51 protein-coding genes and 8 pseudogenes (1 of these 59 only partly in view) are annotated in these 56103 nt (G+C 70.4%); 28 read left to right on the top strand and 31 right to left on the bottom strand.

What is annotated here, in order from left to right:
• On the top strand, positions 1-400 hold the 3' portion of the coding sequence (gene yczR, locus EFK10_RS34740) for a MocR-like transcription factor YczR (protein WP_127359619.1). It extends 1088 nt beyond the left edge of the window; 400 of the gene's 1488 nt are visible here — the last part of the coding sequence; the start codon falls outside the window, past its left edge; the stop codon is at positions 398-400.
• Between the two features lie 46 nt (positions 401-446).
• Here yczR and EFK10_RS34735 read toward each other — a convergent pair whose 3' ends face one another.
• Positions 447-2075 carry a hypothetical protein gene (locus EFK10_RS34735; protein ID WP_407647216.1) on the bottom strand — a complete coding sequence of 543 codons (1629 nt, stop codon included), beginning with the start codon at positions 2073-2075 and terminating at the stop codon, positions 447-449.
• 87 nt (positions 2076-2162) lie between these two features.
• The gene (locus tag EFK10_RS34730) at positions 2163-2357 is read right to left on the bottom strand and encodes a hypothetical protein (protein ID WP_127359618.1); all 195 of its coding nucleotides are present in this window, start codon (positions 2355-2357) and stop codon (positions 2163-2165) included.
• Between the two features lie 233 nt (positions 2358-2590).
• Here EFK10_RS34730 and EFK10_RS34725 point away from each other — a divergent pair, with 233 nt between their 5' ends.
• From EFK10_RS34725 to EFK10_RS34715, 3 genes and pseudogenes are all read left to right on the top strand, one after another.
• Complete coding sequence (locus tag EFK10_RS34725; protein ID WP_127359617.1) at positions 2591-3046, top strand: DUF3291 domain-containing protein; 456 nt, start codon at positions 2591-2593, stop codon at positions 3044-3046.
• A 45-nt stretch (positions 3047-3091) separates the two neighbouring features.
• Positions 3092-3505, top strand: coding sequence for an ankyrin repeat domain-containing protein (locus EFK10_RS34720; protein WP_127359616.1), 414 nt, complete (start codon positions 3092-3094; stop codon positions 3503-3505).
• Positions 3502-3771, top strand: a pseudogene (locus tag EFK10_RS34715) (Gfo/Idh/MocA family oxidoreductase); the annotation flags it as partial. The gene EFK10_RS34720 and the pseudogene EFK10_RS34715, both read left to right, overlap by 4 nt.
• Positions 3772-3820: 49 nt before the next feature.
• Here the strand turns inward: EFK10_RS34715 and EFK10_RS48020 are convergent.
• A complete protein-coding gene (locus EFK10_RS48020) occupies positions 3821-5209 on the bottom strand; it encodes a hypothetical protein (protein WP_164836268.1) in 1389 nt (462 codons plus the stop codon).
• Between the two features lie 300 nt (positions 5210-5509).
• Between EFK10_RS48020 and EFK10_RS51225 the strand changes: the two are divergent.
• A pseudogene (locus tag EFK10_RS51225) lies at positions 5510-5704 on the top strand (transposase); the annotation flags it as partial.
• Positions 5705-5823: 119 nt separating this feature from the next.
• On the opposite strand, the gene EFK10_RS34695 reads toward EFK10_RS51225, so the two are convergent.
• Both EFK10_RS34695 and EFK10_RS34690 read right to left on the bottom strand, forming a co-directional pair.
• Entirely contained in the window at positions 5824-6885 is a 1062-nt protein-coding gene (locus EFK10_RS34695; RefSeq protein ID WP_127359613.1) for an aldo/keto reductase, read from the bottom strand.
• A gap of 158 nt (positions 6886-7043) precedes the next feature.
• On the bottom strand, positions 7044-7994 hold the full coding sequence (locus tag EFK10_RS34690) for an NADP-dependent oxidoreductase (protein WP_127359612.1): 951 nt from the start codon (positions 7992-7994) through the stop codon (positions 7044-7046).
• Positions 7995-8140: 146 nt separating this feature from the next.
• Here EFK10_RS34690 and EFK10_RS34685 point away from each other — a divergent pair, with 146 nt between their 5' ends.
• The 4 genes and pseudogenes from EFK10_RS34685 to EFK10_RS34665 all read left to right on the top strand — a co-directional run bounded on the left by EFK10_RS34685 (position 8141) and on the right by EFK10_RS34665 (position 13466).
• Positions 8141-9094: a LysR family transcriptional regulator gene (locus EFK10_RS34685; RefSeq protein WP_127359611.1), complete on the top strand. Its 954-nt coding sequence runs from the start codon at positions 8141-8143 to the stop codon at positions 9092-9094.
• Positions 9095-9248: 154 nt separating this feature from the next.
• A pseudogene (locus tag EFK10_RS34680) lies at positions 9249-9586 on the top strand (transposase); the annotation flags it as partial.
• 539 nt (positions 9587-10125) lie between these two features.
• Positions 10126-13245, top strand: a complete 3120-nt coding sequence (locus EFK10_RS34670) for a DEAD/DEAH box helicase (protein WP_127359610.1) — start codon at positions 10126-10128, stop codon at positions 13243-13245.
• Positions 13242-13466: a hypothetical protein gene (locus tag EFK10_RS34665; RefSeq protein WP_127359609.1), complete on the top strand. Its 225-nt coding sequence runs from the start codon at positions 13242-13244 to the stop codon at positions 13464-13466. The genes EFK10_RS34670 and EFK10_RS34665 overlap by 4 nt, the downstream gene beginning before the upstream one ends.
• Here the strand turns inward: EFK10_RS34665 and EFK10_RS34660 are convergent.
• Both EFK10_RS34660 and EFK10_RS34655 read right to left on the bottom strand, forming a co-directional pair.
• On the bottom strand, positions 13435-14958 hold the full coding sequence (locus EFK10_RS34660; RefSeq protein ID WP_127359608.1) for a glutamate synthase subunit beta: 1524 nt from the start codon (positions 14956-14958) through the stop codon (positions 13435-13437). The genes EFK10_RS34665 and EFK10_RS34660 overlap by 32 nt on opposite strands.
• An 83-nt stretch (positions 14959-15041) precedes the next feature.
• Positions 15042-16130, bottom strand: a pseudogene (locus EFK10_RS34655) (MFS transporter); the annotation flags it as partial.
• Between the two features lie 197 nt (positions 16131-16327).
• Between EFK10_RS34655 and EFK10_RS34650 the strand changes: the two are divergent.
• The gene (locus EFK10_RS34650; RefSeq protein WP_127359606.1) at positions 16328-17320 is read left to right on the top strand and encodes a sigma-70 family RNA polymerase sigma factor; all 993 of its coding nucleotides are present in this window, start codon (positions 16328-16330) and stop codon (positions 17318-17320) included.
• Here the strand turns inward: EFK10_RS34650 and EFK10_RS34645 are convergent.
• Positions 17231-17593 carry an STAS domain-containing protein gene (locus EFK10_RS34645; RefSeq protein ID WP_240677656.1) on the bottom strand — a complete coding sequence of 121 codons (363 nt, stop codon included), beginning with the start codon at positions 17591-17593 and terminating at the stop codon, positions 17231-17233. The genes EFK10_RS34650 and EFK10_RS34645 overlap by 90 nt on opposite strands.
• A gap of 162 nt (positions 17594-17755) precedes the next feature.
• Between EFK10_RS34645 and EFK10_RS34640 the strand changes: the two genes are divergently transcribed.
• Positions 17756-18502: a hypothetical protein gene (locus EFK10_RS34640; protein WP_127359604.1), complete on the top strand. Its 747-nt coding sequence runs from the start codon at positions 17756-17758 to the stop codon at positions 18500-18502.
• Between the two features lie 17 nt (positions 18503-18519).
• Here the strand turns inward: EFK10_RS34640 and EFK10_RS34635 are convergent, their stop codons facing one another.
• Entirely contained in the window at positions 18520-19317 is a 798-nt protein-coding gene (locus EFK10_RS34635; RefSeq protein WP_127359603.1) for an exodeoxyribonuclease III, read from the bottom strand.
• 524 nt (positions 19318-19841) lie between these two features.
• On the opposite strand from EFK10_RS34635, the gene EFK10_RS34630 reads away from it, so the two are divergent.
• From EFK10_RS34630 to EFK10_RS34620, 3 genes are read left to right on the top strand one after another with little or no spacing between them, the layout of a single operon-like run.
• A complete protein-coding gene (locus EFK10_RS34630) occupies positions 19842-20339 on the top strand; it encodes a GNAT family N-acetyltransferase (RefSeq protein ID WP_407647215.1) in 498 nt (165 codons plus the stop codon).
• Entirely contained in the window at positions 20339-20725 is a 387-nt protein-coding gene (locus tag EFK10_RS34625; protein WP_127359628.1) for a PPOX class F420-dependent oxidoreductase, read from the top strand. The genes EFK10_RS34630 and EFK10_RS34625 overlap by 1 nt, the downstream gene beginning before the upstream one ends.
• A complete protein-coding gene (locus tag EFK10_RS34620) occupies positions 20722-21144 on the top strand; it encodes a (2Fe-2S) ferredoxin domain-containing protein (RefSeq protein ID WP_127359601.1) in 423 nt (140 codons plus the stop codon). Before EFK10_RS34625 ends, EFK10_RS34620 begins: the two co-directional genes overlap by 4 nt.
• A 64-nt stretch (positions 21145-21208) precedes the next feature.
• On the opposite strand, the gene EFK10_RS48015 is transcribed toward EFK10_RS34620, so the two are convergent.
• Both EFK10_RS48015 and EFK10_RS34615 read right to left on the bottom strand, forming a co-directional pair.
• Entirely contained in the window at positions 21209-21379 is a 171-nt protein-coding gene (locus EFK10_RS48015; RefSeq protein WP_164836048.1) for a hypothetical protein, read from the bottom strand.
• Between the two features lie 242 nt (positions 21380-21621).
• Positions 21622-22071, bottom strand: a complete 450-nt coding sequence (locus EFK10_RS34615; protein WP_127359600.1) for an ATP-binding protein — start codon at positions 22069-22071, stop codon at positions 21622-21624.
• A 169-nt stretch (positions 22072-22240) separates the two neighbouring features.
• Here EFK10_RS34615 and EFK10_RS34610 point away from each other — a divergent pair, with 169 nt between their 5' ends.
• The 3 genes from EFK10_RS34610 to EFK10_RS34600 are packed head-to-tail and all read left to right on the top strand — an operon-like array spanning position 22241 to position 23581.
• On the top strand, positions 22241-23104 hold the full coding sequence (locus tag EFK10_RS34610) for a helix-turn-helix domain-containing protein (RefSeq protein ID WP_127359599.1): 864 nt from the start codon (positions 22241-22243) through the stop codon (positions 23102-23104).
• A gap of 6 nt (positions 23105-23110) precedes the next feature.
• On the top strand, positions 23111-23356 hold the full coding sequence (locus EFK10_RS34605; RefSeq protein WP_127359598.1) for a DUF397 domain-containing protein: 246 nt from the start codon (positions 23111-23113) through the stop codon (positions 23354-23356).
• Between the two features lie 27 nt (positions 23357-23383).
• Positions 23384-23581 (top strand): hypothetical protein, encoded by a 198-nt coding sequence (locus EFK10_RS34600; protein WP_127359597.1) that lies wholly within the window; start codon positions 23384-23386, stop codon positions 23579-23581.
• Positions 23582-23585: 4 nt separating this feature from the next.
• Here the strand turns inward: EFK10_RS34600 and EFK10_RS34595 are convergent, their stop codons facing one another.
• Entirely contained in the window at positions 23586-24581 is a 996-nt protein-coding gene (locus EFK10_RS34595; RefSeq protein ID WP_240677655.1) for an MsnO8 family LLM class oxidoreductase, read from the bottom strand.
• Positions 24582-24649: 68 nt separating this feature from the next.
• Between EFK10_RS34595 and EFK10_RS51220 the strand changes: the two are divergent.
• Positions 24650-25194 (top strand): annotated as a pseudogene (locus EFK10_RS51220) (metallophosphoesterase family protein).
• On the opposite strand, the gene EFK10_RS34585 reads toward EFK10_RS51220, so the two are convergent.
• Positions 25148-25561: a hypothetical protein gene (locus tag EFK10_RS34585; protein WP_127359594.1), complete on the bottom strand. Its 414-nt coding sequence runs from the start codon at positions 25559-25561 to the stop codon at positions 25148-25150. The pseudogene EFK10_RS51220 and the gene EFK10_RS34585 sit on opposite strands and share 47 nt — an antisense overlap.
• 147 nt (positions 25562-25708) lie before the next feature.
• Here EFK10_RS34585 and EFK10_RS34580 point away from each other — a divergent pair.
• Together EFK10_RS34580 and EFK10_RS34575 are read left to right on the top strand one after the other, a co-directional pair.
• Positions 25709-25927: pseudogene (locus tag EFK10_RS34580) on the top strand (helix-turn-helix domain-containing protein); the annotation flags it as partial.
• An 84-nt stretch (positions 25928-26011) separates the two neighbouring features.
• The gene (locus EFK10_RS34575) at positions 26012-27553 is read left to right on the top strand and encodes an MFS transporter (protein ID WP_127359593.1); all 1542 of its coding nucleotides are present in this window, start codon (positions 26012-26014) and stop codon (positions 27551-27553) included.
• Positions 27554-27563: 10 nt separating this feature from the next.
• Here EFK10_RS34575 and EFK10_RS34570 read toward each other — a convergent pair whose 3' ends face one another.
• The 13 genes and pseudogenes from EFK10_RS34570 to EFK10_RS34510 form a co-directional block, all read right to left on the bottom strand.
• Positions 27564-28553, bottom strand: a complete 990-nt coding sequence (locus EFK10_RS34570) for a zinc-dependent alcohol dehydrogenase family protein (RefSeq protein ID WP_127359592.1) — start codon at positions 28551-28553, stop codon at positions 27564-27566.
• On the bottom strand, positions 28550-29416 hold the full coding sequence (locus tag EFK10_RS34565; RefSeq protein ID WP_127359591.1) for a carbohydrate ABC transporter permease: 867 nt from the start codon (positions 29414-29416) through the stop codon (positions 28550-28552). Before EFK10_RS34565 ends, EFK10_RS34570 begins: the two co-directional genes overlap by 4 nt.
• Positions 29413-30384: a carbohydrate ABC transporter permease gene (locus EFK10_RS34560; RefSeq protein ID WP_127359590.1), complete on the bottom strand. Its 972-nt coding sequence runs from the start codon at positions 30382-30384 to the stop codon at positions 29413-29415. The genes EFK10_RS34565 and EFK10_RS34560 overlap by 4 nt, the downstream gene beginning before the upstream one ends.
• Entirely contained in the window at positions 30384-31742 is a 1359-nt protein-coding gene (locus tag EFK10_RS34555; protein WP_127359589.1) for an ABC transporter substrate-binding protein, read from the bottom strand. The genes EFK10_RS34560 and EFK10_RS34555 overlap by 1 nt, the downstream gene beginning before the upstream one ends.
• Before the next feature lie 110 nt (positions 31743-31852).
• A complete protein-coding gene (locus tag EFK10_RS34550; RefSeq protein ID WP_127359588.1) occupies positions 31853-32614 on the bottom strand; it encodes a DeoR/GlpR family DNA-binding transcription regulator in 762 nt (253 codons plus the stop codon).
• 252 nt (positions 32615-32866) lie between these two features.
• Entirely contained in the window at positions 32867-33322 is a 456-nt protein-coding gene (locus EFK10_RS34545) for a hypothetical protein (protein ID WP_240677654.1), read from the bottom strand.
• Positions 33323-33335: 13 nt separating this feature from the next.
• Entirely contained in the window at positions 33336-33797 is a 462-nt protein-coding gene (locus EFK10_RS34540) for a DUF5709 domain-containing protein (RefSeq protein WP_127359587.1), read from the bottom strand.
• A 70-nt stretch (positions 33798-33867) separates the two neighbouring features.
• Positions 33868-34098: pseudogene (locus EFK10_RS34535) on the bottom strand (MarR family transcriptional regulator); the annotation flags it as partial.
• Between the two features lie 130 nt (positions 34099-34228).
• Positions 34229-35566, bottom strand: a complete 1338-nt coding sequence (locus tag EFK10_RS34530) for an amidohydrolase family protein (RefSeq protein ID WP_127359586.1) — start codon at positions 35564-35566, stop codon at positions 34229-34231.
• A 30-nt stretch (positions 35567-35596) separates the two neighbouring features.
• On the bottom strand, positions 35597-37258 hold the full coding sequence (locus EFK10_RS34525) for an amidohydrolase (RefSeq protein ID WP_127359585.1): 1662 nt from the start codon (positions 37256-37258) through the stop codon (positions 35597-35599).
• 66 nt (positions 37259-37324) lie between these two features.
• Entirely contained in the window at positions 37325-38800 is a 1476-nt protein-coding gene (locus EFK10_RS34520) for an NAD-dependent succinate-semialdehyde dehydrogenase (RefSeq protein WP_240677653.1), read from the bottom strand.
• A 48-nt stretch (positions 38801-38848) separates the two neighbouring features.
• A complete protein-coding gene (locus EFK10_RS34515; RefSeq protein ID WP_127359584.1) occupies positions 38849-40108 on the bottom strand; it encodes a M24 family metallopeptidase in 1260 nt (419 codons plus the stop codon).
• A gap of 37 nt (positions 40109-40145) precedes the next feature.
• Complete coding sequence (locus EFK10_RS34510) at positions 40146-41093, bottom strand: NAD(P)-dependent oxidoreductase (protein WP_127359583.1); 948 nt, start codon at positions 41091-41093, stop codon at positions 40146-40148.
• A 309-nt stretch (positions 41094-41402) separates the two neighbouring features.
• Here EFK10_RS34510 and EFK10_RS34505 point away from each other — a divergent pair, with 309 nt between their 5' ends.
• Positions 41403-42452 carry a LacI family DNA-binding transcriptional regulator gene (locus tag EFK10_RS34505; RefSeq protein ID WP_206305708.1) on the top strand — a complete coding sequence of 350 codons (1050 nt, stop codon included), beginning with the start codon at positions 41403-41405 and terminating at the stop codon, positions 42450-42452.
• A 6-nt stretch (positions 42453-42458) separates the two neighbouring features.
• On the opposite strand, the gene EFK10_RS34500 is transcribed toward EFK10_RS34505, so the two are convergent.
• Together EFK10_RS34500 and EFK10_RS34495 are read right to left on the bottom strand one after the other, a co-directional pair.
• Complete coding sequence (locus EFK10_RS34500) at positions 42459-43769, bottom strand: dihydrolipoamide acetyltransferase family protein (protein WP_127359582.1); 1311 nt, start codon at positions 43767-43769, stop codon at positions 42459-42461.
• Between the two features lie 29 nt (positions 43770-43798).
• Positions 43799-45979: an alpha-ketoacid dehydrogenase subunit alpha/beta gene (locus EFK10_RS34495; protein ID WP_127359581.1), complete on the bottom strand. Its 2181-nt coding sequence runs from the start codon at positions 45977-45979 to the stop codon at positions 43799-43801.
• A gap of 138 nt (positions 45980-46117) precedes the next feature.
• Between EFK10_RS34495 and EFK10_RS34490 the strand changes: the two genes are divergently transcribed.
• From EFK10_RS34490 to EFK10_RS34475, 4 genes are all read left to right on the top strand, one after another.
• Positions 46118-46630: a VOC family protein gene (locus EFK10_RS34490; RefSeq protein WP_127359580.1), complete on the top strand. Its 513-nt coding sequence runs from the start codon at positions 46118-46120 to the stop codon at positions 46628-46630.
• Between the two features lie 14 nt (positions 46631-46644).
• Positions 46645-47328, top strand: coding sequence for a GntR family transcriptional regulator (locus tag EFK10_RS34485; protein WP_240677652.1), 684 nt, complete (start codon positions 46645-46647; stop codon positions 47326-47328).
• A 579-nt stretch (positions 47329-47907) separates the two neighbouring features.
• Positions 47908-48828, top strand: coding sequence for an aminoglycoside phosphotransferase family protein (locus EFK10_RS34480; protein WP_127359578.1), 921 nt, complete (start codon positions 47908-47910; stop codon positions 48826-48828).
• Positions 48829-48914: 86 nt separating this feature from the next.
• Positions 48915-49541, top strand: a complete 627-nt coding sequence (locus EFK10_RS34475) for an RraA family protein (RefSeq protein ID WP_127359577.1) — start codon at positions 48915-48917, stop codon at positions 49539-49541.
• Positions 49542-49636: 95 nt separating this feature from the next.
• On the opposite strand, the gene EFK10_RS34470 is transcribed toward EFK10_RS34475, so the two are convergent.
• Together EFK10_RS34470 and EFK10_RS34465 are read right to left on the bottom strand one after the other, a co-directional pair.
• Positions 49637-49900 carry a hypothetical protein gene (locus EFK10_RS34470; RefSeq protein ID WP_127359576.1) on the bottom strand — a complete coding sequence of 88 codons (264 nt, stop codon included), beginning with the start codon at positions 49898-49900 and terminating at the stop codon, positions 49637-49639.
• A 53-nt stretch (positions 49901-49953) separates the two neighbouring features.
• On the bottom strand, positions 49954-50883 hold the full coding sequence (locus tag EFK10_RS34465; protein ID WP_127359575.1) for a LysR family transcriptional regulator: 930 nt from the start codon (positions 50881-50883) through the stop codon (positions 49954-49956).
• A 98-nt stretch (positions 50884-50981) separates the two neighbouring features.
• Here EFK10_RS34465 and EFK10_RS34460 point away from each other — a divergent pair, with 98 nt between their 5' ends.
• Complete coding sequence (locus tag EFK10_RS34460; RefSeq protein WP_127359574.1) at positions 50982-52280, top strand: MFS transporter; 1299 nt, start codon at positions 50982-50984, stop codon at positions 52278-52280.
• A gap of 41 nt (positions 52281-52321) precedes the next feature.
• Positions 52322-52564: pseudogene (locus tag EFK10_RS53565) on the top strand (terpene synthase family protein); the annotation flags it as partial.
• A gap of 126 nt (positions 52565-52690) precedes the next feature.
• On the opposite strand, the gene EFK10_RS34450 reads toward EFK10_RS53565, so the two are convergent.
• Entirely contained in the window at positions 52691-54055 is a 1365-nt protein-coding gene (locus EFK10_RS34450) for a PI-PLC domain-containing protein (RefSeq protein ID WP_206305707.1), read from the bottom strand.
• A 313-nt stretch (positions 54056-54368) separates the two neighbouring features.
• Between EFK10_RS34450 and EFK10_RS34445 the strand changes: the two genes are divergently transcribed.
• The gene (locus EFK10_RS34445; protein WP_127359572.1) at positions 54369-56012 is read left to right on the top strand and encodes a M4 family metallopeptidase; all 1644 of its coding nucleotides are present in this window, start codon (positions 54369-54371) and stop codon (positions 56010-56012) included.
• Positions 56013-56103: the final 91 nt, after the last annotated feature.

Below are 56103 nucleotides of genomic sequence, written 5' to 3'. Positions count from 1 at the left end.
GCTCGCCGTCGCCTGGCTGCTGCGCACCGGCGCCTGGGACGAGGCCGTCGCCACCCGCCGTGCCCGGGCCCGCGAATACCGCGACGACCTCGTCGCCGCCCTCCGCGACCAGCTGCCCGAGTGGGACTTCTCCGTCCCCTCGGGCGGCATGACCATGTGGGTCCGCACCGGCGACGTCTCCGGCTCCCGCCTCGCCGTCGCCGGCGAACGCCTCGGCGTCCGAGTCCCCTCCGGCCCCCGCTTCGGCATCGACGGCGCCTTCGAGTCCTACGTACGCCTCCCCTTCACCGTCGGCGGAGCCGTGGCCCGCGACGCGGTCTCCCGTCTGGCGGCTGCGGCCCAGGCCGTGCGGCACGGCGGCGGCACGGAGGGAGAGGGCGCGGGCCTGTTCGTGGCGTGACGTCAGCCCGCCGAACAGCCCGTCCGGCGTTCGAGGATGCAGCCACTCAGTGCTCCAGCTTGAGGTCGGCCCGGCCCCGCACCCGCTCCTCGGGCGCCGCCACCTCAATGATCTCCTCGGCCGCCGGAGCCGTCCCGGAAGCCGTCGTGGCCGGCAGGAGCGCAAGCACCGCCTGCCGGTCCGCCTCGCTGGTCTCCTCGTCGTACGGATCCGGCGTCGCCGGCACCTGGAGCCGCAGCACCGGCCCCGACCCGAGCCGTACGTACCCGCGCCCGGCCGGCACCGTTGCCGCCGAGGTCGTGCACTGCGGAGCCCCGAGCACCAGCCGCGTCTCCTCGGCCGAGACCGCGCCGAGCACGACCCTCGCCCTGGTGTGGGCGACGATCACGCCGCACAGGGCCTCCGCCGAGTCGAGCGAGTCCGCGACCGCCACCGTCACCCCGGCCGCCCGGCCGTGCCGCAGGGGCACGTCGAGCAGTTCCTGCGGGTCCTTCCGGCCTTCGGCATGGGCGAGCTGGGTGAGCGCGGTCGGCCGGTCCGCCAGGATCCACAGCGGACGGCGGGTGTCCTCGGGGGCGGGCCGTCCCGCCTGGCGGGCGCGGTTGACGGCGATGAGCCGCCGCTCGGTCTCGTGCGCGGCCCACTCCAGGGTGGCCAGCGTGCCCGCGAGGCCGCTCTCCACGGCCAGGACGCCCGGCCGCCCGATGAGGCACGCGTACTCGCCCGTGCCGCTGCCGTCGATCACCAGGATGTCGCCGTGCGCCAGCGCCTGCAGGGCGATGGAGCGCAGCAGCGTGGTCGTGCCGGTGCCGGGCCGGCCGAGGGCCAGCAGATGCGGTTCGCCTGAACGCGGGCCGGTGCGCCAGACGACCGGGGGAGCGTCGCGGAGTCCGTCGCCGTCGGCCACCGGCACGGCGCGCTGGACGGCGTCGGGGTCGGTGAAGCCGAGCACCGTCTCGCCGGGGGACATCACGAAGTGCTGGGCGGCGATGCCGGTGGACAGCGGCGGCAGCGCGGTGAGGGTGAGGCGGTTCTCCTCCTCGTCCCAGTCGAAGCGGTACTCGCGGCCCCGGCCGGCCTTCGCGTGCAGCACCTGCTCGACCCGGACCCTCGACTCGGCCTCGCCGTCGGTGAAGTACGCCGGGTACCGCAGGTGCAGCCGGACCAGCCGGCCGTCCTCGAACTCGTACGAGGCGAAGGCTTCCTGCCAGTCACCGTCGTGGCTGTACAGGGGGCTGGGGTCGCCGGGGTCGGACAGATACGGCACCAGCGCGTCGTACAGCGACTTGAGCCGGGCGGTCTCGGCGTCGCTGGGCCCGGTCGGCTCCGGGGTGCGGTCGCGGCCCATCCAGGCGGCCGAGCTCATCAGCGCGATCAGTGCCAGGTAGGGGCCGTACGGGAACAGCACGACGACCAGGCCGATGGCGGCCAGGAGCAGCAGCGCGGGACCGCGCCGGTCCTTGGGGGTCCGGGTCCACCAGCCCCGCAGCCAGCCGAGCTGGCGGCGCAGCCCCCGCAGGATGACCAGCAGCGGGTGGAGCACGTCGGTCGCGCTGTCAGCCGTCGTACGCGCGAAGTCGCGTCCTTTGGCCAGCGAGGGGCGGCCACCGTCGACGAGGCGGCCTACCGAGGGGCGGCTGCCGTTGAGAATGCCCGGGAGGGGACGCCTGGCCACGTGGTGCTCCAGAGGTTCGTTACGGGACGGGCCCGGAGCGGCAGAAGCGCGCCGGGCCCAGGGGTCTGGCCGTACGGGACGACCTGGCTACAACTTGATCCCGCCCAGCAGGCTCGCCAGGCTGGCTCCGCCGGCCTTGATGCTCGGGGCGATGGCGGAGCCCGCGAGATAGAAGCCGAAGAGAGCGCAGATGATCGCGTGGGACGCCTTGAGTCCGTCCTTGCGGAAGAACAGGAAGACGATGATGCCGAGCAGGACGACGCCTGAAATGGACAGGATCATGGGGGTTACTCCTGTGTGATGGGGACTGTCACCATGAGTCCTTCCATGCTCACAGAAAGTAATAGATTATGGAAAGCGGCAAACGGGTGATTTGTAGAATATTTCGCCCAAGCGGCTGCTTTGCCGTGCTCCGTCAGGATCATCGCCGCACCGGGCCGCCCTCATGCGGACCGTCGCGCCGACGGAGCAGCGAAGTCGCCCGAACGGGTGATCATCCCCGCTAATCTGCCGCCATGGCCCCCTTAACGGAGCACGAACTGGCACAGATCAACATCGCCCGCCTCAAGGCCCCACTGGACTCTCCACAGCTCGCCGAATTCGTCGCCGGCCTCGACCCGGTGAACGCCGTCGCCGACGCGGCCGAGGGCTTCGTCTGGCGCCTCCAGAGCGACGAGGGCAACGCCACCGACATCGGCGTCTTCGGTGACGAATGGCTGATTGTCAACATGTCGGTATGGCGGGACGTCGACTCGCTGAAGGCCTTCATGTACGACGGCCTCCACCGCGACCTGCTGCGCCGCCGGCGTGAGTGGTTCGAGCGCCTCCACGAGGCCGTCACCGCCCTGTGGTGGGTGCCGGCCGGACACCGCCCCTCCGTCGCCGAGGCCGAACAGCGGCTGCTCCACCTGCGGAAACACGGCGCCACCCCGCACGCCTTCACCCTGCGGGAGATCCACCTCGTAGGGTAGAAGCAGCGGCAGTACAGACCCCCGACGCCCCTGGAGCGAGGAACGATGAGCGAGCCGACACACGACACAGAGCCCGCGCACGACCCCGAGCTGCTGCAGCTCGCCGCCAAGGTCTTCGACCTCGCCCGGCAGGGCGGCACCGACACCCTCGCCGCCTACGTCGACGCCGGCGTGCCGGTCAACCTCACCAACGACAAGGGCGATTCGCTGCTGATGCTCGCGGCTTACCACGGCCACGCCGACGCCGTCACCGCCCTCCTGCAGCGCGGCGCCGACCCCAACCGCGCCAACGACCGAGGTCAGACCCCCCTCGCCGGCGCCGTCTTCAAGGGCGAGGACGCCGTCATCCAGGCCCTCGTCGACGGCGGCGCCGACCCCACCGCCGGCACCCCCTCCGCCGTTGACACCGCCCGCATGTTCGGCAAGGACGAACTGCTCAAGCTCTTCGGCGCCGCATGACGGGCAACGGCGCGGAACCCCTGCGCATCGGCATCCTGGGAGCCGCCCGCATCGCAGAGCGCGCCGTCGTGGACCCCGCCCGCACGACCGGACACCGCATCGTGGCCGTCGCTGCCCGTGACCGCGGCCGCGCGGAGGCCCTCGCCGAGGCGCACGGCGTCGAGCACCTACGGGACTCGTACGCCGAGGTCATCGAGGACCCGGCGGTCGAGGTGGTCTACAACCCGCTGGCCAACAGCCTGCACGGGCCGTGGAACCTCGCCGCGGGCTTCGAACCAAGGCCGCCCATGTCGCATTGACGGATCAGCTGACGGATCAGAAGCCGCCGCCTCCGCCCCCGTCACCGAAGCCCCCGCCGAAACCTCCGTCGAATCCGCCGCCGTCCCCGAATCCGCCGTCAAAACCGCCGCTGCCGCCGTCGTAGCCGTCCCCGCCGTACCCGTAGCCATAGCCGCCGCCGAGCGAACCGCCCAGCAGCGTCCCCGCCAGCAGCCCCGGCAGGAACATCGAGCCATACGACCCGAAGTAGCCGCCCGCCCACGGTGCGTACGCCTGGCCCGCCTCCCAGTACGGGCGGCGCTCCCCGCCCACCGGCACCGTGCGCACCGCCGGGTCGGCGCCGTCAGCCAGGCGTGCCGTGTCGGCCGCGCACACCGGCACCGTGCGCGGCGTGCCGCCTTCGGGTGCCCACTCGGCGTCCTGCACCGACGGGCCGTGCCGGGGGTCGAAGAAGCACGGCGGGCGCCGCTCGGGCAGCGGAAGCCCCTTGCGCCGGGCGTCGAGGACCGCGAGGGCGAAGCGGCCCTCCTCCAGGGCCTGACTCACCCCGCGTACGTCCTCCGGGCGCCGGGCGGCGGCCGAGCGTGCCTTCGCCGTCTCATAGGCGTCCAGCGCGCGGCCGTAGTCCTCCAGCATCTCGGGCGTCGCCTCAGGGTCGGAGGGCACGAAGTCCAGCCGGTCCAGGGTCTCCCCGTAGGCGGTGATGTCCTCCTCAACCGCCCCTCGCACCTGCTCCAGTTCGGCCCGCTCCCGCTCCTGGCGGCGCCCGGTGTTCCTGCGTACGAGCAGCAGTCCGCCCCCGCCGAGCAGCACCACCACGGCGCCCAGTGCGATCAACGAGCCCACGCCGCCCACGCCGCCCACGCCGCCCGTGCCGTGCGACTGCCGGCTGCCCTGGTCCGAGCCGCCATTGCCGGCCGACGCCGCCACATCCGCCACGAAGCCGTCCAGGATCGCCGAGGGGTCTCCCGGGTGGGCCCGCAGATTCCGCTGGGCCAGCGCCTGGGCCGTGCTGCCCGGAAACACCGAGCTGTCCGAGGCCGCGCCGAAGTGAGAGCCCAGCGACACGGCGTACACGCCCGGACGGCCCACCGCTGATCGCAGCCGGTCGAAGACCTTGTTGCCGCCATAGGCCGGGTCGTCCGGGAGGACGGCGACGTAGATGGGGACTCCGGTGTCGCGGATGCGCTGCGCCAGATCGTGGGCCTGGGTGGAGGACAGCTTTCCGGAAGCGGCCGGGTCGACGTAGACCGGGCTGGTGCGCAGCGCCTTCGCGACCGTCTCGATGCTCGTCGCGGCATGGGCAGAGCCGGAGGTGAACAGCGCGGCCACCAGCACCAGCACGGTCGCGGCCACGACAAGCACAGCCCTCCGCGTCCCCTGCGCGATCACCGACATACCGGTCATGTACCCAGATTTCACCATGCCAGTGCGGTCAGAGGCTCGCGGCCCATCGGCCGGCGGTTGAACCTGCCGGTGACCAGCATTTCTCGGGACGAGGCCGATGGCCACTTCGGCCTCCTCGGCGCCATCGTCTCGATGGACAGCCCGGCCTCCAGCGCCTGACCCAGAAGCAGTTGGGCTGGCAGTCCACGCAGCCCGGGCTGATCGCGGACCTGGAGAAGGGCCACTACTTCACCGAGCAGTGATCACCAGTTTGCGGCAGCCGCACATGCGGGCGGCCGCCGTAAGCCAGTCAATCGTCTCGGGAACATCACCATGATCCAGCGCCGGTATCGCCATCCCGGTCGCGAGCGTCGGGATGACCACAGGGTGCTGCGCGGGATCCTGTTCGTGCTCTACACCGGCATCCGGTGGAGTTCCTACCGCAGGAGCTGGGCTATGGCTCAGGCATGACCTGCTGGGGCGATTGGGTGACTGGCACGACGCGGGGTCTGGCAGTGTCTGCACGAGGTGCTGCCGAGCTACGCGCCGCTGGCTTCCGGACGTCTCCCGAGCGGCCGGTCGACGGCTCGGATCTGCGCGCGATGCCCGTCGTGGTGGGCTTGTCCAGGTTGAGATGGCATCGTGTGCACCTGTTACGTCGCCCTAGAGCTCACCGTCGTGAACTGAGGCAGGCGCGCCATGATGGCCCGGATGTCGGCGTCATCCGAGACGCCCTGGAAGTCGTGGCGCGGCGTGTAGGGCGCTTCGAGCGCGTGGATCTCCTCGTCGCTCAGCTTGATCGCGAGCGAGGCGACCGCGTTGTCGATCTGCTGCGTCGTGCTCGTCCCGACGAGGGGGGCGGTGACGACCGGCTTGCTGTGCAGCCAGGCGAGGGCGACTTGTGCGCGCCCGACGCCCCGAGCATCCGCGATGCGTCCGACGGCGTCGACGATGTCGTGGTCGGATGCTTCGGTCAGTGGCGTGTACAGCATGTCGGCGAACCCGTCGTTGCTGCTTCGCGCGGTCGACTTCGCGTCTGTCCACGCGCGGGCGAGGCGCCCCCGGGCCAGCGGGCTCCAGACGATCGTGCCGACGCCCTCGTCGAGGCACAGCGGGATCATCTCGCGCTCTTCCTCGCGGGCGAGCAGGTTGTAGTGGTCCTGCATTGACACGAAGCGGGCCCAGCCGTGCTCGCGTTGGAGGTGCAGCGCCTTCGCGAACTCCCAGGCCGGCATCGACGAGGCGCCGAGGTAGCGGACCTTGCCGGCCTTGACCAGGTCGTGGAGCGCCTCGAGGGTCTCCTCGAGCGGGGTCGAATGATCGTTGCGGTGGATCTGGTACAGGTCGATGTAGTCGGTGCCGAGGCGCTTGAGCGAATGGTCGACCTCGGTCATGATCGCCTTGCGGCTCAGGCCCTTGCCGTTCGGGCCCGAGCGCATCGGATTCCGCAGCTTGGTCGCGATCACGACGTCGTCGCGGTTCGCGAAGTCCCGCAGCGCGCGGCCGAGGATCTCCTCACTAGAGCCCTGCGAGTAGATGTTCGCCGTGTCGAAGAAGTTGATTCCCTGCTCAACGGCGTGCTTGATGAGCGGGCGGCTCTCTTCCTCACCGAGCGACCAGAGCGGGTGGCCGCGGCCGGGCTCGCCGTAGGTCATCGCGCCGATCGCTATCGGCGAGACATCAAGGCCCGTGGTGCCGAGCTTGACGTAGTCCACGATGGTCTTCTCCTGTTAGGGGTGTGGGATTACGGAGGATTCTGCACGATAAAGTCAAAATTGCCGCGAATGCGCCATAGCAAGCCCGGACGTCGGATCAGCTCATCCCGGCTAGTCAGAACACGCGGTCAGCCGCGAACGCTGCAGTCACGACATCATCAGATGCCTACCGTCGTCTTGCCGCGTGCGCCGCCCGCGGTGATCCGCGCCAGTGCTTCGGGAACCTCGTCCAGCGTGACGGTCTGCTGGATGGGGACCGTGATCCTCCCCGACGCGGCCTTGGCGGTGATCCGGTCGAGTAGGTCTGGCTTGTCCTGCATCACGAAGTGGATTACGGTGATCCGTTCGGAGGCGAGCAGCTCTGGTGTCGCGGTGAAGGTCGCTGACACAGCCGTGCCGCCGTCGCGCACGAGTCCGGCGTATTCACTGAAGCGGGCCTGGTCGCGGGTGAGGTCCAGGAGGGCGTCTATCCCGTCGGGATGGGTCTTGCGGACCTGCTCGGCTATGCCGTCGGCCGTGTAGTCGATCGTCTGAGCGGCGCCGAGTTGCTGGATCCACCGGTCGGCGTCGGGCCGGGCGGTCGCGATGACTTCCGCGCCGCAGGCGGCCGCTAGCTGGACGGCGAAAACGCCCACCCCGCCGGTGGCACCCACGATCAGGACCGACTGCCCGGCCTGCGGGCCGATGGCGTCGACAGCGCCGAGCGCGGTCATGCCCGCGGTCGGCAGCGCCGCCGCGATTTCGGCGGGCATGCCGTCCGGGACACGCTGGAGCGCCCCGCTGTCCGGGAATTCCGTTACTACGGCGTACTCAGCGAACGTGCCGTTGCCCAAGGGTGCGCGGAAGAACTGACCGTGCACGGTGTCGCCGGGCTTGAGTCCGCGCACTGCTTCCCCTGCCTTCGCTACGCGGCCCGTGCCGTCCACGCCCAGGACGAGTGGGTACACCTGCGGCATACGGTCCAACAGGCCCTCGGCGATCCCCACGTCGATCGGGTTCACCGACGCCGCCGCCAGTTTGACCAGGATTTCTCCTGGCGCCGGGCGGGGGACGGGGAGCTCCATCAGTTCGGGCGTGTCACCGGTCTTGCGCACCGCGATAGCACGCATGGCTCATCTCCTGTTCTTCGGCTGGTCTACTGCCTCGCCCCGGCCGCACTGACTGTGCCGGGCGCCGGCGGATGGTGGCTCCCAGTCAACTGGGCGCGGCGGAGGACCTGAAGGACCGATCCGATCACCGTTGATACCCTGTGAGTATGAAAGAGTTGGAGGTGCGCCAGCTCCGGTATTTCGTCGCGGTCGCGGAAGAGCTGCACTTCGGGCGCGCGGCCGAGCGGCTTGATATGGCGCAGCCGCCGCTGTCCCGCGCGGTCCGGGAGCTGGAGCGCCAGCTCGGTGTGCTGTTGCTCAAGCGCACCACGCGCCAGGTCACGCTCACGCCAGCCGGGAGAGTCCTGCTGCAGGACGCCCGGACCGCGCTCGACGCGATCAGCGCCGCTGGCCGGCGGGCCCGGCACGCCGGCGAGACCACGCCGCGGCTGCGGCTCGCGCTCAAGGCTGACATCGACGGCGGCCTGCTGCCGCGGATCCTCGACGCGTATGCCGGGGAGGAAGCAGCCCTGCCGGTCGAGCTGGTGCTCGGCCCGTTCGGCGAGCAGGCGCAGGCGGTGCGCGACGGCCGTGCCGACGCCGGGCTGCTGCTCAGCCCCTTCGATGACCGCGGCCTGGACTACGAGCCGCTGGTCACCGAGCCGTTCCTGGTCGCCATGGCGGCTGCCGACCCGCTGGCTGCCCAGCCGTGCCTGCGCCTGGCCGACCTGGCAGGCCGGAGCCTTCCCGGCGGATCTCCCGCGGACCAGGGCGTCGCTCCCGGCGCGCACGGCTCTGCCGGGGCACGCGACCATCAGCCCAGCCCAGCCGGGAACGACGCGCCCGCGGCGAGCGAAGCGCGAAGCGCCTCGGACTTGCCAGAGATCTTCAGGCTCGTCGAGCTTGGCAGCATGGTCTGCTTCTTCCCCGCCTCGGTCGCCTGGCGGTATCCGCGGCCCGAGATCGCCTACCGGCCGGTCAGCGACCTGGAGCCAGCCACCCTGGCCGTGGCGTGGTCGCAGGCCTCGCACTCGGCAGCCGTCGCCGCCTTCGTCCGTGCGGCCGTCACGGTCGCGGCCGCCGCCCAGCCAGAAGCAGGAAACACCACAAACGGCAGCTAACCTCATCGCTCAGGGCCCCGGTGTTCTGCGTGGATGTCCTGCTTCGTCATGAGGGTCTGGACGGTCTCCGGTGTAATTGATGATCAAGGAAGAGACATCAAGTGACTGACACCGAGACCGAGCCTGTGGGTGCCGACGATCAGGCGGCACCGTTGTGGGAGGCCCCGGCGGTCGGCAGAAGCTGATCGACCAGTTCGTCGAGCAGGCCCGGAGTAAGGGGCTGCAGTTGACTGGTGAGGGCGGCTGCTGCAGCAGCTGACCAAGACGGTTCTGGAGTCCGCTCTAGAGGGCGAGATCACCGACCATCTCGGCTATGACAAGCACGATCCGGCGGGCAAGGACGGCGGCGACAGCCGTAACGGCACCAGGTCCAAGACGGTGCTGACCGATATCGGCCCGGTCGAGATCGACGTGCCCCGCGATCGGGAGGGCTCCTGCGAGCCGGCCATCATCAAGAAGCGGCAGCGGCGGCTGACCGGGGTCGGCGAGGTCTGGCCCCGAACCGTTGTACAAATATGTGTGGTTCACCTGCTGCGGGCATCGTTCAGGTACGCGGCCCGCCAGGAGCCACCTGTCGGCGACCTGGACTGCGGCGGGTGCTCCGAGTCGGGAGCCCTCGGCGGCGGGGCAGTGGCTCGCGAGCCACTGGCTGTGCGAGCTGGGGACGACCCGGTCCCGGTTGCCGTGCAGGAAGAGGACCGGTGCGAGCTCTGCGGCGGCGCGCTCCACGAGTGCCCGTACGTCTCGCAGCAGGGCGTTGTAGGTCTGCGTGTCAGCATGAAGGTGCAGGTGGGAGCTGCCTTGCGGCTTCTTTGTCTGCGAGAGGGTGTTATGGGGTCTATACCTGTTTTGCTCTTGGGGTTGGGTGAGGTTCGCTGGTCGCGGGTTTTGTAGCTGGTGCTACGGGTGGGGCTGGGCGAACAGGCCGGGCAGGGTCTGTCCGGCCGCCTGGCCCGAGCCACGTAGGCTGGCTCGAATAGCTGTCCGCCAGCTGTCCACGGACAGCGGTCCGCAGACCGGGAAGGCCGTCGATGTTCGCCCTGCACGCTGTGTGGAGAGCGGACCGCCGCCTGGCACTGTGGGCCGAGGACTCCCTGCTGCCGCCCGACGGGTATGCCTGCGCCCCGGAGACCGTTGCCCAGCTTCTGGGCGGCACAGGGCCCGGCCTGGAGTGGCTGATGACCAAGGCCGCCGAGGACGTGACCACCCTGCTCCTGCCGACGCAGAACGGCGCGCCCCTGCTGTCCCCCGAACTTGGCCGCGCCGTCCAGGGCCCGCGCGCGGCGGTGACCCTCGCCCCGTGGCGGGTGCCCTCGCTGCTCCTCGAACCCGGTGAGGCGGCGCAGCTTCTCGGCGAGCTGTATGCCCCCGGGAAGCCGTTCCTGCCCACCCAGCTGCCCGCCGAGGGTCCGGTCGACGTACCGTACGGCGCTTCGCTGCGCTGGCTCACCGCCATCCATGACCTGGCCTGGCGGTTGGTCGGACGCGGCCAGGTGCTGCCGGCCGTGGCCACCGAGGACGGACGGCCGTACGCACGGTGGCGCCCGGTGCCGGACGGCGACGGATGGCGGGAGACGCGGGAGTTGACCGCGGCGGTCCCGCCGGTCTGCCGCGCCGAGCGCAGCTCCGGCCACCCCGACGGCCGGGCGGCCGGGGAGCTGGTGGCCGACCTCCTGGACGTCCTGGCCGACTGCGAGGCCCGGGCGGCGCTGGAGGACGAGCCGCCGCTGCTGCGCCCCGGCCGGGTACGGAGCCCGGACGGCGTGCCGGAGGCGTGGCTGCGGGCGCTCGGCTCGTACAGCGGCCGGGTCGAGGGCGCCGACGCCGCCGCGCTCGCCGGGCTGCGTGACCGGCTCGACGCCTGGTACCGCTCCGAGGCCCCGGCCGACGAGCCTCTGCGTACCTGCTTCCGGCTCGGCGAACCGCTCGGCCCGGACCCCGCCGACCCCGACGGCGACCCCTCGGACGACAACTGGCGGCTGGAGTTCCTGCTCCAGGCCACCGACGAGCCCTCGCTGATGGTCGCCGCCGACGCCCTCTGGGCGCCGGGTCCTGGCCTCAGCGCGCTGGAGCGCAAAGCACCGCGCCCCGGCGACGCTTTCCTGGACGGCCTCGCCCGCGCGGCCCGCCTCTGGCCGCCGCTGCGCGAGGCCCTGCGCTCCAGCCACCCCACCGCCCTGCGTCTCGACCGGGCCGGCGCCCTGGCCTTCCTCCGCGACGCCGCACCGGCCCTCGCGGCCGCCGGCCACGGCGTACTGTTGCCGACGTGGTGGCAGCGCCCGGCCGGATTCGGACTCACCCTGGGCGTGCGGACGGCCCAGCCCGGCCTCGTACATGACCGCAGTCTGCTCGACCGGGACCGGATCGTGGCCTTCCGCTGGCGGGCCGCGATCGGCGACCAGCCGCTGACCGAGGCCGAGCTGACCGAACTGGCCGCCGCCAAGCAGCCGTTGGTGCGGCTGCGCGGCCAGTGGACCGAGGTCGACCCGGCCCTGATCGCCGCCGCCCTGGCCTTCCTGGAACGGCAGGGGAGCGGCACCATGGCCGCCGGCGAGGTGCTGCGCGTAGCCCTGGACCCCGACGCCACGGTGGGCGGGCTGCCCGTGGCCGGGGTCAGCGCGGACGGGCGGCTCGGCGACCTGCTGGCCGGCACCGCCGACCACCGCGTCGACCCGGTCCCGGTGCCCTCCGGATTCGGTGCGACCCTGCGCCCGTACCAGGAACGCGGCCTGGACTGGCTCGCGTTCATGTCCCGGCTCGGCCTGGGCGCGGTCCTCGCCGACGACATGGGGCTCGGCAAGACCGTGCAGACCCTCGCCCTACTGGCGGTGGAGCACGCGCAGGGCGCACCCGGCCCCAACCTCCTGGTCTGCCCCATGTCCTTGGTCGGCAACTGGCAGCGCGAGGCGGCTAGGTTCGCCCCGATGCTGCGCGTCCACGTCCACCACGGCTCGCAGCGCCTGTCCGGCGACGCCCTGCGGCGGGCCGTACAGGGAGCGGATCTGGTCGTCACCACGTACGGACTCGCCGAGCGCGACGCTGCCGAGCTGCGGGCCCTGCAGTGGCGGCGGGTCATCGCGGACGAGGCCCAGCACATCAAGAACTCCGCCACCCGCCAAGCCGTGGCCGTCCGTTCGCTGCCGGCCACCCACCGGATCGCCCTCACCGGCACCCCCGTCGAGAACCGGCTCGCCGAGCTCCACGCCGTCCTGGACTTCGCCAACCCAGGCCTCTTCGGCTCGGCCGCCCGCTTCAAGGAGCGCTGGTCCATCCCGATCGAGCGCGACGGCCACAGCGACACTGCCGCCGAACTCCAGCGACACACCCGCCCCTTCATCCTGCGGCGCCTCAAGAACGATCCGGCCATCGCCCGCGACCTGCCGGAGAAGGTCGAGATGACCGTCAACTGCGGCCTCACCGCCGAGCAGGCAGGCCTCTACCGGGCCGCCGTCTCCGACATGCTCGCCCGCATCGCCGAGAGCCGCGGCATCGAGCGCAAGGGCGTCGTGCTGTCCACGCTCACCAAGCTCAAGCAGATCTGCAACCACCCGGCGCAGTTCCTCCACGAGCCGTACGAGGGCGCCTCTGCGCGCCTCGCCGGCCGCTCGGGCAAGCTGGAACGCCTGGAGGAGATCCTGGCCGAAGCCCTCGCCGAGGGCGACAAGGTGCTGTGCTTCACCCAGTTCGCCGAGTTCGGCCGGCTGCTCCACGGACATCTGGCGCGGCGGCTCGGCCGCGAGGTGCTCTTCCTGCACGGCGGTGTCCCCAAGCACGCCCGTGACGCGATGACCGCCCACTTCCAGGACCCCGCCGGGCCACCGGTCTTCCTGCTCTCCCTCAAGGCCGGCGGCACCGGGCTCAACCTCACCGCCGCCGCCCACGTCATCCACCTCGACCGCTGGTGGAACCCGGCGGTCGAGGACCAGGCCACCGACCGCGCCTTCCGGCTCGGCCAGCGCAGAAACGTACAGGTCCGCAAGTTCGTCTGCGCGGGCACCATCGAAGAGCGCATCGACGCGATGATCGAGGCCAAGCGGACCCTCGCGGGCTCGGTCGTCGGCGACGGCGAGCAGTGGCTCACCGAGCTGTCCACCGACGAACTGCGCGACCTCGTGGAGCTTTCGGCCGACGCCGGAGAGGAGTCCACGTGAGCGCGCACGAGGCACGGCACGACAGGCCGCTCGCCGACTGCCTCGAGGACTTCTGGGAATGCGCCGACGACCTCCCGCGCGACCGCGACCCCGAGCCGCCCGACCCCGCCCCCGACCGCCTCGGCTGCTCCGGGATCACCGTCCGTGGCCGTGACCTCGCGGCCGTACTGCGGCCCGCCTACGACGCCTTCACACGACGAGCGGACGTGTCATCGGACTGATCGGCGCCGGGAGTTCGGTCGCGCCCATCAGATAGCGGTCGACGGCCGCCGCCGCCGACCGGCCTTCCGCGATGGCCCAGACGATCAGCGACTGGCCCCGCCCGGCGTCGCCCGCCACGAACACCCCGTCGGCGTCGGTCGCGAAGTCCTCGTCGCGGGCGATCGTGCCCCGCTCACCCACCCGCACCCCGAGCCCGCCGATGAGCTCGCCGTCCCGCTCGACTCCGTCGAACCCCAAAGCCAGCAGCACCAGTTGTGCCGGAATCACCCGCTCGGTCCCGGTCCGGGGCGCGCGACCGCGTTCCTCGACCTCGGTGAGATGCAGTGAGGACACCTGCCCGTTCGCGTCGCCCTCGAACTGCAGCGTCGACGCGCAGAACATCCGTACGTCTCCCTCGCGAGTCGGCAACGGGACACCCCGCCGCGCCAGGTCCTCGCCGGCGGCCAGTGCCAGTTCCAGGGCCTCCTCATGGGCGGGGGAGACCCGGTACACCTTGGGGTGGATGGGCCACGGCTCGTGCTCCGCCCGGTCCTCGCCCGGCCGGGGGTTGATGTCCAGCTGTACGACGGAGGCCGCGCCCTGCCGAAGCACGGTCCCCAGGCAGTCGGCGCCGGTGTCCCCGCCGCCTACGATCACCACGTCCTTGCCGGCGGCGCTGACCGGGGATGCCGCCATGTCGCCGTCGCACACCCGGTTGGCCAGGGTCAGATACTCCATCGCCTGGTGAATCCCCGTCAGTTCTCGCCCGGTCAGCGGTAGTTCCCGCCAGGAGTGCGCCCCGATCGCGATGACCACGGCGTCGTACCGCTGCCGCAGCCCTGCCGCGTCCAACCCGCCGCCGACGTCGGCGCCGGTGCGGAACTTCGTACCCTCGGCGCGCATCTGTCCCAGCCGGCGGTCCAGATGGGCTTTCTCCATCTTGAACTCCGGTATCCCGTACCGCAGCAGGCCGCCGAGCCGGTCGGCCCGCTCGTACACCGTCACCGTGTGCCCGGCCCGGGTCAGCTGCTGCGCGCAGGCCAGCCCGGCCGGCCCCGAGCCGATCACCGCCACCGTACGGCCCGACATGCGCTGCGGGGGCCTGGGCGGGACGTATCCGCGCTGCCAGGCGTCATCGGCGATCGCGACCTCGACGTTCTTGATCGTCACCGGGTCCGCGTTGATCGCCAGCACACACCCCGACTCGCAGGGCGCCGGACACAGCCGCCCGGTGAACTCGGGGAAGTTGTTCGTCGCGTGCAGCCGGTGGCTGGCGGCCTCCCAGTCGTCCCGGGACACCAGGTCGTTCCACTCCGGGATGAGATTCCCCAGCGGGCACGCGTCATGGCAGAACGGAATGCCGCAGTCCATGCACCGGTCGGCCTGCGCCCCGATGATCGGCAGCAGCGCCTGCCCCTGGTAGACCTCGTGCCAGTCCCGCACCCGGTCCTCGACCGGGCGGCGGGGCCAGGTGCGGCGGGGGGTCTTGAGAAAGCCCTTGGGGTCGGCCACGGCGGCCTCCAGCAGCGGGGAGAGCCGATCGGACGTTCTCTCGCCACGATACGACGCATTTGGCCGGTTTGTGCGTACGCCGCTTACCGCCTTGACCGCCCCAGGGCCGCCGCCACGACCACGTACGGCACGGCCGCCAGCGCGAACAGCGGCCCGGGGCCCGTCCACCGCGAGCCGGCGGCGTACCCGGCGAAGATCATCACCGCCACCACCTCCGTACCGAAACCGGCCATGGACGTCACCGTCGCCCGCGACCCGTCCGCGATCCGCTCCTGGAGGCGGGCGTCCGCCGCCACCGTCGCCCACTGGAACACCCCGAAGGCCACCGCCACCAGGACCATCCCCGCCGGCCGCCCGCTCATCGCCCCCACCGCCAGGCAGCACGCCGCCACGGCCAGCGCCGGCGCCGCCGCCCGCCCCTGGCCACGCCCGGCCAGGAAGCCGCCGACCGTGACCCCGGCCGTGACCAGCAGCACCAGCACGGGTGCGACCGCCGGGCCGACCCCGGTCGACCGGGCGAGCAGCGGTACGTACTCGTCCATCGCGTCGAACCCCGACAGCGCCGCCACCAGCACCAGGCACCGCCGCGCGCCCGGTGAGCCCCGCACCTCGGCGAACCCCTCCCTCAGCACCGCCACGAGGCTCTCATCCGGCGTCTCCTCCCCTTGTCCCCGGGACTCCGGCAGCGCCATCGCCACCGGCACCCCGAGCAGCGTGGCCGCCACACTGGCGATCCCCAGCGTCCGGTAGCCGCCCGCGGCCAGCACGGGTCCGGCCAGCGCGTCCGCCGCCAGCACCGCCGTCGTACCGACCGCCCGCGCGCGGCCGATGAGCCGGGCGTACGAATCCCGCGCCTGCGCCCGCGACAGCTCCTCGTACACCAGCGCCTGGAGCGTGCCCGAACGCAGCGCACTGCCCGCGCCCCACAGCACGAAACCGGCCGCGAACGACGGATAGCAGGGCAGGAACGTCCACAGCGCGAAGCTGGCGGCGGACAGCAGGGGCGCGAGCGTCAGCAGGCGCCGGCGCGAGTACACATCCGCCCAGAGTCCCGACGGCACTTCCAGCACGAAGCCGGTGACCGACCAGATGGCGAAGAGCGAGGAGATCTCGGCGACCGACAACCCGGTCTCGGCGAAGAGCACCGCGTAGACCGGGTACAGCAGCACGAAGTCGTCGAAGAACGCGTAGGCGTAGAGCCGGCGCGCGAGGCGAGCCTGATGTGAAGGTCCCTGCGGTGAAGGTCCCTGCGGTGAAGGTCAATGTCGCCGTGTCATACCGGAAGGGTACGGCGCGAGCGGGGCCGTTGTCAGTCCCCTCCGGTAGCGTCGGCGACACTGAAAACAGACGGTCGACAAGGCGGTCCCCGATGAGTGAGCTCACTGCGGAAAACCACGAAGCGGCAGGCGCCCCAGCGGGTGTCGAGCGGCAGATGGAGCGGCATCGCGTCGAGCTGACCGCCTACTGCTACCGGATGCTGGGCTCGGCGTTCGAGGCCGAGGACGCCGTGCAGGAGACGCTGGTCCGGGCCTGGCGTGGCTACGACCGCTTCGAGGGCCGGGCCAGCCTGCGGTCGTGGCTGTACCGGATTGCCACCAACGTGTGTCTGGACATGGCCAAGAGTAGTCAGCGCCGGGCCCGCCCCATGGATCTCGCCTCGCCGTCGTCGGCCGCCTCGCCTCTGGACGTCGGGCTGCCCGAGGCCACCTGGATCGGCCCGGTCCCCGACTCCCGCGTCCTCGGCGACGGGGGCGATCCGGCCGAGCAGGCCGTCGCCCGTGAGTCCGTACGGCTCGCCTTCGTCTCCGCGCTGCAACGGCTCGCGCCCCGGCAGCGGGCGGTGCTCATCCTGCGCGAGGTGCTGGCCTGGCGGGCGAGCGAGGTCGCCGACCTCCTCGACACCTCCGTCGCCTCCGTCAACAGTGCCCTCCAGCGGGCCCGCGCCACCCTCGGCGCCGACGGCGAGCCCGCCGCCACCGACCCGGCGCGCCCGATGGACGACGCCCAGCGATCGCTCCTCGCCCGCTATGTCGACGCCTTCGAGCGGTACGACCTCGACGCCCTCACCGCCCTCCTCCGCGAGGACGCCACCCTGTCCATGCCGCCCTACCGGCTGTGGCTGCGCGGCACGTCCGAGATACGGGCCTGGTTCCTCGGCACGGGCAGCGTCTGCCGCGGCTCCCGCCTGGTCCCGCTCACCGCCAACGGCACGCCCGCCTTCGGGCACTACCACGAGGGCGGCGTGCCCTGGGCGATCCAGGTCATCGACGTATCAGACGGGCGGATCACCGGGATCAACTCGTTCCTCGACACCGAGCGCCTCTTCCCCCTCTTCGGCCTCCCCGACCGGCTCGACCCATAGCGGCAGGATCCCGTCGAGTCCCGTCAGCGCCAGTAGCTCCCGTAGCCGGTCGGACGCGCCACGCAGCCGGATCCGGTACCCGAGCCGCCGCGCCGCGAGCTGCAGCCGGGCGAGTGCCTCGACGTCGCCGAGCGACGGGTCGGTGACAGCTCCCACGTCGCAGACCACCTCCGCCGGATGGTGGCCGCGCGGCACGGCGCGCAGGCGCGCGGCCAGCCGCGCCGCGTTGGCGGGCGCGAGCGAAGGACCGATGGCCAGTACAAGGGTGTCCACAACAAGAAGACGGCGCGGGCCGCCCGGACTCATCGGCCGCAGGTCGACTGGTCCGGCCTGGCCGCCCCTAGCCCGCAGTTGAGTACCTGTACGGATGGCGCCCGGCCCCGCGCCGGCCGATCCTGACGCCTACGGGGTCTCGGATATCCGCGGGGGAGTGCCATGAGAAACGTGGGATGGATCGTCCTGGCGGCGACCGGCGCGGCGATCGCCGCCGTGACGCTGGTGCTCATCGCGCACATCCGGCTGTCGGTGGTGCTGTCTCTGGGAGCCGGCGCGCTGTGTCTGCTGTGGCTGGTCCTGCTGCTGACCGTGCCGTGGAATCTGTACTTCCAGGCCCGCCGCATCCTGCACGAGCTGCCGGAGAGCCGGGAGCGCGGCCTCGCCATCCCGGCCGGCCGCGAGGAGGAGGCGAGGCGGATCGCCGTACGGCTACGGCGCATGGCGGTGGGCGCGCACCTGCTCTCGGCGGCGCTCATGACGGTTGTCGGCTACTTCTCCGGCGATGTGGTCGGCTACTGGTTCGCCGGCTTCTACCTGGTCGGCACACTGCTGCGGCCCGCGCAGGCCTACTTCGCCCACATGCGCGGCCAGCTCGCCGGCATGCTGCGCGAGACCCGCTTTCCCCGGGAGGACGTGCTGGCCTTCACCCACCGGCTCACCCTGGTCGAGGACCGCGCCAAGTCGCTGTCCCGGGCGGACCTGGAGCTGGGGGCGCGGGTGCACGAGACCGGCGCCCAGTCCAGCGTGCGCGACAAGGCGCTGGACGCCCGGATCCACTCCCTGGAACGGCGCTTCGAGTCCCTGGGCCGGCGTTTCGAGGAGACCGTAAGCGAACTGACGGACAATCAGGAGGTCATCGACGGGATCAAGGCCTTCCTGCGGCTCCTGCGCACCGAGCGGGCCTGAGCCCCCGGTGGTCCCGCCTACACGTCGAAGGTGACGGTGACCGGCGCGTGGTCCGACCAGCGCTCGGGGTGCGTGGCCGCCCGCTCCACCACCGCTGACGTCGCCCGCCGCGCCAGACCCTCCGTCGCGACCAGCAGGTCGATCCGCCAGCCCGCGTCGTTGTCGAAGGCCCTGCCCCGGTACGACCACCACGAGTACGGTCCCGCGACGTCCGGGTGGAGCCGGCGCACCACGTCGACGTAACCCGTCGCGTCGTAGACCTGCGAGAGCCAGGCCCGCTCCTCGGGGAGGAAGCCGGCGTTCTTGGAGTTGGACTTCCAGTTCTTGAGGTCCGCCTCGCGGTGGGCAATGTTCCAATCCCCGCACACGACCGCCTCGCGGCTGCCCATGGCGGCCTGGTCACGGAGGTCGCCGAGATAGGACAGGAACTCCTTCATGAAGCGTTCCTTTTCCAGCTGCCGCTCCGTCCCGGCTTCGCCCGAGGGCAGATAGAGGCTGGCGACCGTCACACCCGGCAGATCGACTTCCACATACCGCCCCGACGCGTCGAACTCGTCCGATCCGAAGCCGATCCGGACCCGCTCGAACTCCTGCCGGGAGTACACCGACACGCCCGCCCGGCCCTTCGCAGCCGCCGGGGCATGCACCACATGCCAGCCCTCGGGCTCGCGTACCTCGGCCGGAAGCTGCCCGGGCTCGGCCCGCACCTCCTGCAGGCACACCACATCGGCAGTGGTGGCCTCCAGCCAGGGGACGAATCCCTTCTTGGCCGCGGCGCGCAGCCCGTTCACATTCACGGTCGTCACGGTGAGCATGCCCGGGACGATACCCGGCCCCCACCAGCGCCCCCGACCAGGGCGCCATGGGCCGCTCTGATCGCTGGGGGCCTGCTCAGGCGGGAGGCATCAGTCAGTCGTGACCGTCTCGGGCGTAAGGGCTTGAGCGACCGGGGGCGTGTCGCCCGCCAGCAGCCCGACCAGGACCGCCCCGACACCCCCGCCGGCGCGTAGTCACCATGGGTGATCAAAACTGTGCTGATCCACAGCACCGGAGTCGTGTCGAACACGTAGTCGCCGACGAACGAGATCGCCTGCCCGTAGAGCAACCTGGCGAAGTTTCCGTTGATCGGCGAGCTTGTCCGCGTGCTCCAAGGGGTGAGGGAGGTGATGTCCGAGGGCGGCTCCGCGCGCTGCGAGCTCTGCCCGAAGTGCGCGGCCTCGCGCCGCAAGGAGGCTCAGTTGACGAGCAGCAGCGGTCCCGGCGGGGTTCTACCGGCCCGCAGCACCGCCCCCGACCGCCCCCGACCGGGGCGTACCTCGTAAGTCCGTACGATATGACGGTGGAGATCCGAACGAAGCCCTACGACCACCCTGACGCGATCAAGCTGACCGAGCAGGTGCAGTTGGAGTACGTCGAGCGGTATGGCGACCCCGACGCCACCCTCATGGACCCCGGCCATTTCGCGCGGCCGCGCGGCGTGTTCCTGGTCGGCTATCTCGACGGGGAACCGGTCGCCACCGGTGGCTGGCGGGCGCAGGACGCCTCTCCGGAGGGCTTCCGGGACGGCGACGCCGAGCTCAAGCGGATGTACGTGGTGCCGGGGGTACGGGGCCGCGGTCTGGCCCGCCGCATCCTTGCCGACCTGGAGGCTGACGCACTGGCGGCGGGCCGGGTGCGCATGGTCCTGGAGACCGGGGTCATGCAGCCGGAGGCGATTGCCCTGTACACGTCGTGCGGCTACACACCGGTCACCAAGTTCGGCGTCTACCGCCATCACCCCGACAGCGTGTGCCTGGGCAAGTCCCTTGCGCCGCTTGACCGTAGTCTGGCCCCATGATGGTTGAGGACAGTCCGCTGGAGCGGCTTGCGTCGGGCAAGTACCTGCTGGTCACGACGTTCCGGCGGGACGGCCGCGCGGTGCCGACGCCGGTGTGGGTGGTCCGGGACGGCGACAGCCTCGGCGTCTGGACGGTGGCAGGCTCCGGGAAGGTCAAGCGGATCCGGAATCGCGCCGACGTGCTGGTCAGCGCTTGCGATGTGCGCGGCAATCCGTCGGGGGAGCAGTTTCCCGGCCGTGCGGAGATCCTCGACGCCGAGCAGACGCAGCACTACCGCGGGCTGCTCGCCGGCAAGTACGGTCTGTTCGCCCGGCTCGGCCTGCTCGGCAGCCGGCTGCGGCGCGGCCGGAACGGCACGGTCGCCATACGGATCATCCTCACGTGAGCCGTCGCGTCCCCCGCCGGGCCGCCGCCTCGGCCGGAGCACCTGCCTGCACTGTCAGCGTCTGCCGTGGCTGCTGCTGCGGTACGCCCAAGATTCCCGGCGTCGACCACGCGGGCCAGCTGGCCCGCCTCAAGCAGGCGCTGGCCGCCGTATCGCGGGTCCGGGCCACGGAGTGCCTCGACGCCTGCGAGCACGGCAACGTCATCGTCGTACAGCCGTCGTCCGAAGGGCGCGCCGCCGGTGGCCGCCCGGTCTGGCTCGGCCTGGTCAACGACCCGGACGCGATCGAGGACATCACCGCCTGGGTACGCGCCGGCGGCCCCGGCCTGGCCGAACCGCCCGGCGTTCTCGACCTGTACGTCTTCACTCCCTCGCGGCGCGTCCGGGAGGCGCTGCCGGGAGGGGCGGGAGCCGAATAAGCAGCAGGGGCCGTGCGGGCGGGTCAAAGCCCGTACGGCCCCTGGCGCTGAGTCCGGCCGGGACTCAGTCGACGCTGCGGAGGATGTGCGACTCGGACGGGTCGTCCTCGTAACCGGCGAGGCGAATCGGCGCGGAGCGCGCCCACACGTCCAGATTGCGCACATCCCGCGGAGGGGCAGGGCGATCGTCGGGTTCTGGCGGGAGCTGCTCCCGCTGGGTCTGCTCTGGTGTCACCGCGAACTCCTTGTGTCGGGTGAACCGGGTCGCCCAGCGCGGCCGCTACCGGGACGCCGAACGGCCCGGTGGGGCTGGAAAAGGGCTGTTCGGACGCGGTGGCGCCGGGGGCGGAACCGGGTGGGCGGCCAAGATCGCTGGCGCTTCCCGGGACGGGCCGAGGGTATCGGTGCTTCCCTGAGAGGCGTTCCGTCCCCACCCACACTAATCCCGTTACGCTCCGGCCACCAACCGATTACTGATCAGCCGGTGAGCCGGGCGCCCTGATGGGTCGCCACTCCGCCGCAGGCCAGGGCCGCCCAGACGGTCCGGCCGCACGCCTCGGGCCCCGGATGACGGACACCCCACTGTTGCGCCACATGGTTGACCAGGACCAGTCCGCGCCCGTTCTCCTCGGCGTCGCCGGCCTCGCGGACGGCCGGTCCGCAGTTGCCGTCGCCCTGGTCGGTGACCTCGACGTGGAGCAGTCCTGCCCTGGCCCACAGTGCGCAGGTGACGTGGTCGCTGTCGCTGTGCAGCACGGCGTTCGTGAACAGCTCGGTGACGACCAGACCCGCGTCGTCGCACAGCCGGGCCAGCCCCCAGCGGCTCAGCGTCGCGCGGACCTGCCGCCTGGCGGCGCCCACACACTCGGCCTGCGCCGGCAACCGGAACACATCGCCCGCAAATCCCCGTGGTATCGGCAGCTCCATGGGGCGGTTCCTGACATCGTCGAAGGGTGGGCACAGCCGTGTCACAGAGGCCACTATGGCCACGACTCAGGACAGATGGCAAGGGCAATCTGCAAATTGCACATTTCTCCCTACAGGCTGCTTGCTGCACGTAGTGCATGGCAGACTGCTGTTATGCGAGAGGTGGGCCGTGCATGAGACACGGTCGGGCGGAGCCCCGACCGTCCTGCGCCTGATCCTCGGCAAGCGGCTCCAGCACCTGCGTGAGAAGGCCGGAATCTCCTACGAAGCGGCGGCCGGGGCCCTCGACGTCACCCACGCCACCGTACGCCGCATGGAGAAGGCCGAGGTCAGCCTCAAGATCCCGTACGTGGAGAAGCTCCTGCTCCTCTACGGAGTCGAGCCCGACGAGATCGGCGCCTTCCTCCTCCTCGCCCGGCAGGGCAACCGCCCCGGCTGGTGGCACCGCTACCGCGACGTGCTCCCCGCCTGGTTCAGCGCCTTCGTCAGCCTCGAGGGAGAAGCGCGCACCATCCGCGCCTACGAGCCGCACTACGTCCCCGGCCTGCTGCAGACCGAGGACTACGCGCGTGCAGTCCTGCGCGCCGGCAGCCCCCACCTGCCCGCCCCCGACATCGAGCGCTCGGTCGCCCTTCGCCTGGAACGGCAGACCCTGCTCACCCGCCCCGACGCGCCCGTGCTGTGGGTGTGCGTCGACGAGACCGTGCTGCGCCGCCCCATCGGCGGCCCGGGCGTCATGCGCGCCCAGCTCGACCAACTCGTCGAAGCCTGTTCTTGGCCCAACATCCGGCTCCAGGTGATGCCCTTCGCCGCCGGACCCCACCCGGCGATGTACGGGCCGTTCCACATCTTCCGGTTCCAGGTGAGGGAACTGCCCGACGTGGTCTTCACCGAGAGTCTGGTCGGCGCCGCCTACCTGGACGACCGGGACGACGTATCGGCCTTCCTCGAAGCCCTGGACCGGATGTGCGCGCAGGCCGCGCCGGTAGACAGCACCGCAGCCATCCTCGATGGCGTTCGCAAGGAGATCTGACAGCACATGCACAACGGCGACCACATATACAACGGCATGCGCGCCGGCGACCTCGGCACCGAGGGTTGGCACAAGCCGTGGAGCGGTGGCAACGGAGGCTCCTGCGTGGAGGCCATGAAGCTGCACGACGGACGGATCGCCCTGCGCCAGTCCACCGACCCCGACGGGCCGGCCCTGATCTACACCCACCACGAGATCACGATGTTCATCCAGGGCGCGAAGGCCGGCCAAGCCGACTTCCTGGTGTCCTGACCACCCCACCCCACGAGGGGGAGCCCCATGGCCGAACATCCCGGACCACTGCACGAGCCCGGCGTGGCCCACATCCGCATCGCCGCCGCCGACGCGGCGACCGCGCACCGCATCGCCGACACCATCGCCTCGCGCTACCCCCGCACCCGCCCCGCGAGCGTACGGACCACCCCGGACGGGCTCGTCGAGTTCGACCTCTACACCGACACCCTGGACATCGACTGACCGGTCAGCCCAGCCCCGCGAGCCCCGCCAGCCGCCGGTAGGAATCCCCCATCGCCGCCCGGTCGAAGGTGCTGGTCGCCACCAGCACCTCATCGGCTCCGCTGCGCTCCACCAGCCCCGTCAGCGCCTTGGCCACCTCGCCCTCCGTCCCGTGGAGGTGACCCCGCAGCGACTCCTCGAAGTACGTCCGCTCCCGGGGTGTCATGACAAGCGAAGCAATCTCCCCAGCCGGAATCAGCGGCGGGAAGGTCCCGTGCGTACGCGCCCAGGCCGCCGCCCACGCCTCCGGGACCAGCAGATCGCGCGCCCGCTCGGTCGTTTCGGCGACCGCCACCGCCGCCGAGACCACTACATACGGCTGCGCCGCCCACGCCGACGGCCGGAACCCCGCGCGATAGCGGCCGACCGCCTCCAGCATCCGCTCCTCGCCCCGAACCGCCCCGATGACCAGCGGCAGCCCCTGCTCCGCCGCCACATCGGCCCCCGACCCGGTGGCCAATACGAAGGCGGGCACCCGCAGCCCGGTGGCGGGATACGCCCGCACCGTCCCGCCACCTGTGAAATACCCGAGCAGGTCCGCCAGCATGGCCCCGAAGTCCTCCATGGCATCCTTGTCGCGGCCCAGCGCCCGCCGCACGCCGTCGGTGAACCCCACCGACCGGCCCAGGCCCATGTCGATCCGGCCCGGGAACAGCGACTCCAGCACCCCGAACTGCTCGGCCACCACGATCGGCCGGTGGTTCGGCAGCATCACCCCGCCGGTCCCCACCCGGATCCGCGAGGTCGCCGCCGCCACGGCCGCCGCCAGTACCGTCGGCGCCGAGCCCGCGACCCCTGGAACCCCGTGGTGCTCGGACACCCAGAACCGGTGGAAACCCAGCGCCTCCGCCTCCCGCGCGAAGTCGACCGTGTCCCGCAGCGCCTGCCCCGGATCCTGCCCCCGGCGGATGCGCGAGCGGTCCAGTACCGAGAGCCTGACGTGCGGCGATGTCGAAGTCACCTCTGCTGCAACGCCCGCCGCGCCGTGGGATTCCCGTCCGGCCCGGCCGCTGCCCCTACTGTGGGTCCGTGCGCCTGCTGCTGATCTCCGACACCCATCTGCCCAAGCGCGCCAAGGCACTGCCCGCCGAACCCTCGACCGGCTCCCGCTCGCCGACACCGTCATCCACGCGGGCGACTGGGTCGACGAAGCCACTCTCGACCTCCTGGAAGCACGCGCCCGGCGCCTGATCGCCGTCTACGGCAGCAATGACGGCCCGGGCCTGCGCGCCCGGCTGCCCGAGGTGGCACGGGCCGAACTGGGCGGTCTGCGCTTCGGGGTCGTCCATGAGGCCGGACCGGCCGAGGGCCGCGAGAAGCGCTGCGCGGAATGCTATCCCGACTTCGACGTGCTGGTGTTCGGGCACAGTCACATCCCCTGGGACTCCACCGCCCCCGGCGGGGAGCGAAGCGAGATGGGGGTCCCCCGGCCGAAGGCTGGGGGAGGCTGCTCAACCCCGGGTCGCCCACCGACCGCAGGCGGCAGCCACACTGCACGTACATGACCGGAGGTCACGGCGGGCACGCTCACCGAGGTCCGGCTGCACCGCCTGCCGCCGCGTCCCGCGCGGTGAGGCGCAGCCGTACGTCCAGCTCCTGGTCCCCGGACACCGAACTGCGCTCGTCGACGCCGAAGGACTTGGCCAGCGCGGTCTCGACCTCGTGGACATGGTGCGGGTCGCCGGACAGATCCGCGGTGACAGGCGCGCGCAGCTCCACCGGGCCCGCCTCCGAACCATGGGTCCGGGCGTCGACGTCCAGCGCCCAGACGGTCGGATGGGCCGAGCCGGAGGCATCGGGCGTACGCGCTCCGGTGGGTCCGTGGCCGGCCTTCGTATCGGGGAAAACACGCTCCAGGGCGCCGAATACGGCGTCGGCGTCCTTGCGGTCCTGGGCCGAGAGCAGGACATCGACGTGGGTGTGGGGGTGCGGCGTGCTCATCAGCATGGCTCCTTGGAGGGAAGACTGACGCGACTCCGGCAGTCCCGACGATAGGACGTCCGGAGGGCGGGCGCATTGCGGCGCTGCGCGGAACGCCTTCCCCCGTTCAGCCCCCGTCAGTCACAAGCCGGTGTGGTAGTTTGTGAGCTGACCACTCACGTGAAGCGGGCGTTCAAGTACCGCTTCTATCCGACCGACGCGCAGGCCGCCGAGCTGTCGCGCACGTTCGGCTGCGTGCGGAAGGTCTACAACATGGCCCTCGAAGCCCGTACCACCGCGTGGTACCAGCGGCAGGAGAGCGTCAACTACAACGCCACCTCGGCGATGCTCACCGCCTGGAAGAGGACCGAGGAACTCGCCTACCTCCGACCCTACGCAGTCGATGCCGCCGCCGCGCCCGGGCGGGAGTAGCCTGCGTGGTATCCGTACGCGCGGATCACGGAGGCCGGTATGACGGATGCCGTACGCGCCGTGAAGGCGTCCGGAGGCCTGACGATGTCGCAGGCCGGGGGCCGCTGGGTGCTGGCCGCCGTCGTCCTCGGATCCGGGATGACCTTCCTGGACGGCACCGTCGTCAATGTCGCGCTCCCCACGATCGGCCGGAACCTGGGCGCCTCGCTGGCCGGTCTGCAGTGGACGGTCAACGCCTACACCCTGTCCCTGGCCGCCCTGATCCTGCTGGGCGGTTCGCTGGGGGACCGGTACGGCCGCCGGAAGGTGTTCGTGACGGGGGCGGTGTGGTTCGCGGCCGCCTCGCTGCTGTGCGGGCTTGCCCCCGACATCGGGACGCTGATCGCCGCGCGGACGCTGCAGGGCGTCGGCGGGGCCCTGCTCACGCCGGGGTCGCTGGCGCTGATCCAGTCGTCGTTCGCCGCGCAGGACCGCGCCAGGGCGATCGGCGTGTGGTCCGGGCTGGGCGGCATCGCGGGCGCGCTGGGGCCGCTGCTCGGCGGCTGGCTGGTGGACTCGGCCGGCTGGCGCTGGGTCTTCCTGATCAACCTTCCGCTGGCGGCCACGGTCGTCGCCATCGCGGTCCGGCATGTGCCCGAGAGCCGCGACGAAACGGCGACCGGCCGCTTCGACTGGCAGGGCGCCACGCTCGGAGCCGCCGGGCTGGCCGGGGTGACGTACGCCCTGATCGCGGCCGGCGGCAACTCCACGAGCATCGCCGTCACCGTGCTCTCCGGTGTCCTGGGCGCCGGCTGCCTGGCCGGCTTCGTCCTGGTGGAACGGCGCAGCCACCACCCGATGCTGCCGCCGGGGCTGTTCGCCTCCGGGCAGTTCACCGCCGCCAACGTGGTGACCTTCGCGGTCTACGCCGCGCTGGGCGGGGTGTTCTTCTTCCTCGTCCTGGAGCTGCAGACCGAGGCCGGTTTCTCCGCGCTCGCCTCCGGCACCGCCCTGCTGCCGATCACCGTCATCATGCTGCTGCTGTCCGAGCGGTCCGGCCGCCTGGCCGCCCGCATCGGTCCCCGGATCCCGATGACGGTGGGCCCCGCCGTCTGCGCCGTGGGGCTCCTGCTGATGACCCGGATCGGGGCCGGTGCCTCGTACCTGGCGGACGTGCTGCCAGCCGTGTCCGTCTTCGGGCTGGGGCTGGCCGCCACCGTCGCCCCGCTCACCGCCACCGTCCTGGCCTCCGCCGACGACCGGCACGCCGGGGCCGCCTCGGGCGTCAACAACGCCGTGGCCCGGGCGGCCGGCCTGCTGGCGGTGGCCGCGCTGCCGCTGCTGGTGGGGCTGTCGGGCAACGACTACGAGATTCCGGCGGCCTTCGGCACCGGCTTCCGTACGGCCGTGATGATCTGCGCGGGCCTGCTGGTGGCGGGCTCGCTGCTGGCCTGGTTCACCATCCGCTCCGACGCCCTGCGCGAGGCGCCCGCCGAGGCCGCGCCCGGCGATGAGCCGCAGGCCAGGCCCGAGCCGCCGTGCCGCCACCACTGCGCGATCGGGGCCCCGCCGCTGCAGTGCGGGGCCCGCGAACCGCGCTGACCGGCGGCCGTTACGGCACCACCACGATCTTCCGGCCCTGCCCGGACCGGAACTGGTCCAGCGCTTGCGGGTACTCCGCCAGCGGGAGCCGGTGGCTGATGAACACCTCGGGGTCGAGCACGCCGGCGGCGAACAGGGCGGCGGCCCGCTCGTAGCTGTGGAGCACGGCCATCGAGCCGGTGATGGTGATCTCCTGGTTGTAGATCTTGTACGGCTCGATGGTGGCGGTTGTGGCGTAGTCGGCGACCCCGAACTGCAGGAAGGTCCCGGCCTTGGCGACCCGGCCCAGGCCGTCCTGGATGGCGGCGGGGTTGCCGGTGGCGTCGATGACCACGTCCCAGCCGCGAGGTTGCTCCAGCTCTGCCGCCGAGGCGGCCGACCGCGAGCAGCCCAGCGCGCGGGCGGTCGCCAGCCGCTCCGGGTTGACGTCGACGACGTCCACGCTGGCGGCGCCGGTGCGCTTGGCGAGCTCCAGCATCATCAGCCCCATCGTCCCGGAGCCGTAGATCAGCACCTCCGTGCCCATCCGGGCGTTGAGGACGTCGTATCCGCGTACCGCGCACGAGAGCGGCTCGATCAGCGCGGCGTTGTGTACGCTCACGTGCTCGGGCAGCCGTACGCAGTTGGCCACCGGAGCGACCGCGAACTCGGCGGCGCCGCCCGCGACGGTGACGCCGATGGCCCCCCAGCGGTCGCAGAGGTTGCCGCGCCCGATCCGGCAGTAGCGGCACTCGTGGCAGTACAGGGAAGGGTCGACGGCCACCTTGTCGCCCACGGCCAGTTCGGTGACCTCGGTGCCGATCCCGACGACCTCGCCGGCGAACTCGTGCCCGGGCACGATCGGCAGGGTGGGCGCGAACTCGCCCTGCAGGATGTGCAGATCGGTCCCGCACAGCCCGCATGCGGCCACGTCCACGACCACGTCGCGCGGGCCCGGCACCGGGTCGGGAACCGTGACGAGGGAGACCTTGCCGGGGGCTTCGATAAGTGCGGCCCTCATTTGACGGCTCCTAGAGACAGGCCCTGGACCAGCTTGTCCTGGGCGGCGAAGCCGGCGGCGAGCACCGGCAGGGAGATGACGATCGACGCGGCGCACACCTGGGCCAGGAACAGGCCCTGGCTGGTGATGAAGCCGGTCAGGAACACCGGCGCGGTCTGCGCGACCACCGACGTGAGGACCCGGGCGAAGAGCATCTCGTTCCAGCTGAAGATGAAGCAGATCAGCGCGGTGGCGGCGATCCCGGGCCCGGCGATCGGGCCCACCACCCGGGCCAGGATCGTCGGCAGGCGGGCCCCGTCAATCTGGGCGGCCTCGATGATCGACACGGGCACGTCGGAGAGGAACGACTGCATCATCCACACGGCGATCGGCAGGTTCATCGACGTGTAGAGGATGACGAGCAGCCAGATGTTGTCGAGCATGCCGATGTTCTTGGCGAACAGGTAGATCGGCAGCAGCCCGGCCACGACCGGCAGCATCTTGGTGGACAGGAAGAAGAACAGCACGTCCGTCCACTTCTTGACCGGCCGGATCGACAGCGCGTACGCGGCCGGTGTCGCCAGCACCAGCACCAGCAGCGTCGACACGATGGACGCCGTCGCGGAGTTGATCAGCGCGGGCCACGGACTGGCCCCGCCTCCGGCACCGAAGAAGTTCCGGTAGGCGTCCAGGGTGAGCGAGGCCGCCAGGGACGGCGGGTTGGTGGCGGCGTCGGTCTCGGAGTGCAGGGAAGTGAGCACCATCCACAGCACGGGCAGGACGAAGACGATGCCGACCAGCCAGGCCAGCAGCCCCAGCGCGGCACCCTTGCGCCGGGCCCGGCGTGCGGCCGGCGGGAGGGCGACTACGGCAGTGGAGGTCATGAGCGGGACGCCTCCTCACGGAAGAGGGAGGAGACCACGCGCAGGGCGAAGGTCGCGATGGCGATCGAGCCGATCACGACCAGCACTCCGGCGGCGGAAGCCTGCCCGTATTCGTGGGCCTGGTAGAAGGTCTGGTAGATCGTGTACGGGAGGTTGGCGGTGCCGAGCCCGCCGGAGGTGATGGTGAACACCGCGTCGAAGTTCTGCACGATGTAGATCGAGCCCAGCAGGACGCCCAGCTCCAGGTATCGCCGCAGATGCGGCAGCGTCATGTACCGGAAGATCTGCCAGTTGCTCGCCCCGTCGAGGCGGGCCGCCTCGATCATGTCCATGGAACGGCTCTGCAGTCCGGCCAGCAGGATCAGCATCATGAACGGCGTCCACTGCCACACCAGCGCGGTCTCCACCGCGATTTTCGGCATCGAGGAGATCCAGTCCGGCTGCGGGGGAGTGGTGTCGCCGAAGAGCTTGGCCACCCAGGTGATCGCGCCGTTGAAGAGCCCGTACTCGGGGTTGTAGAGCACGTGCTTCCACAGCAGGGCCGCGGCCACCGGCACCAGCAGGAACGGGGCGATGAGCATGGTGCGCACCACGCCCCGGCCGGGGAAGCTGCGGTCCAGCAGCAGCGCCAGCAGCAGGCCGAGGACGACGCTGGCGATGACCACGGCGGCCGTCAGCACCGCGGTGGTGACGACCGAGTCGCGCAGCGCGGGGTCGGTGGCGACCGCGCTGTAGTTGGACACGCCGGTGAAGTGCCGGTCGTTGGGATACAGGGCGTTCCAGTCGAAGAACGAGATCACCAGCGTGGCCACGAAGGGCAGCTGGGTGACAGCGATCATGAACACCAGGGCGGGCAGCAGCGGGGCACGCCTGGCCCAGGCCTTCGGGCCGCGCGTCTTGAACCGGGGAATGGCAGTCCGTGGCGTTGGTCCGGTGCGGGCTGTGGGCACCGTCATCGGCGTGGTCATCAGCCCTGGTACTTCTTCGCGACCTGTTCCGCCAGCGCCTGGGACTTGCTCAGGGCCGTCTCGACGGACTCCCGTCCGGCGATGGCGGCGCTGATCTCCTGGGAGACCTTGGTGCCCAGGTCGGAGAACTCCGGGATGTCGACGAACTGGATACCGATGGTCGGGCGGGGCTGGGTGCCGGGGTTGCGCGGGTCGGCGGAGGTGATGGACGCCTTGGTGACATCGGCGAACGCGGCGGCGGACTTCAGGTAGTCGGGGTTGGTGTACGTGGAGGCGCGCTTGCCGGCGGGAACGTTGGCCCAGCCGGCCTTCTGGCCGACCAGCTCCTCGTACTTCTTGCTGGACGCCCAGGAGATGAACTTCCAGGCGTCGCTGGGGTTCTTGGACGCCTTCTGCAGGCCCCAGGCCCAGGTGTAGAGCCAGCCGGAGCTCTTCGTCGACACCACGGGGGCCTGGACATAGCCGATCTTGCCCTTCACCGGGGAGCCGGTGGCCTCCAGCGAGCCGGCGGCCGAGGTCGCGTCGTACCACATGGCGGTCTTGCTCTGGGTGAGGTTGTTCAGGCACTCGCTGAACCCGGCCTGGGCGGCGCCGGACTCGCCGTGCTTGCGCACCAGGTCCACGTAGAACTTGGTGGCCTTGACGAAGGCGGGCGAGGTCAGCTCGGCCTTCCAGTCCTTGGTGAACCAGGTGCCGCCGAAGGTGTTGACGACGGTGGTGAGCGGAGCGATGACCTCGCCCCAGCCGGGCTGGCCGCGCAGACAGATCCCCTTCATGCCGGCCTGAGCGCCGTCCACCTTCGCCGCGAGGTCCGCGACCTGCTGCCAGGTGGGGGCCGACGGCATGGTCAGGTGCTTCTGGGCGAACACGTCCTTGCGGTACATCAGGAACGACGACTCGCCGTAGAAGGGCTCCCCGTAGAGCTTGCCGTCGTCGGCGGTCAGCGACTCCGTCATGGACGGGAGGATGTCGGACTGGTCGAAGGCCTTGTCCTTGGCGACGTAGCTGTCCAGCGGCAGCAGCCACTTGTTCTTGGCGTAGAACGGGATCTCGTAGTTGCTGATGGTGGCCACGTCGTACTGCCCGGCCTGGTTGGAGAAGTCCTGGCTGATCTTGTCGCGGACGTCGTTCTCCGGCAGCGTCGTGAAGTTGACCGTGATGCCGGTGTCCTTGGTGAAGTTGGCCGCGGTGAGCTTCTGCAACTCCACCATCTGCGGATTGTTCACCATCAGGACGTTGATGCTGTGGCCGCCGCTGGAGGACCCGGCGCCGCCGGCTCCGCTGCATGCGGCGAGCAGCGCGCCCGCGGCGATGGCCACGATCGTTGCTTTGGGGATACGGGATGTGGGGACGGTCATGACAGGCTCCCGGTCGGCTCGGTTATTTCGGGGTGTACGGGCTCCGCAGGGTGTGCGGAACCAGGCCACCCTCGTACGGGTGGATCGGACGGTCGGTGGGTTTCCCCGGGTCAGACCCGGATGACGTGCGGCCCCAGCAGTGAGTAGCGGTGGGCCTCGGACAGGGGCAGTGCGGAGTCGGTGATGACGGCCTCGAAGTCACGGACCTCGGCGAAGCGGCAGAAACTGACGGCCCCGAACTTGGTGTGCACCCCGGCGAAGACTCTGCGCCGGGCCGTTCGTATGACCTGCGCCTTGACCTCGCTGACCGCCGGGTCGGGCGTGGTCAGGCCGTATTCTCGGGAGATGCCGTTGGCGCCGATGAACGCCAGGTCGATGACGAAACCCGAGAGCATGTGCGTGACCCAGTGGTCGACGGTGGCCATCGTCCCGCCGCGCACACGGCCGCCCAGCAGCAGGACCGTCATCGCGTCGTCCGTGGCCAGTGCGCTCGCCGCGGCGAGGGAGGCGGTGACCACCGTGAGCGGGCGGTCGCGGGGCAGCGTCTGGGCGATGAGTTGCGGGGTGAAACCCTCGTCGATGAAGACGGTCTCCGCGTCGCCCACCAGTTCGGCGGCGGCCGTCGCGATCCGCTGCTTCTCCGGTACGTGCATGGTCGTACGGAAGGCCAGCGTGGTCTCGAAGCCCGCGCTCTCCACCGGATACGCCCCGCCGTGGGTGCGCCGGATCAGCCCGTGCTCCTCCAGGACGGCCAGATCGCGGCGGATGGTCTCCTTGGCCACTCCGAAGTCGGCGGAGAGCTTGCCGACCATGACCGAACCCGTTCGGCGGGCCAGCTCCAGAATTCCTCTCCGGCGCTCCTCGGCGTCCACAGCGGCACCTCCTGTCCGTTTCCGGGGCGAATCCTTGCCCGTTCGGGCGTCTGATGGAGTTCTACAAGGGCTGCCGCCTCGTGACCAGGCTCGTCACCACATGGATCGTGACCGAATGCGCCCGCTTCCGGAGCGTGATCTGCCCCGTCCGCACTGCCTACCCCCGCCGACCGGCTCCGAGGACGTGCCCGCTCTCCCCGCTGAGACGCCCGTTTGCTGCCCGTTTTTGCCCGGGACGGGCGCCCGCGGGCTTCAGGAGGTGTCGTCGGCGGCCTCGGTGTCCGCCTGTGCCCGGATACGGTCACGCAGCCGGCGGAACTCGTCGGCGGGCGCACCCAGGCCGTTGAGATGCAGCCGGGCCGCCTCGGTGCGGGCGTCCGGATTGCAGGTGAAGGCGAGGTTGAGCGCCTGCTGGACCATCCAGTGGTGGTAGTCCAGCAGCCGGGAGGCGCGTTCCCGGGCCTCGGCGACGTCGCCGTACAGCACCAGCTCGCGAAGTCGCCGGCCGAGGCGGTGGCAGATCACGGCCTGTCGGCCGCCCTCCCGAGCCACGGAGGCGGGCACCGGTCCGGGCTCGCCGCAGGCCGCGACGACGCGGTCGGACGGCAGCTGCGACACGGCGATCTCGTCCAGCACCTCGGCCAGCGCCCGCAGCTGTTCGGGGCGGGAGGGCCGGGACACGGCAGGGTGCCGCGGTGAGGCGGACATGGGCCGGGCGGGGTCAGTACTGCTGGGAGTCCGGGATGACGTGCACCGCGGCCTCCTCCGCCGACGCGGCGGCGCCGTCGATGCCGACGTCGCGGCCGACCAGGCCCTCGGTCTCGTAGTGGACGCCCTCGTCGGGGGCGACCAGCCGTCCGGCGCGGTCGTCTCCGACCTCGTCGTCGACCAGCTCGCCGTCGGTGTCCCAGGCGTCGCCCAGATCGTCGCCCTCAGGGGCGGGAGTGTCCGGCAGTTCCTCGGAGAGGCGCTGCTCGAGGCTCTCGCCGCGCCGCTGCCCCTCGGCGGTGACCCCGGTCTTGTTCACCGCCCACGGGCGCTCCGGCGGGGAGTAGCCCTCGTCGAGCACCTGGTCCACGCCGTGCTGGTCCAGGGTGTCCTCGGGTTCCAGGAGGCCGGCGTCGTCCTGCACCTCGGAGCCGTCCGGCTGGTACACCTCGTCGCCCATCGCGCTGTCGCTCATGGCTGTCTCCTCGTCGGGCGCGCCGCCCTCCTAACTCGACTCTGCCAGGCCGGGCGTCCTTCGGCACCCGCTACTGCGATGCCGGCTGCGGCTGCGGGGTGTGGGCGCGCAGAACGGCGGCCAGCGGCGCCAGTTCGGGGCGCCGCTCGGCGTCGTCGAGGGCTTCGCCGAGCGCGGCGTCGTGGGTGGGGCGGGCCAGGTCCAGCAGCGCCCGGCCGGCAGGGGTGACCTCGGTGTAGATGCCGCGCCGGTCGTCGGCGCACAGGTAGCGGGTGAGCAGGCCGCGGTCCTCGAGCCGGGTGAACTGGGCGTCCCGTACCGCCGGCGGCCGCAGCCGGCCCACCGCCGGCCGCGCCGGTTGCGTCGACATGGCCATCGGCCTGCTGATCGTGGTGGTGAACGTCCTCAGCAAGTAGCCGCCGACGAGCCGGTCACGATGCCTTTTCGACCGCGAACGGCGTACCCGACAGGAGTCGGTTCCTGGACGTACGTGCCTGCTCCTGGAGAGCGGGCGTGTCGTGCCCGAGCAGCCTGCCGGCGACCTTCACGGGCCGGCCGGCCACGAAGACGGTGTCGACGTTCTCGCTGTCGGCCAGGGTGACCGCGGCCGGCAGATTGTTGATCAGGAAGAGGTTCGGGAGGTCGACCCGCAGCATGATGATGTCGGCCTGCTTGCCGGGGGTGAGCGATCCGATCCGGTCGCCCATGCCCAGGGTGCGGGCTCCCTCGATGGTGGCCATCCGCACCACGTCCGCGGTGGTCAAGGACAGGTCCGCCGGCCACTCGTCGCGGTCCAGCGACAGTTGGTTCTGCCTACCGCGTTCCGCCTCCAGCGTGCCTCGCATCTCGGCGAACATGCTGCCGCCGACCGCGCTGACCACGTCGATGCTCAGGCTGGGATGGATCCCCGCCGCGAGCAGCCGGCCGGTGGCGGGGTAGCCATGGCCCATCTGCATCTCCACCCGCGGGGAGATCGAGACCCGGCCCCCGGAGTCCGCGATGCGCTGCAGCTCCTCGTCGGTGCAGGTGCTGCAGTGCACGTAGATGACGTCGGGGCCGAGCAGCCCCGCCTCGTCCATTTTGGTAACGGCACGCATACGGCCGAGCAGCCCGGCGCCGACGTGCAGCGAGGTGCGGATGCCCAGTTCACGCGCCAGCCGGATGTCGGTTACGGTCTCCTCCAGCGAGGAGAATTCCGGCCCGAGGCTGGCCAGGGCCAGGCTGAGCCGCTGGTCGCCGCTCGAGAAGTAGGTGCTGGCCACACGGGCCAGATCCTTCGCGTACCAGTCGGCCGCCGGCGACGCCGGGACGCCGTATCCGAAGACGGCGCGCACGCCGGAGTCCGTCAGTCCCCGCACGGCCGCGTCCGCGTGGTCGGGGGTGTTCATGATGTGCGACCAGTCCATGACCGTCGTGACGCCGCCGTTGAGCGCCTCCATCGCGCCCAGGAGGTCGGCGATGTAGACATCCTCCGGGCTGAAGCGCGGACCAATGACACCGAGCATCCGCTCGGCGTACTGGCCCAGCGTCCAGTCGGCGGCGATCTGGCGAATGGCAGATTGCCACAGGTGCCGGTGGGTGTCGACCAGACCCGGCATCACGATCATGCCGGTGGCGTCGACGACCTCGGCACCCTCCGCCGGAAGGTCCTTGCCCACCGCTACGATCCGGTCGTCCTGGATGAGGACGTCACCGCGGTCGACGTCCCCGATCTGCGGGTCGACGGTCAGGACCGTGCCGCCGCGTATCAATGTCGTGCTGCTGCTCATCTCATGACTCCGGCTTCTTTGCTGAGGAGGTCAGGCCTGAAACGGCCCTGATGCGTGGACGGTCCGGCCGCCGACAACGGTCAGCTGCGCGGTGATGGACGGGATGAGATCAGCCGGCACGGTGAAGTAGTCGTCGCTGAGGACGGCCAGGTCGGCCCACGCCCCGGGATGGAGGTGGCCCCGGTCGGACTCCTCGAAGGAGAACCACGCGCTGCCCCGGGTGTAGAGGTCGAGGGCCTGCCGGCGGGACAGTCGGTGCCGGGGCGCGCGCTGGACGGTGCCGTCGAGGGAACGGCCCTCGTGCAGCCACCACAACGACAGCCAGGGACTGTACGACGATGCACGGTTCGCGTCGGTTCCCGCGCCGACTGGCACACCGGCCTCCAGCAGGTCGCCCAGTGGAGGCACCGACGTCATCTGTTCGGCCCCCCAACAAGCTGCTGATGCTGCGGCTTTGAACACCTGGTGGTCGTCGGCGACGACACCGGCGCCCAGCGCGGCCAGCCGCCGGACGTTGCGGGGGCTGATCCTGTCGGCGTGAGCGAGGGAGAAACGCAGCTGATCCAGCGGAGTCTCCCGGTGGACGGTCTCCCAGGCGTCCAGGATCCGGTCGATGCTCGAATCGAGGACGGCGTGGATGTGCATCGGCCAGCCGCGTTCGGCGACCCGGCGGCTGATCGTGAGCAGTTCCTCGTACGCCTCGTCCGTCACCAGGAAGGGTTCGAGTCCTTCCATGTCGTGACACCCGTAGTGCACGACCTCCCCGATGCCGACCATCCTCAGCATGTCGTCGCCGAAGCGGGTCTGTGCGTGGCGCAGCCATCCCACCAGCTGATCCACTTCCTGCCCGGCGTCCGCGGCGGAGACGTACAGGCGCATCCGGACGGTCAGCTCACCCGCCCGCCACGCGTCGAAGAGCGGGTCGTAGTGCTCGGGCGCCACTTTCAAGCCGCCGGGGTCGACGATGCCGGTCAGCCCGACCGCGTTGAGGTCCGCGAACATGGCGCGCATGGACGCCTGCCTTTCGGCGGCGTCCGGCCCGGGGATCGCGCCAAGACATCGGTTGTACGCTCCCAGGCCCCGCACCACACCGGTGCAGCGGCCGGTGAGCGGATCACGTTCCACCGAACCGGCTGGAAGGTCGGTCCACGAGTCGATGCCCAGCACCCGTATCGCCTCGCTGTTGAGCACGGCAAGCTCGTAGAGCGCCTGTACGTAGACCGGGTGATCCGGCGCGACCGCGTCGAGCTCGGCAGTGCTGGGCGGCCGGTTCTCCTTGAACTGGCTGTGATGCCAGCCGCCGACGGCGCGGATCCACCGGCCGGGCGGCGTACTGCGCACCGCTTCCCCGACGCTGGCCAGCGCGTCGGTGACCGCGGACAATCCGGTCCAGTGCAACTCGCTCGACCAGGTCGAGCCGGCGCGGACCGCGTGCATGTGGCCGTCGATCAGACCGGGGATGACCCGGTGTCCGCGCAGGTCGACGACCTCGCTGCGGGGGCCCGCCAGATCTCTGATCTCGCGGTCCGTGCCGAGACCGAGGACCCGCCCGCGGCGCACGGCGAGGGCTTCGTACTCCTCGCCCTGAGTCCCGCCGCGGGCAGCGTCGCCAGGTGTCCGCGACCCGGGGTAGATGCGCCCGTTGACGTAAATCGTGTCAGGGACCCCGGTGGCAGGGTGGCTGTGCTCCATTCCGGAGCTCCTTTCCGTCGGGACGTCGGTGTCCGCCGGGGTGGGGAAGTGGCAGGTGCGGAGGGGTCACCAGGAAAGGGCGATGTACTTGGACTCGGTGTAGTCCAGTAGACCCTCGTGTCCGCCTTCCCGGCCGATGCCGCTCTGCTTCGTGCCGCCGAACGGGGCGGCCGGGTCGGAGACGACACCGCGGTTGAGGCCGACCATTCCGGAGTCCAGCCGCTCGCTGACCCGCAGGCCACGGGCCAGGTCGGAGGTGTAGACGTAGGAGACCAGCCCGTACTCGGTGGCGTTGGCCAGCTGGATCGCCTCGTCCTCGGTGCTGAAAGCGACCACCGGCGCGACCGGACCGAAGATCTCCTCGCGGAGCACCGGAGCGTTCGGCGGCACGTCGGCGAGGACGGTGGGCGGGTAGTAGAAGCCCGGACCTTCGGGAGTCTCGCCGCCCGCCGCCACGGAAGCACCCGCCTGTACGGTGTCCGCGACCAGCTGGGCGACCTTGTCGCGGCTCTCCGCGTTGACGAGCGGTCCGAGTTGTACGCCGGGGTCGAGGCCGGGGCCGGTACTCAGCGCCTGCATGGCGTCCGCGAGCCGCCGGGTGAATTCGACGGCGACCGGTTCTTCGACGTAGAAGCGGTTGGCGGCGGTGCACGCCTCGCCGCCGTTGCGCATCTTGGCCACCATGGCGCCGGCGATGGCCTCGTCCAGGTCCGCGTCGGCGAAGACCAGGAACGGAGCGTTGCCGCCCAGCTCCATGGAGCAGTTGACGACCGTGTTGGACGCGGCCGCCAGCAGGGTCCGGCCGACCTCGGTGGAACCGGTGAAGGACAGCTTGCGGACCCGCGGATCGTCCAGCATCGCGGAGACCAGCGCGCCGGAACGGCGGGAGGGCAGTACGTTCACCACGCCCGCCGGCACGCCCACTTCCTCGAAGAGGGCGGCGATGGCCAGCGCGGTGAGCGGGGTGTCGCTGGCGGGCTTGAGGATCACCGTGCACCCGGCGGCCAGCGCAGGGCCGATCTTGCGCGTGGCCATGGCGGCGGGGAAGTTCCACGGGGTGACCAGGACGCAGACGCCGACCGGCTGACGCAGTACGAGGATCTTGTTGTTGCCCGCGGGAGCGGTCTGCACGCTGCCCAGGGTCCGCACCGCCTCCTCCGCGTACCACCGGAAGAACTCGGCGGCGTAGGCGACTTCGCCACGGGCGTCGGTGAGTGCCTTGCCGTTCTCCAGCACGATCAGCTCGGCGAACTCCTCCGCCCGCTGCTTCATCGTGACGAACGCCGAGCGCAGCAGTTCGGCCCGCTCGCGCGGGGGCGTGGCCGCCCACCCGGCCAGCGCCGCCTCCGCGGCCTCGACGGCGGCCAGGCCGTCCTCCGGGGTCGCGCTGGCGACGTCGGCGAGCTTCTCACCGCTCGACGGATCCTGGACGTCGAAGCGTGCCCCATCGCTCGCGGGCCGCCAGCGTCCCCCGATGAACAGATCGGTGGGAATCTTCTCGGCCCGCAGCCTGGCGGGGGATCCCTGGTTGTGCGCGCTCACTGGCTCTTCGCCTCCTGCTGTGGTTTTGGCGGCTGTCGCGGGGTTTTCTCAGTAACGGTTGGCCACGAACAGATCCTGCGCGGGGAATTTGGTCAGCACCGCGGCACCGTCGGCGGTGACGACGACTTCCTCCTCGATGCGGGCCGCGGAGAATCCGTCGGATGCCGGGCAGTAGGTCTCCAGCGCGAAGACCATGCCCTCCTGGATCTCGACGGGGCTTTCCAGGCTGTTGAGCCGGCTGATGATGGGCCGCTCGTGCAGGCCGAGGCCCAGACCGTGGCCGAACTGGAGACCGAAGGCGGCCATTTCGTTGGCGAAGCCGAACTCGGTCGCGGCCGGCCAGACCTGCGCGACCTGGTCGGTCCCGATTCCCGGCTTGACGATGGCGATGGCGGCGTCCATCCATTCGCGGGCCTTGGTGTACGCGTCACGCTGCGAACCCGTCGAGCTGCCCACCGCGAAGGTGCGGTAGTAGCAGGTGCGATAGCCGTTGTAGGACTGGATGATGTCGAAGAACGCCTGATCGCCGGGGCGGATGATCCGGTCGGAGAAGTTGTGCGGGTGCGGGTTGCAGCGCTCGCCGGACACCGCGTTGATGGCCTCGACCTGGTCCGAACCCATCTCGTACAGGCGTTTGTTGGCCAGCGCGACGATCTCGTTCTCGCGCACGCCGGGCTTGAGTGCCTCGACGATGTCCTGGTAGACGCCGTCGACCATGGCGGCCGCCATGGACAGCAGGGCGATCTCGTCGGGGGACTTGATCTGGCGGGCGTCGAGCATCAGCTGCTGGGCATCGATGACCTTCAGGCCCTGCCGCTGCATCTCGAACAGGAAGGGCGGCTCCACGATGTCCACACCGACGGGCAGGTCGGCGACGCCCGCGTCCTCGAGCATGCCCTTGATCTCGGTGACCGCTGAGCGCATCAGGCCGGCGTCCGGCGAGATGGCACCACGCATACCGAGCATGCCCGCGCGGGAGTTCTCCGGCCGCAGCCAGGGGGCGTAGAGCTGGTGGTGGCGCGCGGCGGAGCCGAAGTCCCACAGCACTGGGTCGCCGCCACGGGTCAGGAGCGCGTAACGGGTCATCTTGTCCCCGAGAGCGCCGCCGATCCAGGTCTGCGTGGTGTAGCGGATGTTGTAGAAGTCGAACAGCAGGAGGGCGCCGCACTCACTGGACTCCAGCGCCGCCCGGGCGCGGTCCAGCCGGTACGCCCGAAGCCGTTCGTAGTCCACGCGCTGCTCGTAGTCCACCGCGCTGTGTCCATAGGCGGGGATCGGCCGTGTCGTCTGCGGAGTCGTGGCATTCATGGGGGAAACGTCCTTAGTCGCTGCGAGGCTGGGAGGGTCAGTCCTGCGGGGACAGGCCGTCGTCCACGGGCACGTTCTCGGCTTCAAGCGTGATGCCGGAGCTCCTGGCCTGCTCGAGGAGCAAGGTGGCGAAGTCCTCGTCGATGTACCCCGCGCCGATGGCACCGGCGACGAGCTGAGCGGTGGCGGCGGCGAGCGGCATCGGGACCTCCAGCTCGCGGGCCGCGGACAGCCCCAGGTCGAAGTCCTTGCGCAGCAGCGGAGGGGTGAACGTCGGCTTGAAGTCCAGGTTGACCAGCGCGGGCGTCTTGTAGCGGGTGAAGACCGAGCCCATCACGGAGTCGTTGAGGAACTCCAGGAAGGCGGCACGGCTGACCCCGCCCTTCTCCGCGAGGACGGTGATCTCGGCGAGGGACTGGGTGACGACGCCGAGGAAGACGTTGTGCGCGATCTTGACGAGGCGGGCGACCTCGTCCTCGCCGACATAGGTCACGCCGCGTCCCAGCAGCGCCAGCAGCGGCTCGACCTGGTCGAACACCTCGCGCGAGCCGGAAACGGCGACCGTCAGCTTGCCCGCGGCGATCACCTTCGGGTTTCCGCTCACGGGGGCGGCCAGGAAGTCGGTCCCGCGCTTGGCGGCTTCGTTGCGGACCAGCGTGGACACCTGGGTGGAGACCGTGGAGCTGTCGATCAGTACCTGCGGCGCGGCATCCGGCGAGGTCAGCACGCCGTCGGGACCCGTGGTGACCGCTTCCAGGTCCGCCGAGGCGGAGACCATGATGAAGACGACATCCCGGTCGGCGAGGTCCACCGGCCGGTCGACGATTGTCGCGCCCCGTTCGGCCAGCGGTTCGGCCTTGGCGCGGGTCCTGTTGTAGACGGCGACGTCGTGCCCCGCGTCCAGCAGCCGGGCGGCCAGTTGGAAGCCCATGCGGCCGGCGCCGATCCAGCCGATACGCGGGTGGTCCTGGGCGGCGTACGTCATTTCTCTACCTCACTCCTGGAAGACGGCTCGAGTGACAACTTCTGCATCCGATTGCATAGTCATCACCCCTACCGAGGGCGGTGCATATGGAGATCAATGGTCTTGAACTGGTGAGACGGAGCTCCGGAGGATGATCGATCCGGTCGTTCGTTCGCTCAGTCTTCGACGATTGCTGCAACCGATTGCATTCATGCTTGCTCCGTACTCGCGAAGCTGTCAAGACCTCTGGCCATCGTCCTTGCGGTCACCTGGTCGTCGGCGCTCTGCAATCGGTTGTTTCCCGGGGGAAAGTTTCCCTAGACTGCCCAGGTGAGCAAACGCCCGACCATGTCCGATGTGGCAGCACTCGCCGGAGTGCACAAGGCCACGGCCTCCCGCGCCCTCAACCCGAGCACCAGCGGTCTGGTGAACGCGGCGACGGCCCGCCGGGTGAGGACGGCCGCCGAGCAGTTGGGCTTCACCCCGAACTCGGCAGCGCGCAGTCTGCGTACGAACCGCTCCTTCACGGTCGGTGTCCTGCTGCCGGACCTCACCAATCCGCTCTTTCCCCCGGTCGCGCGCGGCATCGAGGAAGTCCTGAACGCCCGTGGCTACACGGCGCTGCTGGCGAACACCGACAATGACGAGGCCAAGGAACGCACCCAATTCGAGGCCCTGCGGGGGCGGCAGGTCGACGGTTTCATCATCGCCACCGCGCAGCGCGTGCATCCCCTGCTGGACGAGGCCTACGAATCGGGCGTCCCGATCGTCCTGGTCAACCGCTGTACGGACAAAAGGCTGTTTCCCTGGGTCGCCGGCGACGACGCCACCGGGATGGCCCTTGCCGTCGAGCACCTGCTCGGTCTCGGACACCGCTCCATCGCCCACGTGGCGGGCCCCCAGAGCATGTCCACCGGTGTCACCCGCGTCCGAGCCTTCCGGCACGCGGTCGAAACCGCCGGGATCGCTCCTGAGCGGGCACCGGTCGTGGTCAGCGAGAGCTACACCGCGCCCGCGGGCGAACGCGCCACCCACGAACTGCTCGAAAAGCATCCCGATACGACGGCCATCTGCGCCGGCAACGATCTGATCGCCCTCGGAGCACTTCACGCTCTCAAGGCCAGGGGCCTGCGGTGCCCGCAGGACATCTCCCTCGTCGGCTTCAACGACATGCAGTTCGCCGACGAATTCCAGCCGCCGCTGACCACCGTGCGCGTGCCGCACCTCGACCTGGGGGCGGAGGCGGCCCGCCTCCTCCTCGAGCGCCTGGACCGCTATGAGGAGAAGGGCCACCCCGCCCCCATGTCGAAGACCGTCTTCCTACCGGTGCGTCTGGTGGTCCGGGCCTCGACCGCCGCGCCGCCTCCTCACGGTGCGTAGCGCCCCTCAGGCGACCAGCCGGAGCGGCTGCTCAAGGGCGCCCACCAGGGCCTCCATCCACTGCGCGGCCAGGGCACCGTCAATGGCACGGTGATCGACGGAGAGCACCAGCGTCATCTGCGTCGCGACCTGGACGGTGCCGTCGACGACGAGCGGTGCCGGCCGTCCGGCGCCGACCGCGAGGATGGCGGAGTGCGGCGGGTTGATGATCGCCGAGAACTCGTCGACGCCGTACATCCCCAGGTTGGTGACCGTGAGGGAGCCGCCTTCCAGGTCGCCCTGCTGCAAGCTGCCCTGGTTGGCCTTCTGTACGTACGCCTTGACCTCGCGCGCGATCGCGCTGGGGGACATCCGCTCGACCGCGGACAGGACCGGCGTGACCAGTCCGCGCTCCGAGGCGATGGCCACCGCGATGTCCACCGACTCGAACTGCCGCATGCCCTCGTCGGTCCAGATCACGTTGGCGTCGGGTACCGCCTGGTGCGCGACCGCGACCGCCGCGATCACCAGGTCGTTGACCGAGATCTTCTGGGGCGACACCTCGTTGAGCTGCTTACGGAGGGCGAGCAGATCATCGATGCGGGCCGTCCGCTTGAGGTAGAAGTGCGGGACCGTCTGCTTGCTGGCGGTCAGCCGGCTCGCCACGGCGCGCCGCAGCCGGGTGTGGGGGATGTCGCGGAAACCGGCGGTCTGCGGCTGCGGGCTCGCCGTCCGTACGGGCGCGGGCACCGGCTCGACGGGCGCGGGCTGGGCAGGCGCGGGCACCGGCTCGGCGGCCGCCGCCGCCGACGCACGGGCTTCCTCGACGGCGCGTTCCACGTCCCGGCGCACGATGCGGCCGTGCGGACCGGTAGGGCGGACCTGGTCGGTCGTCAGGCCCGCCTCCTTGAGGATCCTGCGGGCCAGAGGGCTGATGAACACCCGGGCGTTCTCCGACTCCGTGGTGACCGGGGGAACCGGAGCCTCCTGCGCGCTTGGCGAGGCTTCGGGCGGCGTCGCCGGAGCCGGCTCCCGGTCGGTCGGGCCGGCAGGGACGCCGAGTTCCGCCAGGAGCTGTTCGACGTCGGCCCCGATCTCCGACTCGTCGCCGAGGAGGGCGATCGGGGCACCGACCTCGACCGTGGAACCGTTGGGGACGAGCGCCCGGAGGATCACCGCGTCCGACTCGGCCGCCACTTCGACCAGGGCCTTGTCGGTTTCCAGGACCACAATCGGGTCCTCGGTCCTGTACGGGGTGTTCTCCTTCACCAACCACTCGGACAGGACGGCTTCCGTCGCTCCGGCGGCGACTTCCGGCAGGCGAAGCAGCGTTGCCATGGTCTTCTCCTAGCTCTGAGTCCGTGAGGTCAGTTCGAGGCGATGTCGCGCAGGGCGCTGACGACTTCTTCGGTACGGGCGATCGCCGCCCGCTCCAGGACCTTGCTGATGCTGGGCGATGCCTCACCGCCGGTGACGCGCTCGATCGGGGCGTCGAGCCAGTCGAAGAGGCGACGCTGGATCTCGTCGGCGAGCCAGCCGCCGTAGGACGTACCCCGCGCGCCCTGTTCGACGATGAGCACCCGGTTGGTCTTCTTGACGCTCGCCTCGATGGTGTCCCAGTCGAGGCTGGCCCGGTCGAGCCACCGCAGATCGATGAGGTCGGCCTGGAGCTGAGGCACCTGGTCGAGCGCTTCCAGGCAGTGGTTGACCATCGACAGATAGGAGATCACCGTGAGGTCCTCGCCCTCCCGGCGCAGCGCCGCCTTGCCCACGGGGATGCGGTAGTCGAGGTCGTCGACCGGCCCTGTCCCTGTCGTCTGGTAGAGATCGACGTGCTCCAGGACGACCACCGGGTCGTCGCAGGCGAGCGCGGTGTTCATGAGACCCACGTAGTCGAAGGGGTTCGACGGGGCGACCACCCGCAGCCCCGCCGCCGTGGTCAGGATGCCGGCCGGATCCATCGTGTGCTGCGACCCGTACCCGGTGCCGGCCGCGAGCTTGGAGCGCAGCACGAACGGCACGGCGCCGTCGCCGCCGAACATGTGCCGGGCCTTGGCGACCTGGTTGAACAGCTGGTCGGCCGCGACCCACATGAAGTCCGCGTACATGAACTCGACCACCGGGCGGAACCGGCCGTCGATAGCCATGCCACCGCCCAGGCCCGCGAAGGCGTTCTCGCTGATGGGCGTGCCCAGCACCCGGTCGGGGAACAGCTCCAGCGCCCGCTTTGTCGCGCCGTTGGTGCCGCCCTTGAGCCGGTTGACGTCCTCGCCGAGGACGATGATCCGCTCGTCGGTCTCCATCCGGCGTCCGATCACGTCGCTCACGACGTCGATGAACCGTCGGTCCTCCAGTTTCCCGGAGAAGGTGGCGGCCTCTTCGTACCGGCTGCCTTCGAGTTCGCTCAGGTCTCCGCGGACACCCGCGTCGACGAACGTGCTGTCCGGCCAGGCCGCGGGCTTGATGCGCCGCTGGCCGGGCTTGCCGCCCGGGGCCGCTTCCAGGAGTGAGTCGCCGATCTCCTGCATCACGGCCGTCACCTGCTTCTGCGCGGCCGTTATCTGCCTCGCGGTCGCGAGCTTGCGGCGGATGATGTTGGCCCGCAGCATCTCCAGGGCGTCGCGGTCGCGCCAGGCCTTCTCCTCTGCCTTGTCCCGGTAACCGAAGGCGCTGCCCGGGTAGGCGCCGTTCTGGTGGAAGTACCGGTACACCTCGGCCTCGATGATGGTCGGGCCGCGGCCGGCGCGCATGTGCTCGAGGGCTTCGTTCATGGCCAGGTTGACGGCGAGGGCGTTCATACCGTCCACGCGCCAGCTGGGGATGTTGAAACCGGTCCCCCTGCCCGACAGCCTGGGCTCTGCCGTTACCTCGCTGACCGGGGTCGACACGGCGTACAGGTTGTTCTCGATGAAGAAGCAGATGGGCAGCCGCCAGGCCGCCGCGAGGTTGAAGGTCTCCAGGACGGAGCCGATGTTCACGGCACCGTCACCGAAGTACGTCACGGTGACGGCGTCCGTCCCCGCGTGAAGCTGGTTCCAGGCGAAGCCGGCGGCTTGCGGGACGCCGCCGCCGACGATGGCATTGGTGCCCATCGCCCCGGCCTCTTTCCACTGCAGGTGCATCGACCCGCCCCGGCCGCGGCAGAAACCGTCGGACAGACCGCAGATCTCGGCGAGGGTGCGGCGAAGCACCATGCGTACGTTCTCGTCCAGCTCGGGCAGCCCGTCGGACTTGCTGGGCAGGACGTGACCGAACGCCTTGGCGAGGAACTGGTGGTGTCCGCGGTGTGTGCCGTTGACGAAGTCGTCGCTGCGCAGCGGCAGCGCCGATCCGACCGCGCCGCCCTCCTGGCCGACGCTCGAGTGCGCCGGACCGTGGATGAGACCTGCACCGGCGAGCTCGAGCACGTACTCCTCGAACGCCCGGATCCACTGGGCCTGGCCCAGCATCCCCAGCAGGAGGGCGGGGTCCGCAGCGTCCCAGTCATCGGCTGAGGCGCTCAGCTCGACCCACGGCGAGCTGGGGGTCAGAGTGTCACGGCTAGGCATGGGCGCTCCCTGGAGAGTGACTGAGAGACCTGGAATGGATCCATTACGTAAGCCATCTCGTCTGAGACGGGCCTTTGACCCTAGACTATGCGCCGTAGGATGCGTGAAGGCAAGCTAAATGGATCCATTTGGAGAATCATGTCAATCCCTGGGCTGACCCGCCTGGACCACGTCGGCCTCACCGTGCCTGACCTCGATCAGGCACGCGAGTTCTTCGTGGACGTACTCGGATGCGAGTACATGTACGCTTTGGGCCCCTACCAGGACGACGGTCACTGGATGAGCGAACACCTGGGGGTCGACGACCGGGCCGTGATGCGCCGACTGCACTTCTTCCGCTTCGGCGGTCAGGCACTCTTCGAGGTCTTCGAGTACGAAGCGCCCGACCAGCGCACGCAGCCGCCCCGCAACAGCGATGTGGGCGGCCACCACATAGCCCTGTACGTCGAGGACCTCGACGCCGCGGTCGCCGACCTGCACCGGCGCGGCCTGCGGGTACTCGGCGAACCGACGACGAGCAAGGGTGCCAGCGAAGGTCAGCGCTGGGTCTACTTCCTGTCACCATGGGGGATGCAGTTCGAGCTGGTGTCGTACCCCAACGGCAAGGCCTTCGACCGAACCCGCAGGCTTTCGCCTGAGCGAGACGATTAATAGGAGTGAGACGAGTGTCCGACGGGAACGGCACCCTGCGGGCCGCTGTCGCCAGCCAGCGGATCGCCGACCAGCTGCGGGAGCGCATCCTGTCGGGCCGCCTGGCCCCCGGCACGCGGATCATCCAGGACGACCTCGCGGAAGAACTGCGAACCAGCAGGCTGCCGGTCCGTGAAGCACTGCGCATCCTGCAGTCCAAAGGTCTGGTCACCCTTCGCGCGAACCAGGGCGCCTGGGTCACCCAGATGGACATGCGTGAGTGCGAGCTGAGCTACAAGATGCGTGAGCGGCTGGAACCCCTCCTGCTCGCCGAGTCCGCCCCGCACCTGACGGACGCCGACATCGCGGAACTGGCCGAACTCCAGCAGCACATCGAGCAGACCGACGACGTCGAGCAGTTCCTCGTCCTCGACCGGCAGCTGCACTGGGCCACCTACCGCCACCACCGCGCCGACGAGCTCGCGAACATCGTCGCCCGGCTGTGGGACACCACCCAGCACTACCGCCGCGCCTTCACCCACCTCACCGCCGGCCAACGCAAGTGGATCATCAGCGCCGAGCACCACCTGCTCATCGAAGCCCTGCGCGACCGCGACCAACAGTCCGCCGAGCGGATCCTCCAACTCCACATCCGCCGCACCCGCGTCGAACTCTCCCACCACCCCGAAGTGTTCGACGCTCAGCCCGCCAGCGAGTGAGCATCAGCGGCCCCGCGCCACCCGACATCGGTCGACGACCATCCGACTGTCCGGGGTGAAGGGCCAGTCAGTCATGGCATGCCGACAGAAGCGTCCCCTCCAGCCTGCCGGCCAAAGCAGCCCAAAAGAGCGATTCCTCCCATGCCTGAACGCCCGGGGTTCCTCGCTAGATCACGCTGAAATGGGGGGAGAGGAACCGCGGGTCTAGAAGGGGGTGAGGGTCAGCCGGACGCCGGTGGGGGCGGTGATAGCCCCCAGCGCGCGGGGCGCGGCCAGTGCCAGAGACGGCCCGCCACTGCGGCACCGGCCAGGGAGGTGAGCATTCGCCTGCGGGAGATCATCGCTGATCCCCTTACGTCGTTGGAGAGGGCGGGAACTGGGGGCCGGGGGGAGCCGCCGGGTCAGCCGATCGTCCATTTCTGGTTGGCGCGGCCGGAGCAGGACCAGATCTGCAACCGAGTGCCGTCCGCCGAGGAGTTGCCGGTGGGCCGTCACGCGCATGTCAATAACTCCCCGGGTGCTGAGTTCATTGCGGATATCCCTTTGCGTGCCCGGACGATCGACGGTCATCATCCCTGGATGGTCGAGAGTCTCCACAACGACGGTCGCGCGGGGATCGACGCGGACCTGGTGAAGCGACTGATCGCGTCGCAGTTCCCCCACTGGGGCCATCTGCCCGTGAGCCCAGTCGCGGTCGACGGGTGGGACAACCGCACCTACCGCCTCGGTGACGACATGACGGTGCGCCTTCCCACCGCCGAGGGCTACGCCCCGGCGGTCGACAAGGAGGACCGGTGGCTGCCCGTGCTCGCGTCGTCCTTGCCGGTGCCCGTCCCTCCGGTGCTGGGGAAGGGGGCACCAGGGGAGGGATATCCGTTCAGCTGGTCGATCCGCGGGTGGCTGGACGGCGAGACCGCCAGCCCTGACCGCATCGACGACATGTCGCATTTCGCGGCCTCGGTCGCCCAATTCATCCTGGCCCTGCAGAGCATCGACGCGACCGGCGGCCCGCAGGCCGGCGCACACAGCTTCCATCGCGGCGCGTCGCCGGCGTACTACGACGACGAGACCCGCCGCTCCCTGGCCGTCCTGGCCCTCCAGGACGGCCGCATCGACGTTGAACGGGCCTCGGCCGTGTGGGACGCCGCCCTCGTGGCCACCTGGCAGGGACCGCCCGTGTGGTTCCACGGGGACATCGGCAGCGGCAATCTCCTGGTCAGGAACGGAAAGCTGGCCGCGGTCATCGACTTCGGGACCTCGGGCGTCGGTGATCCCTCCTGCGATCTGGTCATCGCGTGGACCATGTTCTCGGGCGACAGCCGGGAGGCGTTCCGCAGCGCCGTCGGCCAGGACCCCGCCATGTGGGCGCGGGCGCGGGGGTGGGCACTGTGGAAGGCTCTGATCTGCGTGGTCGAGTACATCGACACCGACCCGAAGCGAGCCGCCGAGCACCGTCGCGTGATCGATGAGGTCCTGGCGGACCATGGCATTCTTGGCTGACGTTCGGTCGGATCAACCCGGTCGCAAACGGTGTCTACGCTTCGGGGGAAGCCCCTCGTGGGAGGCCACCCGAATGAAGGATGAACATGAACGACGTCGCCGGATTCAAGAACATTCCCCCGACCACCCTCGCCGACGTCCTGGGACGCGAGCAGGTCATGAACATCGACATTCGCCCTCTCTGGCCCTCCATCCCGCGAGTTGCCGGCCCGGCGTTCACCGTGCGGTGCCCGCCGGGTGACAACCTCATGCTTCACGCCGCCATCTATCGGGCAGAGCCCGGTTCGGTCATCGTCGTCGACGCGGGCGGTGACGTCGACTACGCGGTTGCGGGCGGCAACGTTTGTGCCATCGCTCAACGCCGAGGGATCGCGGCGTTCGTGGTCGACGGGGTGATTCGTGACCTCGCCGAGGTGCGCGAAATGGGCTTTCCCGTCTTTGCCAGGGGGGTCATCCCTGTCCCGGGGACCAAGGCAGCCGTTGAGCCGCTCAATGGCACTGTGCGGTGCGGCGGTGTGAGTGTGAATGCCGGCGACATCGTGGTGGCCGACGAAGAGGGCATCGTGGTCACCCCCAGTGCCCGCCGGGAGCAGGTACTCCTCGAGGCTCAGAAGAAGTTGGCCAAGGAGGCCGACGAGTCCCTCGATGCGTGGGAGAAGGCGCACCGCGCCCGCATCGACGAGATCCTGGGCGAAAACGGCTTCCAAGACTGATCGACGCGGGCTGGGCTGTTTCGTCGCCGGGGATCACCACCTTTCTTCCGTGGTTGGGACTTGATCAATGGCTCTGTCCGCAGTTCCTTGACGGTTCAGCCGATCATCAGCGCGGCAAGCACAAGCACCGGAACCGCTTGAAAAGCTGCGGCTCGGCGCAGCCGGGCCCACCACAGGGCAGCGCCGATGGCCGCCGCCACGCCGCAGGCCGTGGCCAGTTCGGGCAGGGGCGGCTCGTACGGCTCTTGGTCCCAGTCCGCGGCCCAGCCGGTCATTCCGGCGGCCAGCAGCCCGTAGCCTACGGCCAGGGCGTTGACGGGCAGCAGCGCGAGCACCGCAACGGTGTTCCTCCATTTCATACGGATCATCCTCGTCCCGGGCGTCGGCTAGGGCATGAGTATCCGTACGCAGGTCATGACCCGCTGGGGTCCGGGATGGGGTAGGTGGCGAGCACCAGGTCGATGAGGGCTCGGGCGGCTGCCGAGGGTGGACGGTCGTCGGGTGTGATGAGGGATACGGCGAAGACCGGTCCCGGCTGCGCCGGGAGCAGGGCCACGCGGCGGGGTTCGGGGACGAGGGACGGGCTCAGGAATGCGAACCCGAAACCCGCCCTGACCAGGTCGATCACGGTGGGGATGTCGGCCACCTCGACGGCGATCTCGCGTTGCAGGCCCGATTCCAGGAAGAGCTGGTCGACGCTGCGTCGGGTTCCCCAACCGGGTGGAAAGTCGACGAAGCGTGCGCCGTCGAGCTCCGAGAGGGGGATGAAGCGGCGGCTGGCGAACGTGTGATCGGGGGGGCAGGCCAGTGACATCGGTTCGGAGGCCAGTGGGTGCACGGTCAGGCCGGGCGGATACCCGTCCGGGAGTGCGACGAAGGCAAGATCGAGCCTGCCCTCGGTGACCTGGCGGGCCAGTTCGACGGACCCGCCCTGCAAGGCGTTCGGCACGATCTGGACCTTGGGCCGCTCCCGGTTGTAGCGGGCGAGCAGGTTGCCGAGGTCGATGAGCGCCAGTGAGTGCATGATGCCCACTCGTACGCTGCCGCGCACCCCGCCGTGTACGGCGGCGACGGCGTCCCGGGCGGCGTCGGCCGCGGCGAGCGTGCGACGCGCCTCGACGAGCAGTGCCTGGCCGGCGTCGGTGAGCTCGACGCGGTGGGTGGTGCGGTCGAACAGCCGACCGCCGAGTTCGCGTTCCAGTGACCGGATCGAGACGGACAGGGCCGACTGCACGAGGTGAATCCGCGCCGCTGCGCGCGTGAAGCTGCCTTCCTCGGCGACCGCGAGGAAGTGCTCGAGGTGGCGTAGCTCCACTTCATGCTCCGGATTGATAACAGTCATGAAAGGTCTTCGTTGGACAGCATAATCGCAGCCCGGGAGAGTGAAGGAAGGGTGGCGCTGCGGCTGCCTGTCAGCTACGCGACGAGGAGATCCACTTCATGTCATCCGCCACCACCGAGGTCGATCGGGTCCGTGCCGGACACCGGGCCCGTGCCGGACACCCGGCCCACGCTCTTCTTCGCAGCCGGCACCACGCATGGGGCTTCTGGGTGGCCGCGCTGGCCTTCCTGGTGAACATGGGATTCTCGGCGGTGCCGACGCCGCTGTACGTCCTGTACCAGCAGCGCGATCACTTCTCCACGATCATGGTCACGGTCGTCTACGCCGTGTACGCGGTCGGCGTGATCGGCAGCCTGTTTCTCGGCGGCCACGTGTCGGACTGGGTGGGCCGCAAGCGGGTGTTCGTGCCCGCGCTGCTCGTCAACGTGGCAAGCGGCCTGATCTTCCTGTTCGCACCCAGCCTTCCCGGACTGCTGGTCGCCCGCGTCATCTGCGGGATCTCCATCGGATTGACGACCGCGACGGCCACCGCCTACCTCGGTGAGCTGCATGCGGGCGTTTTCGGCGGCAAGGCGGTGTCGCCGCGTCGAGCCCAGGTCGTCGCGACGGCTGCCAACCTCGGCGGCATCGGATTCGGCCCGTTGGTCGCCGGGTTCCTGGCCCAGTACGCGCCGCAACCGCTGCGGGTGCCCTACATCGTCTTCGGCATCGTGTTGCTCGTGCTCGCCGTGCTCGTGGCGGCCTCACCGGAGACCGCGGAGCGGCCGGTTCCGGCGCCCAGGTGGCGGTCGCAGCGCGTGGCGGTGCCCGCGCACGCGCGGCGGATGTTCTTCGTCGCCACCGCGGCGGGCGTTGCCGCGTTCGCGGTCTACGGCGTGTTCAATTCGCTGGCTCCGACGTTCCTGGCCGGCACGCTGCACCAGAACTCGCATGCGGTGGCCGGCCTGGTGGCCTTCGCCGCGTTCGCCGCGGGAGCGGTCGCCCAGATCGCACTCAGCCGGGCCGGCGTCGTGCTGACTCTTCGGGTCGGCCCGCTGCTGCTCATTCCTGGGCTCGCGCTGCTCACGGGCGGGATGTGGTTGCCGAGCCTGGCGATGTTCATCGCGGGCGGCGTGCTCACCGGTGCCGGTGGTGGCCTGGTCTTCCGGGGCGCGCTGGCCGCCGCCGGCTCGACCGCCCCGCCGGAGGCACGGGCCGAGGTGCTCGCCGGTTACTTCCTCGGCGCGTACGTGGGCCTGTCGGTTCCCGTCGTCGGCCTGGGCATCGCCACGCAGTACGCGTCGGCGCGCTCGGTGATGCTGGTGTTCGTGGTGCTTGTGGCCGTCGCTCTGGTGCTGTGCATACGCGCCCTCCGCGGCGAGCACGCCAAGCAAACCGAGCAAACCCAGCACAACTGAGCTCGTCGTGACATGGCGTTGTGCCGAGGCCGGCTGACCCCATGTCGGTGGGAGTGCTGTTCGACGATCGGTTCGACGGTCCGCGCGGCAGCCGGCCGGCTGAAGTCGCCGCGATCCGACGCCGGTTGCTGGACGTGCTCTACGGGGGCGGGGGCCGGGCGCCCGGGGCGGCGTTCCCGGTGGAGCGGGCGTTCGCCGATCTGTGGGCGCGGATCACCGAGGGCATGTCGGACTCGTGGTGGGAGCGCGCCGCCGGGCACTGGGCCGGGTACTCCCAGGCGCACGTCGAGGAGGTCGCCAGCCGCAGCACCGGCGCGGTCCCGTACGTCTCATACGTCGTCGACCGACGACAACGCCGCCAGGCGCCGCCCATCGGCACGCGACGCCGCCCCACCTATTTGCGCGGCCTCTTACTGCCCCGGGGTGAGGACGTAGGTGTTGAGGGCTGCCACTGTGGTCAGGGGCGTGGGGGAGCCCAGGTCGTAGCGGTCCACGGCGATGTAGTTCGGCTTCTTGCGGGCGGCGGGCTCGCAGAAGTTCTCTGTACGGTTCTGGAGCTTGCCGTTGTCGGTGGTGACGGTGGCGCTCAGGGTGGCGTCGCGGAAGTGGTTCATCACGAACAGGGGGTGGAAGGCGGCCGAGTCCGTGGTGAGCGGCCGGTCGGTGCCCCAGCGGCTGTAGCAGGACCAGTCGGAGTCGGCGAGGGGTGATCCCATCGACCAGTAGTTCTCGACGGTCCACTCACGCTGGTACATCACGCCGAAGGTGTCGCGGGTGGCGTAACCGTTGGAGATGTCACTGGCCCTGGTCCGGTCGCTGAAGATCAGCAACTGCTTGCCGCGCGCGGCGAGGTTGGCCATCGTCGGCCAGCCGTTGGCGGCGACGCCGTCCTGGTCGGGGCGGTAGAGCACGTCGGAGAGGCCGCTGATGGAGGCGAGCGAGGACTTCAGCACCGAGGAGGAGACGTAGTCCTCGAGGAACACGGTGACGAACTGGCCGGGGTTGGCCTTGAGGAAGTCGACCACGCGCTGCAAGTCGGTGGCGAGCGGCACCGGGCTGCTCACCCCGGAGCAGCTGTTGTGGCACAGGACCGCGGTGCCGGAGACGTCGTAGTCGTCCAGCATGAAGCCGCGTACGCCGCTGCTGAGTTGCTGGCCGATGCCCTGTGCCTGGTTGGGGAAGAGGCTGACGGGGAACGAGGCGAAATTGCCGTCCACGCCGTTGGCGAAGGCGTTGTGCGCGGTGAGGAAGGAGACCTGGTCCAGGGTGCGGGTGTCGGGGGAGGGCATCGCGGACTTGCCGAGGCCCACCGGGGTGAGGAACCAGCGGGCGAGGTCACCCGCGGCGCCGGTCTGCACGGCGGTCGAGCCGGACACCCCGGTCAGATACTGCGAGGTTCCGGGGACGCCGATGCTGTATGTGCTGTTGCCGGCCGCCGTGATGGTCCAGGTGGTGGTGTCCGTGCCGCAGGCCGTGGTGACGGCGGTGGTTCCGCTGCGGCCGAGGCAGGTGCCGGACTCGTCGGCGTTGCGGAGTTCGTAGCCGCCGCTGACGGCGGCCGGGGTCCACTGCTGGTGGTCCTCATTGCCCTTGGGGTTGTGCTCGGCGACCGTGCCGCTGCTGTCGGCCGCGTTGAGCCCGGTCACGTAGCTCTGGATGTACACCGAGCCGCTGGGCACCGCGGCGGCCTCCCCGGCCGTAGCCAGGGACAGGGCCATGGCGACGGCGGCCGCCCCGCAGAGAACTCGCAGATGACGCAAGGACTTTCCTCTCATCGCACGCGTACGTGAGTGATGTCGGGGTCATGACACACCGCTACGTGGGCACGGCGCCAGTACTCGCCGGTGAATACCAGGAACCCGGTGGCTGACGGCTCGCTCACGTCGATCTGGCGGGCGGAGAGCCGACCTCCCGTTTCCGCTTCCGAGCGGCTCCGTTCCTGCCAGTCTGTTGTGCACGCACTATGGACAAGACAATGTCATGTGCACTTAAATCTGGCTCCGCCTCACCTCCGCACCAGCGCCTGCCGAGACCGCGACAGGACGCCGGTGCGGGGACCGCGCACGTCCCCGCGACCCGAGGAGCCCGATGCAGTTCAGCATGCGACGCGCCACGACCGCCCTGACCGTGGCGATAGGCGTGACCGCCCTCACCACCGCCCTGCTGACGCCATCTGCGGCGTCGGCGGACGGCCGTGGCCTTCCCTCCCGCGCCACAGCCGTCTCCCGCGCCGACGCAGCGATCGCCGGCCACGCCGGCCGGCTCGCCGTCACCCCCGCCCAGGGCCGTACGGTCCGGGACGTCGTCACCGACACCGACGGCGCCCAACACGTCCGCTACGACCGGACCTACCGGGGCCTGCCCGTACTCGGCGGCGACCTTGTCGTGCACCTCGCGCCGGGCGGCGCCTACGAGGGCGCCGACCGCGCCACCCGCTCCGACCTCGCGGTGCCCACGATCACCCCCGCCGTGACCGCCTCCACCGCCGCGCACCAGGGCATCACCGCGCTGCGCACCGCCCACCACGGCACGACGTTCCGGCAGGCCAAGGCCAAGCCGCAGCTCGTGGTCGACGCCCTGCACGGCGCCCCCCGCCTCGCCTGGCGCACCACCGCCGTCGGCCTGGACACCCTCGGCAACCCGGCTGCCCGCGTGGTGCTCGCCGATGCCCGTACCGGCACCCGTATCGACGCCTGGGACGCCCTGGAGACGGCGTCCGGCGACGGCGCCTCGCTGTACGGCGGCACGGTGCCCCTGGAGACAACCCTCAGCTCCGGCACGTACCGGCTCACGGACCCCACCCGCGGCTCCACCTACACCGGCGACGCGCAGAACAAGACCGACCTGTGCGTCTTCGGGATCTGCTTCTCCCGCGCCCCCGCCGTGGTGTTCACCGACGCCGACAACCACTGGGGCACCGGCAGCGCCGCCGACCGCTCCACGGCTGCCGTGGACGCCCAGTACGGCACCAACGAGACCTGGGACTACTACAAGAACGTCCACGGCCGCAACGGCATCGCCAATGACGGCAAGGGCTCCTACAACCGCGTCCACTACGGCAGCAGCTACAACAACGCCTTCTGGGACGACAGTTGCTTCTGCATGACCTACGGCGACGGCGACGGCACCACCTTCGGCCCGTTGGTCTCCCTCGACGTCGCCGGCCACGAGATGTCCCACGGCGTCACCTCCCGCACCGCCGCCCTCACCTACTCCGGGGAGTCCGGCGGTCTCAACGAGGCCACCTCCGACATCATGGGCACCCTCGTCGAGTGGTACGCCGCCAACTCCACCGACACCGGTGACTACCTCATCGGCGAACGCATCGTGAAGTCCGGTTTCGGCAAGGCCGCGCTGCGCTTCATGGACAAGCCCTCCAAAGACGGCAACTCCGCCGACTGCTGGAGCTCGAGCGTCGGCAACCTCGACGTTCACTACTCCTCCGGCGTCGCCAACCACTTCGCCTACCTCCTCGCCGAGGGCAGCGGCAGCAAGACCATCAACGGCGTCACCTACGACAGCCCCACCTGCAACAACTCCACCGTCACCGGCATCGGCCGCGACAAGCTCGGCAAGATCTGGTACCGCGCCCTGACCGTCTACATGACCTCCAGCACCAACTACGCCGCCGCCCGCACCGCGACCCTCAAGGCCGCCACCGACCTCTACGGCGCCTCCGGCACCGAGTACGCCGCCGTGGCAGCCGCCTGGTCCGCCGTCAGCGTCGCCTAATGGGAGCTGCCGGGTCGGTCAGACTCGGTGCCGTAGCCGCCAGCAGGTGAGCACTCACGCCGCCGGAAGCGTTCGACTTCTGGGGTCAGAC

This window comes from Streptomyces soli (assembly GCF_003999195.1).
Classification (GTDB): Bacteria; Actinomycetota; Actinomycetes; order Streptomycetales; family Streptomycetaceae; genus Actinacidiphila; species Actinacidiphila soli.
Note: the sequence above shows the minus strand (reverse complement) of the source record. Positions and strands in the feature narration are given on the sequence as shown.

Coding starts and splice junctions, on each gene's coding strand:
- EFK10_RS48020 (WP_164836268.1), bottom strand. CDS start 5,209: ATGGTGAAATCTGGGTACATGACCGGTATGTCGGTGATCGCGCAGGGG.
- EFK10_RS34465 (WP_127359575.1), bottom strand. CDS start 50,883: ATGACTGTTATCAATCCGGAGCATGAAGTGGAGCTACGCCACCTCGAG.
- EFK10_RS34725 (WP_127359617.1), top strand. CDS start 2,591: ATGGCCCCCTTAACGGAGCACGAACTGGCACAGATCAACATCGCCCGC.
- EFK10_RS34650 (WP_127359606.1), top strand. CDS start 16,328: ATGAGTGAGCTCACTGCGGAAAACCACGAAGCGGCAGGCGCCCCAGCG.
- EFK10_RS34575 (WP_127359593.1), top strand. CDS start 26,012: ATGACGGATGCCGTACGCGCCGTGAAGGCGTCCGGAGGCCTGACGATG.
- EFK10_RS34560 (WP_127359590.1), bottom strand. CDS start 30,384: ATGACCACGCCGATGACGGTGCCCACAGCCCGCACCGGACCAACGCCA.
- EFK10_RS34690 (WP_127359612.1), bottom strand. CDS start 7,994: ATGCGTGCTATCGCGGTGCGCAAGACCGGTGACACGCCCGAACTGATG.
- EFK10_RS34445 (WP_127359572.1), top strand. CDS start 54,369: ATGCAGTTCAGCATGCGACGCGCCACGACCGCCCTGACCGTGGCGATA.
- EFK10_RS34570 (WP_127359592.1), bottom strand. CDS start 28,553: ATGAGGGCCGCACTTATCGAAGCCCCCGGCAAGGTCTCCCTCGTCACG.
- EFK10_RS34565 (WP_127359591.1), bottom strand. CDS start 29,416: ATGACCTCCACTGCCGTAGTCGCCCTCCCGCCGGCCGCACGCCGGGCC.
- EFK10_RS34480 (WP_127359578.1), top strand. CDS start 47,908: ATGGTCGAGAGTCTCCACAACGACGGTCGCGCGGGGATCGACGCGGAC.
- EFK10_RS34585 (WP_127359594.1), bottom strand. CDS start 25,561: ATGAGCACGCCGCACCCCCACACCCACGTCGATGTCCTGCTCTCGGCC.
- EFK10_RS34475 (WP_127359577.1), top strand. CDS start 48,915: ATGAACGACGTCGCCGGATTCAAGAACATTCCCCCGACCACCCTCGCC.
- EFK10_RS34640 (WP_127359604.1), top strand. CDS start 17,756: ATGAGAAACGTGGGATGGATCGTCCTGGCGGCGACCGGCGCGGCGATC.
- EFK10_RS34490 (WP_127359580.1), top strand. CDS start 46,118: ATGTCAATCCCTGGGCTGACCCGCCTGGACCACGTCGGCCTCACCGTG.
- EFK10_RS34450 (WP_206305707.1), bottom strand. CDS start 54,055: ATGAGAGGAAAGTCCTTGCGTCATCTGCGAGTTCTCTGCGGGGCGGCC.
- EFK10_RS34685 (WP_127359611.1), top strand. CDS start 8,141: ATGAAAGAGTTGGAGGTGCGCCAGCTCCGGTATTTCGTCGCGGTCGCG.
- EFK10_RS34515 (WP_127359584.1), bottom strand. CDS start 40,108: ATGAATGCCACGACTCCGCAGACGACACGGCCGATCCCCGCCTATGGA.
- EFK10_RS34605 (WP_127359598.1), top strand. CDS start 23,111: ATGCACAACGGCGACCACATATACAACGGCATGCGCGCCGGCGACCTC.
- EFK10_RS34525 (WP_127359585.1), bottom strand. CDS start 37,258: ATGGAGCACAGCCACCCTGCCACCGGGGTCCCTGACACGATTTACGTC.
- EFK10_RS34730 (WP_127359618.1), bottom strand. CDS start 2,357: ATGATCCTGTCCATTTCAGGCGTCGTCCTGCTCGGCATCATCGTCTTC.
- EFK10_RS34495 (WP_127359581.1), bottom strand. CDS start 45,979: ATGCCTAGCCGTGACACTCTGACCCCCAGCTCGCCGTGGGTCGAGCTG.
- EFK10_RS34625 (WP_127359628.1), top strand. CDS start 20,339: ATGGTTGAGGACAGTCCGCTGGAGCGGCTTGCGTCGGGCAAGTACCTG.
- EFK10_RS34545 (WP_240677654.1), bottom strand. CDS start 33,322: ATGTCCGCCTCACCGCGGCACCCTGCCGTGTCCCGGCCCTCCCGCCCC.
- EFK10_RS34510 (WP_127359583.1), bottom strand. CDS start 41,093: ATGACGTACGCCGCCCAGGACCACCCGCGTATCGGCTGGATCGGCGCC.
- EFK10_RS34555 (WP_127359589.1), bottom strand. CDS start 31,742: ATGACCGTCCCCACATCCCGTATCCCCAAAGCAACGATCGTGGCCATC.
- EFK10_RS34500 (WP_127359582.1), bottom strand. CDS start 43,769: ATGGCAACGCTGCTTCGCCTGCCGGAAGTCGCCGCCGGAGCGACGGAA.
- EFK10_RS34460 (WP_127359574.1), top strand. CDS start 50,982: ATGTCATCCGCCACCACCGAGGTCGATCGGGTCCGTGCCGGACACCGG.
- EFK10_RS34600 (WP_127359597.1), top strand. CDS start 23,384: ATGGCCGAACATCCCGGACCACTGCACGAGCCCGGCGTGGCCCACATC.
- EFK10_RS34670 (WP_127359610.1), top strand. CDS start 10,126: ATGTTCGCCCTGCACGCTGTGTGGAGAGCGGACCGCCGCCTGGCACTG.
- EFK10_RS34615 (WP_127359600.1), bottom strand. CDS start 22,071: ATGGAGCTGCCGATACCACGGGGATTTGCGGGCGATGTGTTCCGGTTG.
- EFK10_RS34635 (WP_127359603.1), bottom strand. CDS start 19,317: ATGCTCACCGTGACGACCGTGAATGTGAACGGGCTGCGCGCCGCGGCC.
- EFK10_RS34720 (WP_127359616.1), top strand. CDS start 3,092: ATGAGCGAGCCGACACACGACACAGAGCCCGCGCACGACCCCGAGCTG.
- EFK10_RS34470 (WP_127359576.1), bottom strand. CDS start 49,900: ATGAAATGGAGGAACACCGTTGCGGTGCTCGCGCTGCTGCCCGTCAAC.
- EFK10_RS34530 (WP_127359586.1), bottom strand. CDS start 35,566: ATGAGCAGCAGCACGACATTGATACGCGGCGGCACGGTCCTGACCGTC.
- EFK10_RS34540 (WP_127359587.1), bottom strand. CDS start 33,797: ATGAGCGACAGCGCGATGGGCGACGAGGTGTACCAGCCGGACGGCTCC.